Here is a 40734-nt window from a genome sequence, read left to right as displayed (position 1 = left end):
GGAGCCGGGATGATTCGGATGCGCGCCGACGAACTCGCGCACAGCGGTCACGAAAGCGGCGAGCGAGCCTTTCATGTCCGCGGCGCCGCGCCCGTACAGCTTCCCGTCGCGGATCGTGGGCACGAACGGATCGCTGTCCCATTTCTCCCTCGGCCCGGTCGGCACGACATCGGTGTGGCCCGCCAAACAGACCAGCGGCCCGGCATCGCCGCGGCGCGCCCACAAGTTGGTCACGCCATTGCGTATCACGGTCTCGAAACGAAATCCGAGCGGCGCGAGCTGTTCGCGGATGAACTCCTGGCAGCCGCAATCATCGGGCGTGACGGACGGGCGGGCGATCAAAGCTTTGGCGAGATCGAGAGTCGTGATCGGCATGGCAGGAATACGACGGCGTTGGAGGCGTTGCGAGTATAGCGTGCGCGCGTGCGGCCCTAAGCCGGGCAGCGCACCAGACGAGACTGCTACAATCGACGCATCCCCCGATTGGCCCATCCGACGCATGCGAAGCTGCGTTCGTCGCGGGACAGCTGCGAGAAGCGAGACCGCCGTGCCACCATTCGATCGCTCGTTGTTGGCGAGCGCTGACATTTGCCCTGTTGATCTGTTTGCGCGCCATGACACCGTGCCTGCGCGCGCTCACCCGAGCCGGAGGCAGCCATGACGGAAGCCGCGGTGGCCGTCGGCGTGCTGGTCTCGGACCGGTTTCCCGCCGATCTGGCGCAGCGCTGCGAGCGCTACGCCGGGGGCATCGGCCGCAGGCTTGCCTGGATTCCTGTCCCCGCCGACCCCCAGGCGCGCGTGCCGGATGACCTTCTTCCCAGCATCCAGGTCGCCTTCTATACCAGCGACGTGTATGAGACCCGGCCACGCTCATTCTTTTCCGCGGTGCGCAAGGCGCCGAACCTGCGTTGGCTGCAGACGTTCAACGTCGGCGTCGACCATCCCATCTTCGCCGAACTGCTCGGCCGCGGTATCCGCGTCACCTCCGCCGCCGGCACTTCCGCCGTGCCGATTGCCCAGTCGGCCATCACCGGGCTGCTCATGCTGGCGCGCGGCTTTCCGGCCTGGATCAAGGCGCAGCAGGCCCATACCTGGCTGCAGTTCCGGGGTTCGACCGGACCGGCCGACCTGGCCGGACAGACGCTGTGCGTGCTCGGCATGGGCAGCATCGGCACCGAAATCGCCCGGCTCGGCCAGGCGCTCGGCCTGACGGTGATCGGCATCCGCCGCAGCGCGCGCACGCCTGCCGATCCGGTAGCCGAAATGCACACGCCCGAAGCGCTCGCTGGAATGCTGCCGCGCTGCAACTGGCTCGCCATCGCTTGTCCGCTGACCGCCGAGACGCGAAGACTCATCGACGGCCCGATGCTCGCCCGCCTGCCGCAAGGCGCCCGGGTGATCAACGTCGCCCGCGGCGAGATCGTGGACGAGGCCGCGCTCATCACAGCGCTTTCGGACGGACACCTCTCAGGGGCTTACCTGGACGTATTCGAAAAGGAGCCGCTGCCGCCGGAATCGCCGCTGTGGGATTTGCCGAACGTCATCGTCACACCGCATAACTGCGGCGCGTCCAGCGGCAACGACATTCGGGTACTGGCACTCTTCGGCGCCAACCTCGAACACTGGCTGAGCGGCCGGGCGCTCGTCAACGAGGTAAGCCCGAGATCCACGTAAGCACACACTCACTTACTCCGTATCGCCCGATACGGCTCAAAATGGAGGAAAGAATGGCAAGGTCTGCCCTGCTGCACATGGGTGCTGCCGCAATCATGGCGGCATCCGCATCACAAGCTTGGTCGCAGAACTATCCTGCCCGGACGGTACGCGTGGTTGTCCCGTACGCAGCCGGCGGCAACACCGACATCGTGACACGGCTGATCGCTCGGCACCTGTCCACCGACTGGGGTCAACAGGTGATCGTCGACAACCGGGCCGGCGGCGCAACCAATATCGGCTCCGAGCTGGTCGCCCGCGCTCAGCCCGACGGCTACACCCTGCTCATGGGCGGGGCGTCGAACGCGATCAACATGACGCTGTTCAAGAAGCCGCCGTACAGCACGTTGAAGGACTTCACCCCTGTCGTGCTCTGCACGGTGGGCGCGAATCTGCTCTCGGTTCATCCCTCGATTCCAGTCAAGAACCTGGGCGAGCTGATCGCGCTGGCCAAAGCCAAGCCGGGTCAGCTCAATTTCGCCTCGTCGGGTATCGGCTCGTCCAACCACATGGCGGGCGAGCTGTTCAAGCTGATGGCCAAGATCGACATCGCGCACGTGCCGTACAAGGGCAACAACCCGGCGCTCGCCGACCTGGTCGGCGGCCATATCGAGATGGGATTCGCGGGCATCACCGCGCAGGTCCCGCTGATGAAGGCCGGCAAGCTCAGAGGCATCGCCCTGAGCAGCAAGGAGCGCTTTCCCGCCGTCCCGGAAATTCCCACCTTCAACGAGTCCGGCGTGCCGGGCTACGAGAGCAGCACCTTCTTCGGTCTGCTCGCACCGAGCGGCACGCCCGCCGACATCGTACGCAAGGTCAACGCGGACGTAGCCAAGGTTCTCGCCCGCCAGGACGTCCGCGATCGGCTGACCGAAGGCGGCCAGATCACGGGCGGCGCTCCGAGCGAGCAGTTCGACAAGTTCTTGCGCGACGAAGTCGCCAAGTATGCGAAGGTGATCAAGGTGGCCAAGGTGCCGTTGCAGTAAGGTCGCCGTTGCCCCAGGGCATGGTTTTCGCGGCGCACGGCGTTTTCATGTGCACGCCATGATCCTGAACTCTCCGGAGTTCTCCCGCCTGCTGAACCCGCGCGCCGTCGCCGTCGTCGGCGCGTCGGCCGATCCGGACCGCATCGGCAGCCAGCCGGTGCGGTTTCTCACCGAATACGGATTCGCCGGCCAGGTCTATCCGGTCAATCCGAAATACGCCGAGCTCGCCGGCATCCCCTGCTACCCCGACCTGGCTTCGGTGCCCCAGCCGTGCGATGTGGCGATCATTGCCGTGGCCGCGCGGCACGTCGCGGCCACCATTGTCCAGTGCGGCGAGGCCAGGATTCCGTTCGCCATCGTGTTCTCCGCCGGGTTCCGCGAGATCGGGGGCGAGGGAATCGCCCTGGAGCAGGGCCTCAAGGCGGCGATCGCCGCGAGCGGCGTGCGCGTGGTCGGCCCCAATTGCATCGGCATCATGAACGTTCCCGGCCGCGCCTACATGGGCTTCGGCCCCGGGTTCCGCAACCCCGACCTGCGCCAGGGTCCGGTCGCATTCGTTTCCCAAAGCGGCGGCTTCGCCTTCAGCGCGGTGGGGCTGGTCGACGCGCAGGGTATCGGCTTTCGCTACGTTGTTTCGGGCGGCAACGAGGCGGATCTCGGCACGCTCGATTTCCTCGATCACTTCCTCGATCGCGACGACGTCGAAGTGGTCGTGACTTATATCGAAGGCATCGCCGACGGGCGGCGGCTGCGCGCGATCGGCCGCAAGGCGTTGGAGAAACGCAAGCCCATCCTGGTCTGGAAAGCCGGCAACACCGGCATCGGCCGCACCGCCGCCACGTCGCACACGGCCAGCATGACCGCCGACTACAAGCTCTATCGCGCGGCGTTCCACGAAGGCGGATTCGTCGAGGTTCGCGACTCGGACGATCTCGCGGATTGCATCCGCGCCTTCCTGGGTCGCAAGCTGCCGCGCGGGAACCGCATTGCGCTGCTCACCACCTCGGGTGGGTCGGGGGTACTCATGGCCGATCGCTGCGACGAGCTAGGGCTCGTGCTGCCGCCGCTGCAGCCCGGGACGCTGGAGCGGCTGCGAGCCATCATGCCGGCGTTCTCGAGCTTCGCCAATCCGGCCGATTTCACCGCGCAGCTCTCGGGCAACTACAAGCTCTTCAACGAGGGGCTGCGCATCGTGCTCGACGATCCGAACGCGGACCAGGTCGTCATCCGCTATGGCGCGGTGCAGGGCAGGGCGGCAACTCGCAGCTGTGGGCGAAAGATCTGGCGCAGGCGTGCGCGACCACCGCGAAGCCGGTCCTGGTCGTTTGGGGCCGGCCGCCGGATCCGGCCGCGGAATCGCTCGCGATCCTCGCCGAGCAGCGCATTCCCTGGTGTCTCACCCCCGCGCGCACGGCGCATGCCGCCGGGGTACTGCACCAGTTCTCGGCCAAGATCGCCTCGCTGCGCGCGGTCAATCGCGTGCGGCCGCTGGAGCGGGTAGCGCTCGAGCTTCCGGCCGGAGTAGGCCCGCTCGGGGAATACCGTTCCAAGCGGCTGCTCGCGGCCTACGGGATTCCGTGCGTCGACGAAGTGCTGATTCCGGTCGAGCGGCTGGGCGATCTCGCCGGATTGCGGCTGCGCTTCCCGGTCGCGGTCAAGATCGAATCGCCGGACCTCCCGCACAAGACCGAGGCGGGTGCGGTCAGGCTCGGGGTGGGCGATTTGCCCTCGCTCGAACGCGCCGCGCAGGAAGTGATCGCCGCCGCGAGGGCGTTCACTCCCGCCGCGCGGATCGAAGGGGTGATCGTGGCCGAGATGGTGTCGGGCCTCGAGTGCATCATGGGCGCGGTCTGCGATCGCTACTTCGGCCCCGTGGTGCTGTTCGGCGTGGGCGGCATCACGACCGAGCTGATCAAGGACGTCGCGTACCGGTTCGCACCGTTCGATGCACAGACGGGCCGCGAGATGATCGAGGATATTCGCCTCGCGCCGCTGTTCAAGGGCTACCGGGGCCGCCCGGCGCTCGATGTCACGGCGCTCGCCGGCGCATTGTCCCGGCTGTCATGGCTCATCGCCGACCATGCGGATCGGATCGCGGAGATCGACGTGAATCCGCTTTTCGTCCGGGCCGATGGACAAGGGGTGGCCGCAGCCGACGCGCTGATCGTGACCCATTCTGCGGCCGCGCACTGATCGGCAGCGCGGTGCCCGGCGACGCCCGGCTCGTTGATCACTTCCGCACCGAACGAACACGCCGCAGCCGTTGCTAGCGGTCCGCGTGGCGGCGCCGCGGCTCAGCGCACGTTCTGCAACAGCAGCAGCAAGCCGGCCACGACGCCCGAGTTGTTCAGAAAATTGATGCGGCTCGCATTGCGCCGCTGCGGATCGGCGAACTGCCAGAAGCGATGGAAGATCGCGGTTGCGGCCACCGTGAAGATGAGCAGGCACAGGGCGCCCGCGGGCGCGAAGCGCTCGGTAAGCAGCAGCGCGCAGCCGGTAAATTGAATCGCGAGCCCCATCCAGAACGCGAATGCGGGCGACGGCGTGCCGAGATCGCGCATCCGATCGATGTGCGAGCGGACCTGGTGCGCAGCGAGATTGCACAGGCCGGCGATCAGGAAGTAGCCGATGAACACTAGCCGCCCGGCGGTGTCGAGCCAGGCGCCTTCGAGCAAGCCCATCAGGCGGCGGCGCCGATCATTCGACCTTGGCGCCGATCTTGCGGGCGATCTTTCTCGTACTTCGCAACCTCGCGCCCGATGAACGCGCCGAACTCTGCCGGCATGCCGTTGGAATTGGTCTGCGCAATCGGCTGGATGTCCTTCAACGCATCATATGGGACCTTCATCATGCTGCGATTGATCGCCAGGCCCCCGATATTGCCGTAGCCGAGCGTGTAGCCGTCGGGCGCGGCGCGCACCACCATGTTGATGCCGATCGTGAGCGCGCCGCCCGGCCGATTGTCGACCACGATCTGCTGGCCGAGAATGCGCGTCAATTCGGCCGCGATGATGCGCGCCGAGGTGTCCGAGGCGCTGCCGGGCGCCTGCGGCACGATGTAGCGCAGCGGACGGTCGGGATACTGCGCCGCGATGCTCCCGGATGAGCCCAGCGCCGGTGCGACAGCTAGAGCCGTGCGCCTGGACCTCGATGCAGCCGCCATGTTTTGCTCCTCCTCGATACGCAGGTCGGTCGGCACGAAGCCTAACATCGCCATGCCATAATGGCCTAGTCCGCAATCTTTGGGAACGACAGAACGATGGCACGCCTGTCCGAATTGCCCGACTTCGAGCGCGAGCATCATCTCGCCAAGATCCGCGACCTGCCGGACTTCGGCCCGACGCCCTGGGCCGCGGGACCGCGCCTCGCCGAGCGCCGCGTCGCCATCGTCACCACGGCCGGTCTGCAGCGGCGCGACGACATCCCGTTCGCAGCGGGCAGCGCCGATTACCGCGTCATTGCCGCCGATACACCGGCCGCCGACATCGTCATGAGCCACGTGTCGGTCAACTACGATCGCACCGGATTCCAGGAAGACGTAAACGTTGTCTTTCCGCTCGACCGCTTGCGCGAGTTTGCGGCCGAGGGCGTGATCGGATCGGTCGCCGCGTTTCATTACTCGTTCATGGGGGCCGCTTCGATTCGGGCGATGGAGGCCAAGGCGCAGGAATTGGCCGGGCTGCTCGAGAGGGATCGCGTCGACGCGGTCCTGCTATCCCCGGTCTGACCGAACTGCACGTGCGCCGTTGGCGCAGTGGGCCACTACCTCGAACGCAAAGGCGTGCCCACCGCGCAGGTGAGCCTCATCCGCGAGCAGACGGCGGCGATCGGGCCGCCGCGCGCGCTGTGGGTGCCGTTCATGCTCGGGCGCCCGTTCGGCGTACCGAACGACCCGGCGTTCCAGCGCCGTGTGCTGTTGCGCTTGCTGTCACTCTTCGAAGCCGCTAGCGGCCCGGTGCTGGAAGACTTTCCCGAGGACGTGCCGGCCGATCCGGGCGATGCCCAAGGCTATGTGTGTCCGGTGAGCTTCGAGCGCCCGGCACGCGAACGCGGGGCCGAGGACATGGCCGGCGCGCTTATTGACGAGATTGCGCAGCTCGCGCCATGGCACGATCGAGCGAGGCGCCGGCGCGGACGCAGCACCGTCGGCATCGCCGGCATGCCGATCGAGGAATCGGGACGGCTGATCGCGATTTTCCTTCGCGGCGAACCGGTAACGAATCTCCGGCCGGATGTTGCGCTCGGTACGCTGCTCAAGCGCTGCTGCGACGACGTCAAGGCCTACTATTTCGAGGCGGCCGGGGCGCAACCTGGACAGCTTTCCGCACGCGCCATCGATCGATGGTTCTGGCGCGATACCGCCGCCGGGCGCGTTTTCCTGCACCTACACGAAGTCGGACGTGCGCATTCCGACAAATCGGTCGTGACCTTCGTGGAGCGATCGCTCGTGCCGCGGGCGGTTCAACAGATCGCCGCTTCGGACCCGGATTTAGCGCATCGCACCCCTTTTCGCTAGTCCGCGTGCCGTTCAGCAGCAGCCGCCACTTCCTACATCGTCAAAGCACGCGCCGCGATACCCGGCTTATCGCTTCGTGTGTGCCACGAAGCCTCTGATAAGCTACTCGGCGATGGAAAGTGGCCGTCAGGGAGTGCCCATGAAAACACTCAAGAGCGGTTGCAAACCGCGCTCATCCGTCTTCGATTCCGCTCGCCGCGACACCGTTCTCGACTTGAGCGACCTCGTGCAGGACCGGATCGATCCCGCCGAGTTCTTTGCTGAGAACTACACCACAGAGGGCATGAAGATCCTCCTGACGGAGGCCTTCCGGCGCCTGGAAGGCAAATCCGAGCAAGGCATCTTCAAGCTCACGCAGGCAATGGGCGGCGGCAAGACGCACAACCTGCTCGCACTCGGTCTGCTGGCAAAGCACCCCGGCTTCCGAACGTCGGTCATGTCGAGCTTCTACTCTCCGGGCAAGGAACTCGGCTCGGTTCGAGTCGTGGCCTTTTCCGGACGGGAGAGTGACGCACCGTACGGCATCTGGGGCGCGATCGCGGACCAGTTGGGCAAGCGGGATCTTTTCAAGGACTACTACACCCCGCTGTCGGCACCGGGTCAGTCGGCCTGGATCAACCTGCTCAAAGGCGATCCGGTCGTGATCATGGTGGACGAGCTGCCGCCCTACTTCGTGAACGCGAAGGCCAAGGCCGTCGGCAATTCGGATCTTTCAGTCGTCACCGCGACCGCGCTTTCGAACCTGCTCGTGGCGCTGGGCAAGGAGGAGCTCAAGAACTGCGTCCTTGTCATTACGGATCTCACCACCTCCTACCAGGCCGGCACGCAGCAGATTGTCTCGGCCCTCTCCGACCTGCAACGCGAAACGGGTCGCAGCGCCATGGATCTGGAGCCGGTTCGCATGAACACGGACGAGTTCTATCAGATCCTGCGCAAGCGAATCTTCGAAGCGCTGCCACCGAAGGAAGACATCGCCGAGGTCGCCCAAGGCTATGCCAAGGCTGTTCGCGACGCTCGGCAGATGGACGTAACCAACGCGTCACCCGAGCAGTTCGCGCAGAGGATCGTCGAGTCGTACCCGTTTCACCCGGCAATCCGGGACCTCTATGCCCGCTTCAAGGAAAACCCGGGATTCCAGCAGACGCGCGGTCTGATCCGCTTGATGCGAATCGTCACGGCAAGGCTCTGGCAGAAGGGCGCGGAGAATCGTTATCTCGTCGCTGCCCACGACGTCGACTTGAATGATCGTGAGACGCTCACCGAGGTCAATCAGATCAACCCGACTCTCGAATCGGCTATCGCGCACGACATCGCATCCAACGGGCAGGCCGTCGCCGAGATCATGGATGCGAATCTCGATGGCAGCGATTCAGGCGACGTTGCACGGCTTCTTCTCGTCTCCTCGCTCGCAAACATTCCCGGTGCTACCAGAGGGCTCGCGATTCCGGAGATCATCGCCAACCTCTGCGCGCCGGGTCGCGACGTTTCCAAGCTCAAGAACGAAGTCATCGGCCGCTTTCTCACCGCCGCCTGGTACTTGCACACAACTGGCGAAGGCCGGTTGTTCTTCCGCAATGTCCAGAACCTCGTCGCCCGGCTGAAGACGACGGCAGATGCCTATCTTCGCGACCAGTCGATCCGGGAGCTCAAGGGCCAGTTGAGCGAGATGTTCAAGCCGGAGGCCGGCTGGTGCTACCAGAGGCTGGAGGTCCTGCCTCCTATCGACGAGCTCGACATTACCCAAGATCGCGTCACGCTGGTCATCACCGAGCCGCACGCGCAGGGGCTGCATCCGGACTTGAAGAGCTATTTCGAGCAACTGACCTTCCGCAACCGGATCTGCTTCCTCACGGGGCAGCGCAACTTCGACGCACTGTTGAACTCCGCTAAGGAGTTGAAGGCCATCAATCAGATCATCGCCGAACTGATCGCGGAAGGGACTCCGGACCAGGATCCCCAGATCGTCCAGGCGCGCGACCTGCTCGATCGCATTCGCACGCAGTTTCTGTCCGCCACGCGCGAGACCTTTACAACCTTGCACTTCCCGGTCAGCGATCGCCTGATGACTGCCGACTTTCTCATGGAATTCACGTCGAATCGCTACCACGGCGAGGAGCAGGTCGCGAAGACCCTGCAGGCCAAACAGAAGTACACGGACGACATCGCGGGCGACACGTTCCGCCAGAAATGCGAGCAGCGCCTATTCACGCAGAAGGCGATGTTGTGGTCGGAGATCAAGCGGCGCGCCGCGATGAACCCGGCCTGGCAATGGCACAAGGCCGACGCGCTCGACAAGCTCAAGGAGGACTGCGTTCACAAGGAACTCTGGCGCGAGAGCGGCGCGTACGTCGAGAAGGGCCCGTTTCCGCTGCCGGACACGTCGGTCAAGGTGCAAGTGCTCAACCGCGACCTCGAGACCGGGCATTGCAAGCTGCGCGTGACGCCGATCAATGCCGACATCCTGTTCGCAGAAGTCGGCGGCAAGGCGACCACCGCCTCGCACAAGCTCGACGGGCGCGACTACGCGACCGGTGCGCTCGAAGTCTCGTTTCTCGCCATGGATTCCGGCGGCAAGTACAACACCGGCGACCCTGTTCCCTGGCGTAATACGATCACGTTGCGCTCGCGCGTCTACCACAGCGGCGATGACAAAATGCTGGAGCTGCGCGCCGCACCCCCCGCGGCCATCCGCTACACGACCGACGGCTCCGAGCCCCGCAGTTTCGGGGCAACATACGAGGCGCCGTTCGTCATCCCCAAAAGCACCCGGTTGGTGCTCGCCGCCGCGGAGAAGAACGGGGTTCAATCGGACGTGCTGCGCGTCGACATCGATTGGAACGAGCAGCCTGGCGAGCGCCCGATCGATCGGGAAAAGCCTGCGCTGTGGCGGCCGCAGCACGGTTTCGAGCTTTCGACGACGCGGGCATCCTACGGCTTCATCGCCCGGCTCAGACAATTCGAGGCCGAAGCGGGAAGCGTATCCATCCGGATCCTCGGCACACAGTGGGTCGAGTTCGCGCTGGAGGATTCGATCCGTGTGAACGGCGCGCGCATGGAACAAGCGGTCGAGTACCTGCGTTCCTTCGTCGCCGAAGGCGAAGTCAATCTGGTCGCCCGCTACGTGGCGTTTCCGACCGGACAGCAGTTGCTCGATTACGTCGAGGAGGTGAAGGCCACGTTGGTGCGCGACGAAGTCCAGCAGTGACGTTGAACCCGGCCTGCGGGTCCCCTATACTGGCCAGACTAGCCAGATGAACAGGAAGCCGCAATGACTCGCTGGCAACTGCAGGAAGCGAAGAACCAGCTGTCCGAAGTCGTACGCAAGGCTCAGGAAGAAGGTCCGCAGGTGATCACCCTGCGAGGCACCGATGCCGTGGTCGTGCTCGCTGCGAAGGACTACAAACGGCTGTCCCGCCGCCCACGCGGCAGCCTGGTGCAGTTCCTGCGCAACTCCCCCCTCGCCGACGTCGCACTCGATCTCGAGCGCAGCCGGGACAGCGGCCGTGCGGTCTTGCTGTGAGCTGGTTGCTGGACACCTGCGTGATCTCCGAGCTCGTCAGGCCCGAACCCGCTGCGCAGGTCGTCGCCTGGGTCGATTCGTGTGAAGAGGAGACCTTGTTCCTGAGCGCGATTACCCTGGGCGAGCTGGAGAAAGGTATAGCCAAGCTGCCCGCGTCGGCGCGGCGCGCACGGCTCGAAAGCTGGATCCGTCGGGACCTTCCCGAGCGATTTCAGGGCCGCATCCTGCCGGTGGACGAAACCGTTGCAACCCGTTGGGGCGCGGTCTCGGGTGCAGCCGAGATTCGAGGCACCCCCCTGCCGGTCATCGACGCCTTGATCGCCGCGACCGGCATGGCGCACGATCTGACCGTGGTGACGCGCAACACAGCCGACTTCGCGCGCTGCGGCGCGCGCTGCTTCGATCCCTGGAGCGAAAGTTAGATGCCCGCCTCGCGTTCGACCCGGCCGGTGACGCAAGAGGCACCTGTGGGCTTCGGCTTCAACCCCGACGAATCCACCCATCATTTCCTGGTAACGATCCCGGCCGGCAATCGACAGGAGGTTCTCATTTCTGAGCACTACCGCTGGGACGCGGCGTCCGGCAGCGGAACCATCACCTTCGCCGATGGCGTGGATGACGGCAAGCTGCGCGTGAGCCTCGACCGGGGCAAGTGGAACGCGATCGCCGACGAGGTGCGGGTCGAGTTCAACCGGCGGCTCAAGCGCCAGGGCTTATCCGCGGGCATATGGAAGACTGGCGGCAACCCACTGTCGCGCCTGCTCGGCAAGGAGCTGGTGCTGCTCGCCTGGGCAGTCGAAGACGCCGACCCCGTTCTGATCCCGACGGCCATGCGCAACTGGGCCGGGCTCGCGCCGGAAGAGCGGTGGTGGCTTTACACGATGACCAACGCTGCGACCGGGCACGCCGTGCACGGGCGCGGCAAGGGTTGGCGCAAGGCGGTGCGGTTCGCCCTGACCGAGAACCCGGTCGGTCATGCGCATCACGAGCCGCCACCACATGTTTTCCGGCTGCTCGCGGAATCCGACCGCGACGACATGCCATCGCTCACCGTGCCAAAGGCCACGCGGCGGACCCGTAAAACCGTCCGCTCATGACCGCGCCGTCGTCCGAAGCACGCAGCTTCATCGAAGCGCAATTCCCGGTTTCAAAGCTTTCGAAAGAAAGCTACAAGGAGCGCTCGGGAAAGCAGAGCCAGACGCTCACCGGCTTAGGTAAGTGGTGGGGCCGCAAGCCCCTGGTGCTGGTGCGCGCCATCATCCTCGGGCTGTTGTTACCAGCGACCGACGATCCGAAGAAGGATCGGGAAGTCTTCCTGCAGCTCATGACGATGGACCCGGAAGGGCTGTGGCGGCGTAAGAGCAAGTCGATCCCATTGCGTGAGGTCTACGCGCGCCTTAAGCCCGAGGAGCGCGCCGAGTGGTTCCAGGCCGGCTGCGATCCGGCCGCGCCGAAGTACAAGAAGGGCAAAGCGCGCGAGGCGCGCGAAGTCGTGCAGCAACTCGCCTTCTCGCGCATGAGCTACGACGAGAAGCTCGAATGGTGCGATCGCCCCGAGCATATCGACGGGCCTTCGGAACAGGCCTGGCAGGCGATCAACGCGCATCTCGGCACCCGTGGCAGATCGCTGCCGGACCTGGTGCGCGAGCTCGGCGAACGCCGCTTCGGCCATGTCCCGCGCGTTGGGGACGCCTTCTGCGGCGGCGGCAGCGTGCCGTTCGAGGCGGCGCGCCTGGGCTGCGATGCCTATGGCTCGGATCTCAATCCGGTCGCCGCGCTGCTCACCTGGGGCGCGCTCAACATCATCGGCGGCGGGCCGGACATTGCCGAGCGCGTGCGCAAGGCGCAGGCGGAAGTCTATGCTGCCGTCGACCGGCAGATCACGGAATGGGGGATCGAGCACAACGAAGCCGGCGATCGGGCGGATGCCTATCTCTATTGCACCGAAACCCGCTGCCCCGAGTGTGGCTGGATGGTGCCGATGGCGCCTTCCTGGGTGATTGGTGAAAAGAAGTACACGATCGCCACGCTGGTGCCGAATGCGCAGCATGAGCGTTTTGCCATCGAGATCCATCAGGGCGTATCCAAGGCGGAGCTCGATGCCGCCAGGCGCGCCGGCACGACCAAGGATGCGCGCCTGCACTGCCCACACTGCACGAGCTCGACCCCGATCGCGGCGATCCGCGGCGATCGGCGCGGGGGCGAAGACGCCAAATACGGGCTCAGGTTATGGGAGAACGACGACCTCGTGCCGCGCCCGGACGACATGTTCCAGGAACGCTTGTACTGCATTCGTTATATCCATACCTGGGTCGATGCCGACGGCAAGCCCCAGCAGGAGCGCTATTACATCGCCCCGACCGAAGCCGATCTCGTACGCGAGCAACGAGTGCTGGACTTGCTTCGCGAACGTTTTTTCGACTGGCAGGTGCAGGGGTTTTTGCCGAGTCGGCGGATCGAGCCCGGCGACGAAACGACACGCTTAATGCGGGAGCGAGGTTGGACGCATTGGCACCAGTTGTTTACCCCGCGCCAGCTCCTCGCCCTCGGATTAATGGGGAAAAATGTTGCTCGGTTCTACGATCAGCCCATTGAAGCCGCAGCGGCGATGTTTGGATTGTCTCGCTCTGCTGACTACAACTCACTACAACTCACGTCTTTGTCGTTGGCATCCCCGTACCGTTGGCGACAAATCCGAACAGACATTCAGTAACCAGGCATTGAACACCTTGGCAACGTATGCCGGTCGAGGGCTTACTGGACTCGCCGAGGCCTACGTTCTTGATCTGGCATGCACTCAGCTGCCGCGGACGGGGGAAACATCAGCTGCGGACGCGAGAGCGGTGCCGTTTGATGCGGACTGCTGGATCACAGACCCGCCATATGCAGACGCGATCAACTACCACGAGCTTTCCGAGTATTTTCTTGCCTGGCAGGAACGGCACCTGGCGCGACTGTTCCCCGACTGGCCATCCGATAGTAGACGCGCCCTAGCGATTCGTGGTGACGCATCGGCGTTTCGCGAAGCCATGGTGGAGTGCTACAGAAATCTGGCTGAGCACATGCAGCCCCAGGGCTCGTTGGTCGTGATGTTCACCCATCAGGACGCTGGCGTCTGGGCCGATCTCGCATTGATACTCTGGGCAGCAGGCTTGCGGGTCACGTCCGCGTGGACCATCGCCACAGAAACCGAATCCGCGCTGAAGGAAGGCAACTACGTCCAAGGCACCGTGCTCATGGTGTTGCGCAAGCAGACGTCCGACGAAGTGGCGTTCCTCGACGAGATCGCGCACCAGGTCGAGTCCGAGGTCGAGGTGCAACTGCGCGATATGCTGGCGCTGGAAGACGAACGCGACCCGAACTTCTCCGACAGCGACTACCAGCTCGCCGCCTACGCCGCGGCGCTGCGAGTACTGACCCGCTATCGCAGCATCCAGGATCTCGACGTTGCCAAGGAGCTCGCCCGACCGCGCCGCGGCGGCGAGAGGTCCCCGATCCAGCCGATCATCGAGGATGCGGTGCGCACCGCGAGCAATTACCTCATCCCCAAGGGCTTCCCTGCACATCTGTGGAAGCGACTCACCGCCGAAGAGAAGTTCTACCTGAAGGGCCTGGACGTGGAACGGCATGGCGAGTTCAGGAGCGGCGTGTACCAGGAGTTCGCGCGCGGCTTCGGCGTGCGCGAGTATCAACCCTTGCTCGCCTCCGGCCAGGCGAACCGCACGCGCTTGAAAACGGCTTCCGAGTTCGTGCGCCGGGAGTTGGGCGGCGCCGGGTTCGCGGGCTCGCTCGTACGCAACGTCCTGTTCGCCGTCTACCGCGTCTGCGATTCCGACGAAGCGCGCGAAGGCTTGCGCTGGCTACGCGACGAGGTCAAGCCGAGCTACTGGGACAGCCGTGAGGCCATCTGCGCCATCCTGCGCTTCCTCGCCGGCTTGCCTATCCCACACTGGGAACAGGATGCCGAGGCCGCGCGGCGGCTGGCCGGCTCGGTCGAGAACGACCACGTATGAGGCTCACCTTCCGCGCCCACGCCTTGCGGCGCATGTTCGAGCGCAGCGTTTCCGTCGACGACGCGCGCGACGTACTTGGCTCGGGCGAAACCATCGCGGACTACCCAAACGATACGCCCTATGCGAGCCGGCTCATGCTCGGCTGGAGCAAGGGCAGGCCCTTGCATGTAGTCGCGGCCTATAATCCAAGCGACGACGAGACGATCGTCATCACCGTGTACGAACCCGATCCTGCGCTGTGGGAAGCGGACTTCCGGAGCAAGCGGCCATGATGTGCATCGTGTGCAAGCAGGCAGAAACCCGCGCGGGCGTGACCACAGTGACGCTGGAGCGCGACGGTGCGACGCTGGTCTTCAAGGACGTCCCAGCGCAGGTGTGTCCGAACTGTGGGGAAGACTACGTCGACGCGTCCGTCTCGGATGCCTTGCTGCGCTCGGCCGAGGCGATGGCGGCAGCGGGCACGCAGGTCGATGTGCGCCGGTTTCCCGCCGCGGTATAAGTCGGATCGCGACGCACGAGCGGGATTGATCGTGCCGCACTCGCGCGCGCCTTGAATCGCTTCTCTTCGCGCCGGCAGCCGCTCGACGCGAGCTTTCTCGCGCCGCGCCTCGCCGGCGCGCGCTCATATGACCGGATCGCCGGCTACTTTTCTTCCTCGATACTGGAGGTCGCCGGCGAAGCGTTGGAGTCGGCGCAAGGGCCGATCCGGTTGATCTGCAACTCCGGCCTCGATGCCCAGGATGTCGTGACGGCGAAAGCGGCTCAGGCGGCGTTGCGGCAGGAGTGGTGCGGATCTCATCCAGAAAACCTCGGTGAGGGCGCCAAACATCGGTTCGCACGGCTATACCGGTTCCTGGCAAGCCGCCGGCTGGAAGTCCGCGTGCTGCCGGACGAACGGTTCGGATTGATCCATGGCAAAGCCGGCGTCATCACGCTCGCCAACGGTGGCAAGACCGCGTTCATGGGTTCGGCGAACGAAACCTTCTCTGCCTGGAAGCTCAATTACGAGCTGGTATGGGAGGACGACTCACCTGACGCCGTCGCGTGGGTGCAGGAAGAGTTCGACGCGCTGTGGGGCTCGCTCTTCGCGGTGCCGTTGGCGGAATTCGTGGTCGAGGATGTCGGGCGGCTCGCGCGCCGGGAAGTGGTCCATTCCATCGAGAAATGGCGCGAGGCCCCCGAGCCTGCCGCGGCGGTGATCGAAAGCCCGGTCTACCGCGAGCACGTCGGCCTGTGGGCGCATCAGAAGCATTTCGTCAAGCTCGCCTTCGACGCCCATCGTGGGCCCTTCGGTGCCCGCTTCGTCCTGGCCGATCAAGTCGGTCTGGGGAAGACCCTGCAGTTGGCTATCACCGCGGAGCTGATCGCGCTGACCGGCGACAAACCGATCCTGGTGCTCGCGCCCAAGCCGCTCGTCTGGCAGTGGCAAGACGAGCTCGCCAACCTGCTCGACCTGCCGGCCGCGGTCTGGGACGGGAGACAATGGGTCGATGAAGCAGGCATCGAGCACCCGAGCGCCGGGCCGGAATCAATCCGCAAGTGTCCGCGACGTATCGGAATCGTATCCACCGGCCTCGTCACTCGCCGCTCGGAGGTGACCGACTACCCGGCACACATGGACTTCGACTGCGTGATCGTGGACGAAGCCCACCGCGCACGACGCAAGAACCTCGCGTCCGGCCAGGAGTACGACGCCGCCCAGCCAAACAATCTGCTCGCATTCGTGCGCGAAATATCGCCGCACACGCGCAGCCTGCTGCTGGCCACGGCAACGCCGGTGCAGCTTCATCCGATCGAGGCTTGGGATCTGCTCGATGCCCTCGCCTGCGGCAGCGATGCCGTCCTCGGTGCCTACGGTGCGCCCTGGCGCAGGCCCAGACAAGCGCTGGAATTGGTAATGGGCGAAGTGCCGCCGCCGGTCGAGGAGTTGGTGCAGTGGGAGTGGCTGCGCAATCCCTTCCCACCTGCTACCGAGGGCGTTGATTACCGGATCCTGCGCCAATCGCTACGTTTGTCTGACACGGACGCCGTCGCGCCCGGCGGTGCCTTCCAAAACTTGCCGGCGCCGGACCGCGCCCGGATCGGCAGGATATTTCCGCGCTTCCTGGAAGGCTCGAACCCGATTATTCGACACATCGTACTGCGTACCCGCAGCTATCTGGAGAGCGAGGTGGATCCGGAGAGCGGCGAACCCTACCTCAAGCCGGTCAAGGTCAACCTCCATGGCGAGGGCGACGACGAAGCGATCAAGCTGCCGCCTTTCCTGCAGGACGCTTATGTCCACGCCAACGAATTCTGTCGTTTGCTCGGGACACGCACGAAGAGCGGCTTCTTCCGGACGCTGCTGTTGCGCCGGGTCGGCAGCAGCATGGAGGCGGGCCGCCTGACCGCGGAAAGAATCCTGCAGAATTGGGTCGATATCGAGGAGGATGACGACGAGGAAGAGAACGACCTCGTCGGCCAGATGAAGACCCTGACGCCGGACGAACGCGCCGAGCTGCAACGCTTCATGCGCTCGCTGGAAGCGAACCGCGAGCGGGATCCGAAATACCACATCGTCCGCGACCTTCTCGTCGACCGGCGCTGGCTCGAGTCGGGATGCATCGTATTCAGCCAGTACTTCGACTCGATCTGGTGGCTGGCGAACCAGCTCACCAGGGAACTGCCCGACGAGGACATTGGCGTATACGCGGGCGCCAGCCGCTCGGGCATCATGCGCAAAGGCGTATTCGCGCGGGAAACACGCGAAGAGCTCAAGGCGCAAGTGCGCAAGGGTCGCCTGCGGCTCATCCTCGGCACCGACGCTGCCTCGGAAGGACTGAACCTCCAGCGCCTCGGTACATTGGTGAATTTCGATTTGCCGTGGAATCCCTCGCGGCTCGAACAGCGCAAAGGCCGCATTCAGCGCATCGGCCAGATCCGCGACAGTGTGGAGATCTACAACATGCGCTATGCCGGCTCGGTCGAGGATCGCGTGCATGCGCTCCTCTCGCAGCGGCTCAAGGACATCTCCGCACTCTTCGGCCAGATCCCCGACGTTCTCGAAGACGTCTGGGTTAACGTCGCTCTCGGCGACATGGCCCGGGCACAGAAGACAATCGACGCTGTGCCGCGGCAACATCCGTTCAAGCTTCGCTACCACCGGGTGGAGAAGGTAGAGTGGGAATCTTGCGCGCAGGTGCTCAACTCGGTCGAGCGGAAGGCGTTCTTGTCGACGGGGTGGACGTAGGCAGATCGCTATCCGGCATTGGGCGGCGCTTCAATTACCTATGCGCTCTGCGGCGAGTTGCTGTTCGTCAAGAAGCCGCCGCGTTGTACTGCGATAATTTCAATTTGGCTTGAAGGTACTCATCGATGATTCCCTACAGACGCCGAATGATGGTCGCGATCGCCGTGGCGACACTGTTACCCGCATGGGCTTGCTCCGCGCAAGCCGCGCTACCCGAAGTGAACGTATACAAGGATCCGAACTGCGGCTGCTGCGGCGCCTGGGCCGAGCATATGCGCCGCAACGGTTTTCGGGTGACGACCCATGATGTCACCGATCTCGGTGCGGTGAAGCGCAAGCACCGGGTACCCGAAGCGCTGGGCTCGTGTCACACGGCTACCGTGGCGGGCTACGCAATCGAGGGCCATGTACCGGCGGAGGATGTACGCCGCCTGTTGGCGCAACGTCCGGCCGACGTCATCGGACTCGCCGTGCCCGGGATGCCGCTCGGCTCGCCTGGGATGGAGTCGCCCACGCCGCAGCGCTATGACGTGCTCGCCTTCGATGCCCAGGGACGCAGCCGTATCTTCCAACGGCGCTGATCATTGTCGTTACCGTTGCCGAACGGTATGCCAGCCGCAAGTCACGCGCGTCACGATGCGAACGAAGCGGTGAACCATCCGGGCTAGAATAGCCCACAACCACCCTGGTACTTTCTGCGCCGCCGTGCTGTACGGCGACAGGGACTTCTCTGCACTGCCGCGGCCCACGCAGGCGCCGAGCGCCCGTGGCCTATTTTCGATCGACAGCGCGCAAGCGCCGTCTCAACGAGGAGGTAGTACGCATCATGCCGCATCATCCGCACCAACCCGCCCGCCGACACTGGATCGGCGCCCTGTTGGCCACCTCCATGGCAGCGCTCGGAGGCCCGCTCGCTGCGCAAGGCTGGCAGCCGACCAAGCCGGTCGAAATCGTCGTGCCGTCCGCCCCGGGCGGCAGCAACGACAAGACCGCGCGTACGGTGGAGCGCATCCTGAACGAAAAACGCCTCGTGCCCACGTCGATCACGATCGTCAACAAACCGGGCGGCGGCAACGCGCTCACGATGAACTACCTCGTGCAGCATGCAGGCGACGGTCATTACCTCATGATCGGCACGCCCACCATTCTCACCAATCACATCATCGGGCGCAGCAAGCTCACCTATACCACTTCACGCCGGTCGCCTCGCTGCTGAACGACTACATCGCGTTCGGCGTCAATGCCGAATCCGCGATCAAGTCGGGCAAGGAGCTGAGCGAGCGCCTGAAAAAGGATCCGAAGTCGGTGAGCGCCGGTTTCGCCACGGCGCTCGGCAGCCACAATCACATCGCGGCGGGACTTCTGATGAAGGCCATCGGAGCGGACGTGCGCGTCATGCGAGCAATTGCCTTCAAGGGCTCGGCCGAGGCGATCACCGCGGTGCTCGGCGGCCACGTCGACCTCGTCACCACCGCCTCGGGTAACGCGGCCACGCACGTGGCCAACGGCAAGATGCGCGTGCTGGCGATCTGCGCCGACCAGCGCATGCCGGGCGTGCTCGCCGATGTGCCGACCTGGAAGGAGCTCGGCGTGCCGCTCGTCTTCGGCGGCTGGCGCAGCATCATGGGACCGAAGGGAATGCCGGCGGAGCAGGTGGCATTTTGGGAAAATGCGCTGAAGCAGGTCGTCGCCGCGCCGGAGTTCAAGAAGGATCTGGAGCGCAACTTCTGGTCGGAAGACTTCGCGACTGGTCAGCGCATGCAGGAAGACCTCAGGAAGGAATACGAGGCGATGAAGTCGGTGCTCGTGGATCTGGGGTTGGCCAAGTAGCTTGCTTGGCAGGGGCGGGACGCGACAATGTCGCGGACGGGGTGGTCTCGTGCGATCGACAACCACACCACCCCGCCCGCTGCGCGGGCACCCCTCCTCGTGAGAGGAGGGGAAAACCAAAACCACTCCTTGCCAAGCGCTCGTCGTCGAGAAGAGCGCCTAGAGTCTGTCTGCCCGCCGTTGTGTCAGGATCGGCACGATCTGGCGCACGGCCTCGACGGCCTTCAGCCGCAGCGCGTCGTCGTCATCGTTGGCGACAGGGTGTCCGATCACCGCGAACGGATACTCCGGCAGGCCGTTCACCTGCGCCACGACCTGGGCGCTTCGCACGAACCGATCGGTCATTACGGCGGCCGCCGGGATGCCGAGCCGCTCGGCGGCGATGGCGTCGTGCAAACTGCACGACGAGCAGCTGCCTCAATCGCCGATGCCGGAGATCAGGGCATCGGCGCCACTCAACTGCGCGATGATCTCGTTCGGCGCCGGGCGCGTCGCATCGGACTTGCGCCGGCGGATGAACTCGCGCACGCCATGCTCGGAGCGCAGAATGGCTTCGACATGGTCGTACAAGCGTGCCGTGCCGATCTTGGCGTTGTCGAGCAGCCCTACTACGGCGTCGCGCAGCGACGGCAGCGCCGGCGCGAGCCGCAAGGCTTCGCCCTCGGCCGATTGACGGGGATCCAGTACGCGCAGGGTCATCGGGTGTCTCCTTGTCCAGTAACGATCGACGCCGTCACGGCGAGCGATTTCTTGCCGTACCACGGCGGCAGGATCGCGCCGAATGCGCCGGCCGGGCCGCCGGCCGCGACCACCAGAAGGTCGTCCGGTGAGCGCAGCGCGCGATAGGTGCGCTCTTCGTCCTTGAGCCCGGCGATCGCGCTCTTTCCCACCGTGCGCCACTCGCGACGCTGCACGTGTGCCGTCTCGTAGATATATTCGCGAATCCGGCGCTTGTCCCAGCCCGCGTCGCTGAAGATCTGGCGATGCTGCTTCGGCACGACCATCGCGTAGTTCCCTTCCCAGATCGAGTACGTCAGCATGTTGGCGCGAATGGCGGCCGCATAGGTATCGAGCACGTCGGTCGGGTCGTGCGTCCACTCGTTCATGATCTGGTGCGGCGACTCGACCGACATCACCGTCACGGCGGACTGCCCGGCCGGCACCCCGCGCTCCTGCGCGAGCGGCGTCCACGGGCTGTCCTCCTCGTCTTCGGCAACGCAGAGGGTGAACTTGCCGGGGTGGCCGAGCGTCGAGCGGTCCAGCTGACCCGGGATACCACCGAGGACGTTCAGCAGGAACAGCCGGATGCTGCGGCCTATGGTCGCGTTGGCGCGGGCTGCGTTGGCGAGGGCGTTGTGGGTCGCGTTCATGCCGAGCTCGGTGCGGATCGGCCCGTTCACGACGATGAGAGGCGCGCTCCCGCCCGTGCTGGCCGTGCTGCCATGCAAACCGAATTGCGGCTCGCACATGGCCTTCACGGCTGCGACGATGACCGGCATGTATTCGGGCAGGCATCCGGCCATGAGCGCCGCGATGGCGAGTTTCTCGGCCGTGATGCGCCGCCGGCGCACGGGCTCGACGCCGACAACGTCTTCGGCCGATAGACCGGCGGCATCCAGGAAGCGCATCACGCCGCCTTCGGTGGGCGGAACGATCGGCAGCCCGTCGGTCCAGCCGCTGCGCTGGTAGAGCTCGTTCGCCTCGAACGCGTCGGCCACCTCGTACGAATCGCTCGTGAGCTTCATCACATTCCTGCACTCAAACACATTCCCGCCGGTCGGGGATGAACGACAAGTCTAACGGATCGGCTGCTGCTCGCGGGCAGCGGCCGAACTAATTCGCTCGCCGCGCGGTCACGATTATTGCGCTGCCGCGCAGGCGGGCGCTGCCGATCAGTGGAGCCGAGAATGAAGCCTTGGAAAGAAATCGGGGTCGTCGTGTGTGCCGCCGCGCTCTCCGTGTGGAGTTTCGGCGCCCGCGCCGAGTGGCTGCTGCAGCCGGGCTCCGAGCGCGTGCAGGCGGGGCACCTGCTCGACGTCATTGTCTATGTGGTCAACGATACGTCGGGACCCATCCCCGAGGGCCTGCCGCAAAAGCTGCCCGCCGATGCGCGCAGCCCCGACAACGCGGCGACGATCACCCTGGAAGCCGTCGATCCGCCGGCCGACCTGGGCGCCCCGATCGCACCGGGCGCGTTCCGCAAGCAGCGCTACCAGGTGCGCATCCCGGAAAACCTGCGCGGGGCCGTGCAGATCGCGCTCGAACGCCTGCCGCTGGCGCGTCTGCACGTCGCGGTCGACGCGGCCGGCGCGGCCCCGGCACAGGCGCAATTCCGCGAACCGGATCCGATCCTGCGCGTCGATACGATCCCCGAGCCCGCGTTGAGCCCGTACGAGCCAATGTACTTCCTGTTCGGCGGCCGCGGCGACGACACGGCCCGCTTCCAGCTGAGCTTCAAGTATCGCCTCCTCGACGAACGCGGCGCGCTCGCCCGCATCCTGCCGGGGATCGGTGGCATCCATTTCGGCTTCACCCAGACCTCGCTGTGGGACATCGGCAGCAACTCGGCGCCGTTTCGCGATACCAGCTACCGACCGGCATTGTTCTACTACAACCCTCAGGTGATCGCTTCCGGCGGAGGCCGTTTCCTGATGGGGCTCGAGACCGGTTTCGAGCACGAATCCAACGGCCGCGACGGCGAGCGCTCGCGCTCGATCAACATCGCATACGTCCGGCCGACGTGGCGCTGGTTCATAGACGACGAGCACTACTTCAGCGTCTCGCCGAAGATCTATGCTTACCTGGAGAAAGACGACAATCCGGACATCCAGAACTACCGCGGCAACGTGGATCTCAATCTGCGCTACGGCAAGCGCGACGGCTGGCTGTTCGCGACCACGCTGCGCAAGGGCAGCAGCGATCACCGCTCAGTCCAAGTCGATGCCTCGTATCCCATCCGGCAGCCGTTCTTCGCCAACGCGGGCGGCTACGTGCACTTCCAGTATTTCAACGGCTACGGCGAAACCCTGCTCGACTACAATGTGCGCCACAAGTCGCAGTTCCGCATCGGCTTCTCCATCGTGCGCTAACCCTCGGAACGAATCATGGCGCTCAGCGGCGGCGAGACGGTGCTCGCGGGCCGTCGCCTGAACCGATCGCGACTTACCAGCAGGCGCGCAGCGTTTCCGCCAGCTCGTCGCGGTGCTGCAGGAACTCCCGCTTGGGATCGGCGTTGAAGTTCTTCATCGAGTCGGCGACGATTGCCTCCAGGCCGTCCTCGGGCACCTGCAGCTCGCGCAATCGCGCCGGCATGCACAGATCGGCAAACTGGCGGGCAAGCGCATCGGCCGCGCGCGCCGGGGCATCGGTCTCGGCCGCGCCGGCGGGGAAGGCTTCGAGCGCTTCGGCGATACGGACCATCTCGCGCGGGTTGCGATAGCCGAGCTTGCGCAGGACATGCGGAGTGAGGGCAGCGTTCGCTTCGCCCTGGCCGATATGCGGATAGCGGTTGAAGAGCGCCGTGGCGAACGCATATACGACGCGCATCACCCAGTGGCGCTCGACGATGTTGCCGCCGTCGTCCTGATCGCGGTTGTGGAGGAAGGCGGCGGCGCACATCTCGATGCGCGGGCCCGCGTCCTCGGGATCGACGACGCGCGGCAAGGCCCGTGCTGCGAGGCGAAATGCCTGCAGGCGATCGCCCTCGACCAGCGGATTCATGTCCAGGGCGCCGAGATTCATGAGCGAGCGCCAATAGACCGACAGCGAGGACGAGCGCGCGAGCGACACCGGCGCGGTGAGTAACGCCTCGGCATCCCAGTACACCGCCTTCGGCCGCGTCTTCGGGTCGAAGAACTCGAGCCTGTGATCGGCCTCCGGGTCCTTCACGCCCGAGCCGGCCCGGTTCATGGCCGAGGTCGCCGTGGTGCACACATTGATGATCGGCACCTTCGGCTGCAGCAGCTTGACGCTTTGCGCGGGCCGGCCTTCCGGATACTGGGTGCAAAGCTCGTGCGGATCGCCTTTCTCGGCCAGCAGGATCGCGACCACGCGCGCCGCCTGGATCACGCTGCCGCCGCCGACCGCGATCACCGCATCGGCTTCTTGCGCGCGCGCGGCATCGCGCGCAGCGAGGATCGGTCCGAGCGGCGAATCCTTCTCCATTTCGTCGTAAACGCCGGCGCATAGCTCGCCCAGGCGCTCACGCATGCGCTCGATGAGCGCGGTCTTGCGCGCCAGCGTGCGCCCGCACAGGATGAAAGCGCGCTGGCCGCGGTTGCGCGCCACCTCGGTCTTGATGTTGGCGGCCGCATCCTGGCCGCTGTAGAGCCGCACCGGATAGTTCGCTGCGCGAAAGTCGTAGGCACGCATTCGTCTCTCCTCGATCGGCGGGCGCCAACTTTGCCGCTCGGGGCGATGCGGCCGACATGAAGCCATGCGGTGCGCCACACGAGGCGGCGCGGCTCGCCCCATAAGGCGACGCGGCTCGCCCCATGAAGCGGCGCGGCTCGCCGCGCGGGGGGCACTTCGATTCTAGCAACACTCGTTGACGCATACCCCGGCGCGCAGGGACAATCGAAGCGCCCGTACTGTCGAAGCACTACCCGGCAGCACCTTCGCTTCCGAGGTGCAGCATCCGTCCCCACCACGGCCCCGATGAACATAACATCAACCGTCGCCCACTTCGTTGCCGAATCGCGGCTCGATCGCATCGCCGAGCCGGTGCGGGACGAGGCCGTGCGCGCCCTGGTCGACTGGCTGGGCTGCTGCCTCGGCGGATGCCTGGATCCCGCCCTCGATGCCGTCAACGACGCGCCCAAGTTCACGCTCGACGACAGCGAGGCGACATTGCCCGGGAGAGGCAGCCGCAGCGACCTCGCGTCAGCCGTGCTGCGCTCGGCGATTGCTTCGGAAGCGCTCGATTTCGGCGCCACCCATGCGCCGAGCGGCGCTGCGGTGAGTGTGCCGGTCGTCGCCGCGCTGCTGCCGTTGGCGGAGGCGCGCGCGGCTTCCGGCGCCGACATGGTTCACGCCTATGTCCTCGGCGCGGAGATCATTTGCCGCCTCGCGCAAGCTCTGAACGCTGCGAGCTTCACGGGCAATTCACGCGCGCACCTCGCCTGCGCTCGCATCGGCGCAGCGACCGCCTGCGGCAAGCTGCTCGGGCTGGACGCCGCCCGGCTCACCCATGCGATCGGCATCGCAGCATGCGATATGGGTGCGATCGATGCTGCCGACTCCGCGGCGGGCCTTTTCGCCCAGTTCGGCGACGATGGGTACCGCGTGGATGACCGTGTCCAGCTCGCGGCAGCAGCGCGCAGCGGACTGACGGCCGCATTGCTGGCGCAGCGCGATACGGCCAACCGGATCCTGCCACTCGCAGGCGGGCAGGGCTTTTTCGCGCTGCTCGAGCAGCTCGCGAGCAGTGAGATGTTGCTGCACGGGCTCGGCGAAGAGTGGCACCTGGCTCGCATCGCTTACAAGCCATATCCCTGCGACAGCACGCTGCACGCCGCCATCGAAGCGAGCCTCAACGTTCGCACCCGGCACCGCCCGCTCGCGCGCCATATCACGCAAATCGAGCTGCATGCCCATCCCTCGGTGCTTGCGCGCGCGCGCACGCAAGCACCCACGAACGCCGCCCAGGCGCGCCGCTCGCTCCAGCACGCGGTCGCGGTTACGCTCATCGACGGCGCCGCGGGGCTGGAACAGTTTGGCGGGCGGCGCATCGCAGCCACCCGCGTGGCGGAGATGCGATCACGCATCGAGCTGCGCGGCGACGACCGGTTGCCCCCCGAGGGCGCGCGCATCCTGCTGCGCCTGCTCGACGGGCGCGTCGTCGAGCACAGCGTGCGCTGTGCGCGCGGCCATCCGGCGCGACCGCTCAGCGACGGCGAGCTGTCGGACAAGTTCCGCAGCCTGGCGGCCGAACTGCTCGCCACCGATCAGGCGGAGCGCCTGCTGGCGCTCGCCTGGAACGCGCGGGCGCTGGCCGATATCGGTGCGCTCGTGCGCGCGAGCGTTCCCGACGAGGCGCTGGACCCCGCCGAGCTTCCCGGTTCTCCCCTGATTCCGCGTTGAAGGAGCAGTGCAATGCCTTATGTCCGCGTCGACGGTGTGCGGCTTTACTACGAGGAGGCCGGCACGGGCACGCCGGTGGTGTTCGTACACGAGTTCGCCGGCGACCTCCGCAGCTGGGAGCCGCAATTGCGGTTCTTCGCACGCCGCTATCGCTGCATCGTCTTCAACGCGCGCGGCTATCCGCCTTCCGATGTGCCGGCATCGGCTTCGAAGTACTCTCAAGCCATCCATGTCGACGACATTGTCGGTGTGCTCGACGCACTCGAGATCCGCAAGGCGCACATCGTCGGCTGCTCCATGGGCGGCTATGCGGCGATTCACTTCGCGCTGCGTTACGCGCGGCGGGCATTTTCGGCGACAGCCATCGGCGCGGGCTTCGGCTCCGATCCGGACAAGCGTGATCAGTTCCTCGGCGATACGGAGGCGCAGGCGCGGCGCTTCGACCAGCTCGGGATGCCGAAGGCGGTGCAGGATTACAAGGTAGGCCCGTCGCGCGTCCAGTACTTGACGCGCGACCCGCGTGGATTCGCCGAGTTCGCGGCGCAGTTCGAAGCGCACTCCGCGCGCGGCTCGGCCCATACGCTGCGCGGCGTGCAGGCGAAGCGCCCGACCGTCTACGAGCTGGAGAAGGGATTGCGCACCTGCAAGCTGCCGCTGCTGGTGGTCTCCGGCGACGAGGACGACAACTGCCTCGAGCCCGGAATCTTCATCAAGCGCGTATGCATGAGCGCCAATCTGCTCGTAGTGCCCGCGACCGGCCACGCGGTGAACTTGGAAGAGCCGGATTTCTTCAACCGCGCGCTGCTCGATTTCCTCACCGCGGTCGACACCGGCGCATGGCGCCCGCGCGATCCGCGCTCGCTCGGAAGATCGACCTTGTCGAATAAAGGCTAGCAGGCGCGCAACCGAACCGGCAAGGCGAGCCGACTTTTCTTTCGTTGCTTCCTGCGCATCACTTGTCGAACCGGATCACGCTGCTCGGCTCGACGCGAACGTGCGACAGGCAGGCGCCCTTGACGTTGGAGAACTTGTCCAGGTCGCCCATCTCGCAGCGATCGCCGCCGCCAACCTTCACCCGGGCGATGTCGTCGCAATCGATACCGTTGAAGCGCACCTCGCGCTTCTGGCTGTCGCCCGGCTTGATGAAGGAGAAGCCGGAGAACTTCGAATCGTAGACCACGCCGTTGGCACGCAGAATCGAGAACTCGGGCACGAGACTGCGGATCTCGAAGTGGAGGTTGTTCACCATGCGCAGCTGCAGCCGGCACGTCCGGTTGCCGTCGATCTTTCCGTCCAGGTAGAGAAGCGCCTCGCCGACGTTCTTCTTGTCCGCCGCGGTGTCCTTCGGGTCCGAGGCGACCTCCTTGCTGCCGGCGCCGTCCTTGCCGGCAACCGGTTTGGAATCCGCGGCCGCATCCGGCTCGACATAGCGCCAGGTCTTGTCGTCTTTGAGCAGGATGCGCCGCCCGTCCGGGCCCGTCAGTTCGAAGTCGGCGGCCGCCCATCCGGAGGCGAGACCCGCCACTACAAGTACGACGCCACGGATTGCCGAACGCCTTGCCGTCATGCTCGCCACCTTCCCTTCATGCCTCACGTCCGCAGCCATGATAGACGTTCGCCGGCCTGCGACGAAATTTCCCGAAGCGCTCATTGCGGCACGCGGGCCATTTTCTTTACGGCGCGTGCTTGCGGCTAATCGACCCTGGCGCCGGTGCGGCGGATGATCGGCCCCCATTTGTCGGCTTCCGCGCGGATCAGCGCGCCGAACGCTTCGGGGCTCCCGCCCACGGGATCGAGCCCCGCGGCATTCAGCCGCGCTTTCACGCCGGGATCACGCAGCGCGGCGTTCATCGCCCGGTTGAGCCGCTGCACGATGTCGGCAACCGTGCCGTCCGGCGCCACCACGCCGTTCCACGCCGTCGAGTCGAACCCGGCCAGGCCGGATTCGGCGATCGTGGGCAACTGCGGCAGGAGCGGCCAGCGGCGCGCGCTCGTGACCGCGAGCATGCGCACCTTTCCCGCCTGCGCCAGCGGGCCGATCGCGGTCGGCACCGCGAAGATCATGTGCGCATCGCCGCTCGCGAGGGCATTGAGGGCGGGAGGAGAACCGTTGTACGGCACGTGCACGATATCGAGCCCACTCATCGCGCGCATGAGCGCCATGGTCAGGTGCGACGAGCTGCCGCTGCCCACCGAGGCGTAGTTGAGCTGGCCCGGCCGGGCGCGCGCATAAGCGATCAGCTCGGCCACCGACTTCACGGGCAGCGTGGCGGCCACCGCCAGCACGTTGGGCTGCGCGGTCGTGAGCACGACGGGCCGAAGATCCTTCTGCGGGTCGTAGGCAAGCCGGCTGTAGAGAAAGGGCGCGAAAGCGAGCGGGCCGTTGAAGCCGATCCCGAACGTATGGCCGTCCGGTGCCGCGCGCGCGACCGCCGTCATCGCCAGCGTGCCGCCGGCGCCGGGCAGGTTCTCCACCACGAAGGGTTGATCGAATGCCGCCTTCATGCGGCTGCCGAGCACGCGGCCGAGCACGTCGATGGAGCTGCCCGCAGGCGCCGACATGACGAAGCGCACCGGCCTCGCGGGCCAGGGCTCGGCCGCCAAGCTCGCCGACGGCACCATCGCCCAAGCGGTCGCCAGCAGCACCCCCCAGCCCTTGGCCGATGATCGAAAACGAGCGCAGGCCATCATGCGCTGGCGAGGGCCGATGCGAGCCACTGCGCATACCATGCGTCGAAAGCATGTACGCAGCGCTCGCTCGGCGCATACGGGCCGGGCCGGTAACCGCGCGAAGCGACGCCGCGTTGCACCCGCTCGCACAAAGCCCAATCCTGCGTGTTCGTGAGCTCCCAGAAGTCGATCACCGGCGCCGGGTCGAAGCCCGGCAAAGTGAGCGTCTCGCGCGGCACGGAAATCTCGCACGAAACGCGCGAAGCGTGCGCGCTCATAGGCCATACCGTATGCACGCTCAGGTAGTCGGGATGTATGCCGAGCATCAGGTTCGGATAAACGAGATAGTAGTGCACGAGAGCTTCGTCCGCGCCGCAACCCACATTGCCTAACCGCGGCCAGGTGCTACGCCCACTCATCGAGAGCGTATCGAAACCCGCGCGCAGGCGCATCGGCCCGCCGTTGAAGCAGCGGCCCTGTTCGAAGCCGCCGATCGAAGTCTCGCTCAAACGGTCGAGCTGCGGATGCGCGCGCGGGCAGTGGTAGCACTCGCTGTAGTTTTCGCACACGAGCTTCCAGTTCGCCTCGACGCGGTATTCGAGCGCGCGCACGCGCCGCAGCCGCTCCAGGCCCAAGCGCGATCCGTCGGGCAGGTCGGCAAGCGCCTCGTCCAGTGGCCTCGCCGCACTATCGAAATTGACGAACACGAAGCCGTCCTTACGCGCGAGCGGCATGGCGCTCAAGGCGAGCGCTTCGGCGCCATTACCCGTATCCATTCGCGGCGCCCGCAACAGCCGACCGTCCAGCGCGTAGGTCCAGGCGTGATACGGGCAGGCGATCGCCTGCTGCAAGCGCCCGCTCGCTTCCTCCACCAGACGCGACCCGCGATGGCGGCAGACGTTGAAGAAGGCGCGCAGGCAGCCGTCGTGACCGCGCACCACCAGCACCCGTTCCCGGCCGATGTCGCGGGTCACGAAATGGCCGGCGTCGGTCAGATCTTGTTCGCGCGCGACGGCCAACCAATGCCGCGCGAAGAGCGCCTCTTGCTCCAGCGCGTGAATCGACTCGGCGTGGTAGCACGGCGCGGGCAGCGTGCGCGCCCGTTCCAGCGGCTGCTGGGTATCGCGCAACGATTTGGCCAGGCGCCCCTTGTCGAAGCTTTCTGCCATGCGAGGGCAGTCTACGCGCCGCTGGCCTTCAGCGCGATACGAGCGTCTCGGATACCAGCGTGTCGTTCTGCGAGTAGAGGCGGCACGACTGCAGCCCGCAAGCATCGAGCGCGGCCGTGCGCGCCGCGGCCGGGGTGTACCGGCCCGAGCGCCAGGCGAACCGGCCGGTGGGCGAGATGGCGAACGCCTTGTTGTCGGACGACTCCAGGTAGCGATGCCACTGCTGCAGGTATTCCGTGGCCAGCACTTCGGGCGCCGGCAGCTGCGCGACCGACGGCTCGGTCGGCGGCGAATCCCAGGTCGGCAGATCGTTTTTGCGCAGGAACGCGTCGAGCAGGGGCCGCCATTGCGGCACACCGCCGCGGCGGGCGAATAGGGCATGGCCGTCTTCGCCGAACGCCGGCAACAGGCGCAATTCGCCGACGCCGCCTTTTTCCCGGTAGGCGGCGAACATGCGCCGAGCGAGCTCCGGGCCGAAATAGTGGTCGTTCTCGGTGTAGATCCACAAGCTCGGCACGCGCGCCGCCTTGCCGAATGCTGCGTAGGCTTCGATCAGACGGTCTTCGCGGCAGATCTCGTTCGGCGCGCGCGAGCCGCGGCCGCCGGCGAAGTTCACCACCGCCTTCAACCCCGGGGGCGGATCGGCCGCCAGCGCGAGGGTGCCGATGCCGCCCGCCGACTGGCCGATGACGATCGTCCGGGTCGCATCGACCTGCGGATGAGATGCGAGCGCGCGCAGGGCCGCGCGCAAATCACGCGCGCTTTCGCGTGCCGCGCGTTCGTGGTCGGCGGAATCGCAGCGGCCGGACGACTCGTCCCAGCTGCCTTCGGATGTGCCGTAGCCCCGCCGCATCACCACCACGGCGACGTAACCGCGCCGCGCCAGTTCCTCAGCCTGGAAGGACATCTGCGCAGCCGACATCCGGCGCCGCGCCTCGCTCTGCCGCGGCGAGCCGTGGGTGATGAGCGCCAGCGGATAGCGCGCCTCGGCTGCCGGCTTGACGAGCAGCGCTTCGAGCTCGATCGCCGCGCCCCCCTCGAAAACCGCCAGCAGCCGCATCGGCTTGCGCTCGATCTCGCTGCGCGGGATGGCGGGCGCGGCCCAACTGGTGACGGTTGCGGCCGCAAGCGCCACGGTCAGCACGAGCTTCTCGAGCGTGGTCAGCGTCTGCATGGGGAAAAAAGCGCGATCAAAACGATCCAGAACCTTTCTATCGGACGCCCGCCGAGGATCTGTACCCGGTGCATGAGCCAAGCTCCCTCCAATTCGGAGCATCGCCTCCCTGTTTACTGCGGCTGGATGCCGACCTGACGGGCCACCTTGCGATAGGTTTCGAGATCGCGCTTGATCCGCGCATGGAACTCCGCCGGCGGCATGCCAATGGTATCGGCGGCGCCAACGGTCGCGTAGCGTTCGCACACGTCCGGAAGTTTCAGTGTCGCGCGCGTTTCCGCGTAAAGCTTGTCGACGACCGACTTCGGCAGGCCCTTGGGTGCGAACAATCCAACCCAGATCGAGGCGTCCACTCCGGGTATGCCGGCCTCCTGCGGCGTCATCCAGTCGGGCCCGTGCGGCGAGCGCTTGGCCGTCGTCACCCCGATCACCTTGACGCGGTCGGATTTCAGATGCGCAATGACCCCGGGAATGCCGGCCACGGTGAAGGCGACCTCGCCGCCTGCGACGGCGGCCACGGCCGGTGCGCCGCCCTTGTAGGGCACGTGCAGCAGCTTGATGCCTGCCGCGGCGGCGATCCATTCGGCGGCCAGCTGGTTGACCGATCCCGTGCCCGGCGAGCCGTAGGTCACTTCCCCCGGCTTGGCCTTGGCGGCAGCCACCAGCTCCTTGAAGCCGCCGATGCCGGACGCGGTGCTGACCACCACCGCCATGGCGGCGTCACTCAGCATGGTAATGGGCGTGAAGTCGCGATCGAGGTCATACGGCACGTTCTTGAGCACGACCGGGTTCACCGAGAACTCGCCGGTGTGCGCGCACAGCAGCGTGTAGCCGTCGGCTGGCGCCTTTGCCGCGATGCCGACTGCGATGAAGCCATTGCCGCCGGGACGGTTGTCGATGACGAAGGTCCAGCCGAGCCGCTCGGTGAGCTTGTTGGTGAGGATGCGGGTGGAGGTGTCGACCACGCCGCCGGGCGCGAACGGCACCAGGACGCGGATGGGCTTGGTCGGGTAATCCTGCGCCTGCAGGCCAGCGGCGGCTGCCAGCAAGCTCGCGCCGAAGAGGAGGGTGGTGAAACGCGGCATGTTGTGCTCTCCCTGATGCGGCCTGCTCCTCAGAGCAGGTCCTTCCATTTCGCGCGGATCTTCTCCTGCAGCTCCTTGCTCGCTTCGGCCACGGCGGGGAACTCGTGCAGGAAATCGTACGGCCGGCAGGCGTCGATGATCGCCTTGGAGCTCAACGGCGCCGCATACGGGTAGGCAATCGACATCGGGTCGTTCTTCGAGCCCATGCCGCGCTGGATGATGTCGATGTCGAGCGCCGGATCGGTGCGCGTCGCCACCGCCCACATCACTTCCTGCAGGTTCGACGGATCGATGTCCTCATCCACCACCACCGAGTAGCGCGACATGTAGGCGCCGACCCCGCACTGGTTGAGGATGTGGCCGGCCTGACGCGCATGCCCGGCGTAGCGTTGCTTGATCGCGACCACGTTGAACATGCGCGCGCCGCCGATCTCGTGCGCCCAGACTGCGGCGACGTCGGGCACGCCGGCCGCGGCCAGCGCATCGAACAGCAGTGCCGAGCGCATGACCGCCTTCGAATACGAATAGTCGTTCGGCGGCTTGGCGGGCGGACTGCCGATCATGATCGGATCGTTTCGGAAGTAGATGCGCTCGATCTTCACCGCAGGCGCGGTGGCGGCCTTGCCGGGGTAGTAGCCGTGGAATTCGCCGAACGGTCCTTCGATGCGCTCGTCGCCCGGCTGCGCCCAGCCTTCGAGCACGATCTCCGAGGCTGCCGGAAGAGGCAGCCCGGTGAGCGCGCCCTTCACCACGGCGACCGGCTCGTTCAGGATCGCCCCGATGTAGTCGTATTCGCACATGCCGAATGGCACCTCGATCCCCGACACCAGGTAGCCGAGCGGATCGGCGCCGAGCACGATGCACACCGGGAAGGGCTTGCCCGCGGCCATGTGCTTGCGATACTGGATCGCGCCGTGCTTGCCCGGAATCATGTCGAGCCCGACGTGGTTGCGGTCGTGAATCATCACCCGGTAGGTGCCGACGTTGATCCAGTCGCTGTCGTAATCGCGCGTCACCACCATGCAGCCCGTGCCGATGTAGCGCCCGCCATCGCCTTCGTGCCAAAGCGGCGACGGGAACGCGAACAGATCCAGGTCGGCCCCGCTCACTGCGTTGTCGAACACCGGCCCGCCTTCTACCCCGACCGGCTTGAACTGCGCAGCACGCGCCTGCCATTGCGCCGGCCTGCCGCGCAGCTTCTGCACCAGCCCATGGTGGCTTTGCTCGGGCCCGAGCCGCAGGATGGAAGCAAGCCGCGCCGGGCTCGACGTGCTGCAGGTGAGCACACGATAGCCCGCGGGATAGCCCGGGATACGGTCGAACAGCAGGGCAGGCGGGTTGGTTTTCTTGACGTTCAGCTCGCTGACCGTGCCGAGCTCGAGATTCCAGTCGGCGCCTTCGACATCGCGCAGCTCGCCCAGGCGCCGCGCTTCCTCCAGCCAGACGCGCAAGTCGAGCGGATTGCCGGTGGCGGCGCTCATGCCTGGCCTGCGCGCATGCGGGCCGCGAGCTGCACGGCGCGCACGATCTCCGGATAGGCCGCGCACCGGCACAGGTTGCCGGACAGGTAATGCCGGATCTCGTCTTCGCTCGGATCGGGATTCGCGTCCAGGAGCTGCCGGCTCATGAGCACGAACCCGGGCGTGCAGAAGCCGCACTGGAATGCGCCGCATGCGGCGAACGCTCTCTGTACCGCATCCAGGCCGAGGTCATCCATCGCGACTTGCGTCCCGTAACCTCGCGTGGCGTCGTTTCCCTCACCCCCAGCCCCTCTCCCAGAGGGAGAGGGGAGCGTCGTGGGTCTTGCTTGTTGCGCCGTCCGAAGCATCCATTGCTGGTCATCGCCGTGTACCTGCTCGATGGTGGCCACTTCCGCGCCGTCCACGAACGCCGCCAGGTACAGACAACCGGAAACCGCCGTCCCGTCGACGAGCACCGTGCAACAGCCGCACAGCCCTTGCGCACAACTTTCGCGTGCGCCGCCGAGTCCCATCCGCTGCAGCAGCTCCACCAGCGTGTGATGGCTTCCAATCTGCGCGCTGACCGCTTCGCCGTTCAAGCGAAAGCGGATCGTGCGCTCGGCCGCGGCTTCCACGCTCATTGGTCCCTCATTCGTTTTCCAGCGGCTGGCCGCACTGGACGCGCAGCGCCCGGTACACGCTCTCGGCGGTGAGCGGCAGCGCGGTCAGGCGCACACCGACCGCATCCTCGATCGCGTTCGCGATCGCCGGCGACACCCCGAACGTGCCGCTCTCGCCCACGCCCTTGGCGCCGAACGGGCCGCCGCGCTCGTTGCCGTCCACTGCCTCGTTCTCGATCCGAGCCGGCACATCGAGCATGCCGGGAATCTTGTATTCGGCAAGCGACGCATTCATCAACTGGCCGTCGCGGAAGAGCATGTGCTCGGAGGTGCTGAAGCCGAGCTGCATGATAGCGGCGCCGGAGAGTTGCGTCTGAACCACCGCGGGATTGATCGCCTTGCCGCAATCGGCCACGTTGACGAGCCGCGTCACTTCGAACTGCCCGGTCTCGGTGTCGACGGCGACTTCGACACCGGTCGCCCCCACCATCCAGAACGGCGTGACGTTGTCCGACTGGCCGGTGGCGTGATCGGTCGGGGCATACGCCGGGACGAAGCTTCCCATGCCGACCACGTTGCCGGCCTGCATGCCGTACTTCTTGCGAAAGAGATCCGGAATCGGCGTGGTCTCCGGCGGCAAGCCCAGCTCGCCGGCGAGCGCAAGCAGCTTGTCGCGTGCGTCCTCGGCCGCGCGCCTGACCGCGTTGCCCATGTGGTAGGTGGAGCGCGAGCCGAGCGTTGCCATGTCGTAGGGCGTCACGTCGGTGTCGGGATGCACCACGCTCACCTGCTCGGCTTCGACGCCCAGCACTTCGCCCACGATCTGCGCCATCGCGGTATCCGAGCCCTGCCCCATGTCGACCGTGCTGCAGAGCAGGCTACAGCTCGCGTCGGCGTTGACGGTCACGATCGCAACCGATGTGGTGGGCGAAATGCTCGCCTTGAAGCCGATCGCGATCCCGCGCCCGCGCTTGAGCGTGCCGCTAGCGCGATCGAAGGGCTCGTTCCAGCGCATGCGCTGCGCGAGCCGCTCCAGCACCCGATCCAGCGCCGCATCGCGCATGATGGTCCCGGTTGCCTGCGGCCGGCCTTCGCGCAGAATGTTCTTGCGGCGGAATTCGAGCGGATCCATGCCGATCGCGCGCGCAACCATGTCCGCATGGCTCTCGTAAGCCCACACCAGCTGCGGGATGCCGAAGCCCCGCAGCGCCCCGGCAGGCGGCAGATTGGTATAGAGCGCGTAGGAATCGATCGTCACGTTATCGATATCGTATGGGCCGGGCGCGGTGAAGCCCGACTTCTGCGTGATGCGCGGACCGATGTCGGCATACGCGCCGCCGTTCCACCACACCTCGCATGCACGCGCGACGATGCGGCCGCTGCCGTCCACACCGCTTTTGATGCGCAGCGTGGCCGCATGCTTGGTGAGCGTGTAGAACTGCTCTTCCATCGAAGCCGCCACCTTCACTGGCCGGCGTACGATCAACGCCGCCGCGGCGACCAGCGCTTCCAGCTTGATGTAGAGCTTGGCGCCGAAGCCGCCGCCCAGGAACGGCACCTGCACCCGCACGCGGTTCTCCGGCCAGCCGAGCAGGCGCGCGATCTCGATGCGCACGAACGACGGGCTCTGCGAAGCGGTATGGAGCGTGAGCCGCCCGTCGCCCGGTTCCGCCACCGTGACGAAGGGCTCGAGCGGCAGGTGCAGCACCTGCTGCGTCTTGAACGTATGCTCGAAGACCTGCGCGGCCTCGGCGAACGCGGTGTTCACGTCACCGCGGCGCAGATGGAAGTCGAGCGCGATATTGGTGTCGCGCTTGCCGGCCAGGTGCTTGAGATCGGGAAACGTTCCGGCGGGCTTGAGCGTCTCGTGCACGATGGCCTGCGAGGTCATCGCCGCGACTTCGTCGAAGACTGCGGGCAACTCCTCGTACTCGACCTCGATCGACTGTGCGGCCGCCTCGGCCACGTGCGGATCGGCCGCGAGCACCAGCGCGACCGGCTCGCCGGCGTAGCGCACCTTGTCGAGCGCGAGGATCGGCTGATCGTGAAACGCCGGGCCGTAGTGCGGATCGGGAATGAGCGCCCGGATGTCCTCGCCCGTCAGCACGCGATGCACGCCGGGATGCGCGCGCGCGGCTGCGGTATCGATGCGGCGGATGCGGCCATGCGCGATGGGGCTGCGCGCGATCTTGCCGTACAGCATGCCGGGCAGCACGAGGTTGTGCACGTAGGGCGCGCGGCCCGTGAGCTTGGCGCGCGCCTCCTTGCGCAGCACCGAACGGCCGACTTGCGGACCGTTGTGGCGGAGCGCGCTCACTGCTGCGGCCTCGATTGCATCATCGCGTCCACTCGGCTCGTCGCATCGTCCCATCCACTCGGCTCATTGCGTCATCGCATCCACTGACTCGTCGCGCCATCGCACGCAGTGAGCTCATTGCGCAGCCGCAGCGGCGGGCGCTGACACGGCTTCGCGTAACGCGCGCCGCATGTGCACGCGCAGGAGCTCACGCTTGTACGCCGCCGAACCGTGCTGATCGCCGATCAATTCCTGCTCGGCCGCCGCATCGCCCGCGCGCTCGAGCAGCGCAGCGTCGAGCCGAGCGCCGCGAACGAGCGCTTCCACCGCGCTCAGGCGCGTGGGCCGGTCCACGGCCGCGCTCACCACCACGCGCGCATCGTCCACCATCCCGTCCTCGCCCATGTCCAGCGCGACCGCGATGCCGAGTGCCGGCCAATCGTCGGCGCACCGGGTCGTCACCTTCCGGTACGCCGCCCGACGCGCCTTGTGAACAGGGATATGCACCTCGGCGATCAGCTCGTCGCCCGCGAGGGTGGTTTCCATGTAGCCCGCGATCAGCTCGGCGAGCGCAAGCGTGCGCGTGCCGGCCGCGCCTTGCACGACGATGCGCGCATCGAGCGCGGCCAGCAGCGCAGGCAAGTCCATGTGCGGGTCGGCGTGCGCGAGGTTGCCGCCGACCGTTGCGACATTGCGTACGCGCACGTTGGCAAGCCGGCTGAGCGCGCGGCACACGACCGGAAGCGCGTCGTGGACCGCCGGAGAGTGCTCGAGTTGCGTGAGCGTGACTTGGGCGCCGAGCCGGATCGCCTGCGGTTCGCGCTCGATGGCGAAGTAGCGCGGCTCGATGCGGCGCAAGCTCACCAGGCGCCGCGGTTTCAGCACCCCGGCCTTCATCATGAGCATGAGCGCGGTGCAGCCGCCGGCCGCGCGCACCGACGGGTCGGCCGGTTCGAGCAGGTTCACCGCTTCCTGCAGCGACGTGGGCTCGATCAGCTCGAACGGGCTCATTGCCGGGCCGTCAGCCGAAAAGGCAGCGCTCGACAAGGCGCGGGCCGTTGCAACGCCGCCGGCACAGTGCTCATTCGGGGCAGGCAATCATTCGATATTGTGGCCGCAGCCGGTGCGCGTTTTCGGTCTCAACGGCGCCGCGCGATCGGTTGCGCGCGCGGGAGAGGTTGGACGCGGTTGGAGTTTCGCCCGAAATCCTACTGACAAGGGATACGGAAATCAACCGCAGCGTGCCGCCAAACGCGTTCGGTAACCTTTTGTTCTGCGGCAAGACGCGCTAGCGCTGCGGACGCCTCGGGTCGCGCGCCCTCTCGCCCACGGGGTCAGTCGCTTCGAGGTCGGTCATGTCGCGGGCGTAGCCGATCGTGCCCAGAACGTTGCCGGCCGCGTCGAACACCGGCGCCTTGTAGGATTCGACCCAGCCCATCCGATCGGCACCGTTGAGCGCAATGTCGTGCTTCGCAGGGCGGCGATTGCGCATGACCTCGCGATCGGCTGCGAGCCACTCGCGGGCGGTCTCTGCGTCCACCAGGTCGAAGTCGGTCCTGCCCACGATGTCCTGCGGCGTGCGTCCGTGCGCCGCTGCCTGGGCCCGGTTCACGGCCAGGAAGCGGCCTTCGGTATCCTTGAGCCAGACGCGAAACGGGACATTGTCGATCAGCGCGAGCAGGTAGTTGGTTTGCCGGCGCAGCTGCGCCGTGCGCGCCGCAACCTCCTGCTCCAGGCGCTCGTTGGTTGCCTGCACCTCGCCCAGCGCCTCCTGCAGCCGCTGCGCGCTATCGTGCAGGGCGATCTCCGCCTGGCATCGAGCATGCTGCGCCTGGGCATTCGCGATAGCACGCCGGATCGCCGCACCCAGGCGCGCCGGACGGTATTTCAGGACGAAATCGGCGATGCCGGCCTCGAGCAACATGGCCGCCTGGTCCTCACCCATGTAGCCGGACACGAGCACGATCGGCAACTCGGGCCGGCGCGTACGCAGCCGCGAGACCGTCTCCTGAAATTTCATTCCAGGGAGGTTGTAGTCGGTGAGCACCGCATCCCAGGCGCCGTCGTCCAGTGCGCCTTCCAGATCGTCCGCGCTGTCCACGCGCCGGCAGGTCGCAGCCACGCCCTGGCGTTCCAGCTGCTGTTCGATCAACTCGAAGTCCGACAACCGGTCTTCGATGACAAGCAATCGCAGCGGCATCGTTCGTTTCCTCCTGCGCCCGCCAGCCGAGCCTGAATCGAATCGACGACCGGTTGGCTCCTAGTACTGCCGTACCGGCGAAGCTCACGACATGGACGCGCGAGGTGCCGATTGTTGTGCTAGGACTCCTCCTACAGGCATGGGTTTCCCAAGCCTGCGCCATTTGCGGGTCGCGCGACACCGGCACAAGAGCCGTACTCGCCCCGGATAACCCTTGGCGCAGCCCTTTCATGGCCAGCACGTTCCATCCATCGCATTGACGTCTGGACGTCTTGGTTCTAAGCTCGGGCTTTCCGAAGAGGGTTTATGCGAAAACGACCGGGGGAAGTCAGGGATGCCATAGTTCATGTATTAGGCTCCCGCCGCGAGGGCGCCACCGTCTACGAAATCACGCGCGAAGTAGCGGGGCTCCTCGGCGATGTGCCGACGTCATCGATTCGGTCGTACCTTCAGCTCAATACGCCTGAGTTGTTTGTTCGGATGGATCGTGCGCAGTACATCTTGAATGAGTTTTTGTACGAGCCACGCCCAGCGACCAGTCGATACACGCAAGCGCCCTTCGAATTCGGCAAAGCAATGCTCTTGCACGACGATTGTGTTCTATGGCTGGAAAAGCAGATCCCAAACTCCGTTCACGCCGTTGTGACAGATCCTCCCTATGGCCTGGTGGAGTACTCCGAAGCTCAACAAGCGAAGCTTCGAGACGGCAAGGGCGGCATTTGGAGGATCCCTCCATCGTTCGATGGCAATCGACGGTCGCCACTGCCTCGATTCACCGTCTTGCGACAAACCGATCTGGACGCGCTTGGTGATTTTTTCTTTGCATGGGCACGACGCCTGCTTCCCGTCCTCGTGCCAGGGGCGAACGTCGTCGTTGCGAGCAATCCGCTGCTCTCATTCATCGTTTCCGGCGCACTGTCGCGCGCGGGGCTGGAACGCCGCGGCGAAATCGTACGGCTCGTGATGACGATGCGAGGCGGCGACAGGCCAAAGCACGCTCATCTGGAGTTTGCTGACGTGAGCGTGATGCCGCGATCGATGTGGGAGCCGTGGCTCATCTTCAGAAAGCCGCTGGACGGCCGGGTACAGGACAACTTGCGAAGGTGGCATACGGGCGGCTTTCGAAGAATTTCGGCGAGCCGGCCTTTCGGCGACGTCATCCAATCGAGGCCGACCCATGCTTCGGAGCGCCGGCTCGCGCAGCACCCCAGCCTGAAACCACAGGCTTTTCTAAGGCAGCTGGTTCGAGCAGTTCTGCCGCTGGGTGTAGGCAAGGTGCTCGATCCGTTTGCCGGATCTGGATCCACGCTCGCAGCGGCGGAAGCAGTCGGATACGAAAGCCTGGGTATCGAAAAGGGTCTCGACTACTTCGCCATGGCCACCCGCGCCCTACCCAAGCTCGCTGCCTTGCGGGTTGAGAGCTCTGCGGATTGATTATCCTCTACGGTCTTTGACACGTTTGCGCGCAGTATCGACGCCTGCCGCAGGGCCGGCTTTGTATATCCACTTTTGACGCAGCTTCGCAATCCCGTCAGCATGCAGCGTCGCTGTTCGGGTCCCCAGTTCGCTCCTGGCGTTTCGGCGGAAATCGTCTACCGTGACTTGGCCGAGATAAACCTCTGAAAAAGTCATGGGCCTTCGATCGCTCACTGGCTCAGTATCCTTATCAACGACATAAACGAATACGCACATCCATTGATTTCGAGCGCCATGAGTATCGACGGCTCCACCGGATTTCAAAGTCGTCTTTATCTCGACACCGTGTTCGCCTGCTTTCACGCAATTGTTCGGATACTTCCCGCGAAGCACCAGGTCGGGGTGTCCGTTAAAGAAACAATTTTCCACTAACGTCCTGGAATGCTTCGCCAAGCTTGCCGTCAACATGTCCGACAACAAGCCTGACATGATCGCGGGCCGAAGCATGTCATCCAGCCTGTCCAATCCTTTCTCCACCAAATGGATGTTTACGTCGTAAAAGAAGTCGTATACATCCTGCATGGCGAGTCGAAAGTCATCACTTCGAAGCTCGTAGGGAAGCGTTGCCTTCTCATTGAACGCGGCTGGATCGACATTGTTTCGGTTGACGGCCATACCAATTTGCGGGCTGTAGCGACGCGCCGAGAATAGCACTTCCTGTGTTATGACGACTGACTCGACGCCATACCGAGGCGA

The 40734-nt window shown here is 65.8% G+C and carries 37 protein-coding genes and 3 pseudogenes (1 of these 40 running past the window's edge); 20 read left to right on the top strand and 20 right to left on the bottom strand.

Translation table 11 applies throughout. The annotated features are described in order from the left end of the window. Positions 1 to 375, bottom strand: a 375-nt coding sequence (locus tag GEV05_02175; GenBank protein ID MPZ42211.1) for a M20/M25/M40 family metallo-hydrolase, incomplete at its 3' end; no start/stop codon positions are given. Positions 376 to 657: 282 nt separating this feature from the next. Between GEV05_02175 and GEV05_02170 the strand changes: the two genes are divergently transcribed. From GEV05_02170 to GEV05_02155, 4 genes are read left to right on the top strand one after another with little or no spacing between them, the layout of a single operon-like run. Further along, positions 658 to 1674 (top strand): D-2-hydroxyacid dehydrogenase, encoded by a 1017-nt coding sequence (locus tag GEV05_02170; GenBank protein MPZ42210.1) that lies wholly within the window; start codon positions 658 to 660, stop codon positions 1672 to 1674. Between the two features lie 41 nt (positions 1675 to 1715). Then, entirely contained in the window at positions 1716 to 2699 is a 984-nt protein-coding gene (locus GEV05_02165) for a tripartite tricarboxylate transporter substrate binding protein (protein MPZ42209.1), read from the top strand. Positions 2700 to 2757: 58 nt separating this feature from the next. Beyond that, positions 2758 to 4200: a hypothetical protein gene (locus GEV05_02160; GenBank protein MPZ42208.1), complete on the top strand. Its 1443-nt coding sequence runs from the start codon at positions 2758 to 2760 to the stop codon at positions 4198 to 4200. After that, the gene (locus GEV05_02155; GenBank protein MPZ42207.1) at positions 3603 to 4892 is read left to right on the top strand and encodes a hypothetical protein; all 1290 of its coding nucleotides are present in this window, start codon (positions 3603 to 3605) and stop codon (positions 4890 to 4892) included. The genes GEV05_02160 and GEV05_02155 overlap by 598 nt, the downstream gene beginning before the upstream one ends. A gap of 101 nt (positions 4893 to 4993) precedes the next feature. On the opposite strand, the gene GEV05_02150 is transcribed toward GEV05_02155, so the two are convergent. Together GEV05_02150 and GEV05_02145 are read right to left on the bottom strand one after the other, a co-directional pair. Further along, complete coding sequence (locus GEV05_02150; GenBank protein MPZ42206.1) at positions 4994 to 5380, bottom strand: DoxX family membrane protein; 387 nt, start codon at positions 5378 to 5380, stop codon at positions 4994 to 4996. After that, positions 5380 to 6003, bottom strand: a complete 624-nt coding sequence (locus GEV05_02145) for a hypothetical protein (protein ID MPZ42205.1) — start codon at positions 6001 to 6003, stop codon at positions 5380 to 5382. The genes GEV05_02150 and GEV05_02145 overlap by 1 nt, the downstream gene beginning before the upstream one ends. Between GEV05_02145 and GEV05_02140 the strand changes: the two genes are divergently transcribed. The 12 genes and pseudogenes from GEV05_02140 (at position 5959) to GEV05_02085 (ending at position 19807) form a co-directional block, all read left to right on the top strand. Continuing rightward, positions 5959 to 6426 (top strand): selenoprotein B glycine/betaine/sarcosine/D-proline reductase, encoded by a 468-nt coding sequence (locus GEV05_02140; GenBank protein MPZ42204.1) that lies wholly within the window; start codon positions 5959 to 5961, stop codon positions 6424 to 6426. The two genes, GEV05_02145 and GEV05_02140, sit on opposite strands and share 45 nt — an antisense overlap. 27 nt (positions 6427 to 6453) lie before the next feature. Beyond that, positions 6454 to 7215, top strand: a complete 762-nt coding sequence (locus tag GEV05_02135; protein MPZ42203.1) for a hypothetical protein — start codon at positions 6454 to 6456, stop codon at positions 7213 to 7215. A gap of 139 nt (positions 7216 to 7354) precedes the next feature. Further along, positions 7355 to 10420, top strand: a complete 3066-nt coding sequence (locus GEV05_02130; protein ID MPZ42202.1) for a DUF499 domain-containing protein — start codon at positions 7355 to 7357, stop codon at positions 10418 to 10420. A gap of 63 nt (positions 10421 to 10483) precedes the next feature. Continuing rightward, complete coding sequence (locus GEV05_02125) at positions 10484 to 10735, top strand: type II toxin-antitoxin system prevent-host-death family antitoxin (GenBank protein ID MPZ42201.1); 252 nt, start codon at positions 10484 to 10486, stop codon at positions 10733 to 10735. Further along, complete coding sequence (locus GEV05_02120) at positions 10732 to 11157, top strand: PIN domain-containing protein (GenBank protein MPZ42200.1); 426 nt, start codon at positions 10732 to 10734, stop codon at positions 11155 to 11157. Before GEV05_02125 ends, GEV05_02120 begins: the two co-directional genes overlap by 4 nt. Next, on the top strand, positions 11158 to 11832 hold the full coding sequence (locus GEV05_02115) for a DUF3780 domain-containing protein (GenBank protein MPZ42199.1): 675 nt from the start codon (positions 11158 to 11160) through the stop codon (positions 11830 to 11832). It begins immediately after the preceding gene. Continuing rightward, positions 11829 to 14748 (top strand): annotated as a pseudogene (locus GEV05_02110) (DUF1156 domain-containing protein). Before GEV05_02115 ends, GEV05_02110 begins: the two are co-directional and overlap by 4 nt. After that, positions 14745 to 15020, top strand: coding sequence for a DUF4258 domain-containing protein (locus GEV05_02105; protein ID MPZ42198.1), 276 nt, complete (start codon positions 14745 to 14747; stop codon positions 15018 to 15020). Before GEV05_02110 ends, GEV05_02105 begins: the two are co-directional and overlap by 4 nt. Beyond that, positions 15017 to 15247 carry a YgiT-type zinc finger protein gene (locus GEV05_02100; GenBank protein MPZ42197.1) on the top strand — a complete coding sequence of 77 codons (231 nt, stop codon included), beginning with the start codon at positions 15017 to 15019 and terminating at the stop codon, positions 15245 to 15247. Before GEV05_02105 ends, GEV05_02100 begins: the two co-directional genes overlap by 4 nt. A gap of 51 nt (positions 15248 to 15298) precedes the next feature. After that, positions 15299 to 17977 (top strand): helicase SNF2, encoded by a 2679-nt coding sequence (locus GEV05_02095; protein MPZ42196.1) that lies wholly within the window; start codon positions 15299 to 15301, stop codon positions 17975 to 17977. A 125-nt stretch (positions 17978 to 18102) separates the two neighbouring features. Further along, entirely contained in the window at positions 18103 to 18558 is a 456-nt protein-coding gene (locus GEV05_02090) for a DUF411 domain-containing protein (GenBank protein MPZ42195.1), read from the top strand. Positions 18559 to 18634: 76 nt separating this feature from the next. Continuing rightward, on the top strand, positions 18635 to 19807 hold the full coding sequence (locus GEV05_02085; GenBank protein ID MPZ42194.1) for a hypothetical protein: 1173 nt from the start codon (positions 18635 to 18637) through the stop codon (positions 19805 to 19807). A gap of 159 nt (positions 19808 to 19966) precedes the next feature. Here GEV05_02085 and GEV05_02080 read toward each other — a convergent pair whose 3' ends face one another. From GEV05_02080 to GEV05_02070, 3 genes are read right to left on the bottom strand one after another with little or no spacing between them, the layout of a single operon-like run. Continuing rightward, positions 19967 to 20203 carry a hypothetical protein gene (locus tag GEV05_02080; protein ID MPZ42193.1) on the bottom strand — a complete coding sequence of 79 codons (237 nt, stop codon included), beginning with the start codon at positions 20201 to 20203 and terminating at the stop codon, positions 19967 to 19969. Between the two features lie 21 nt (positions 20204 to 20224). Then, positions 20225 to 20506, bottom strand: a complete 282-nt coding sequence (locus tag GEV05_02075) for a hypothetical protein (GenBank protein MPZ42192.1) — start codon at positions 20504 to 20506, stop codon at positions 20225 to 20227. Then, positions 20503 to 21552 carry a hypothetical protein gene (locus GEV05_02070; protein ID MPZ42191.1) on the bottom strand — a complete coding sequence of 350 codons (1050 nt, stop codon included), beginning with the start codon at positions 21550 to 21552 and terminating at the stop codon, positions 20503 to 20505. The genes GEV05_02075 and GEV05_02070 overlap by 4 nt, the downstream gene beginning before the upstream one ends. A 162-nt stretch (positions 21553 to 21714) precedes the next feature. On the opposite strand from GEV05_02070, the gene GEV05_02065 reads away from it, so the two are divergent. Beyond that, positions 21715 to 22896, top strand: coding sequence for a hypothetical protein (locus tag GEV05_02065; GenBank protein MPZ42190.1), 1182 nt, complete (start codon positions 21715 to 21717; stop codon positions 22894 to 22896). 73 nt (positions 22897 to 22969) lie between these two features. On the opposite strand, the gene GEV05_02060 is transcribed toward GEV05_02065, so the two are convergent. Next, entirely contained in the window at positions 22970 to 24280 is a 1311-nt protein-coding gene (locus tag GEV05_02060; GenBank protein ID MPZ42189.1) for an iron-containing alcohol dehydrogenase, read from the bottom strand. Between the two features lie 183 nt (positions 24281 to 24463). Here GEV05_02060 and GEV05_02055 point away from each other — a divergent pair, with 183 nt between their 5' ends. Both GEV05_02055 and GEV05_02050 read left to right on the top strand, forming a co-directional pair. Then, positions 24464 to 25888 carry a hypothetical protein gene (locus GEV05_02055; protein ID MPZ42188.1) on the top strand — a complete coding sequence of 475 codons (1425 nt, stop codon included), beginning with the start codon at positions 24464 to 24466 and terminating at the stop codon, positions 25886 to 25888. A gap of 12 nt (positions 25889 to 25900) precedes the next feature. Next, positions 25901 to 26782 carry an alpha/beta fold hydrolase gene (locus tag GEV05_02050; protein ID MPZ42187.1) on the top strand — a complete coding sequence of 294 codons (882 nt, stop codon included), beginning with the start codon at positions 25901 to 25903 and terminating at the stop codon, positions 26780 to 26782. 58 nt (positions 26783 to 26840) lie between these two features. Here GEV05_02050 and GEV05_02045 read toward each other — a convergent pair whose 3' ends face one another. The 11 genes and pseudogenes from GEV05_02045 to GEV05_01995 all read right to left on the bottom strand — a co-directional run bounded on the left by GEV05_02045 (position 26841) and on the right by GEV05_01995 (position 38562). Next, complete coding sequence (locus tag GEV05_02045; protein MPZ42186.1) at positions 26841 to 27455, bottom strand: hypothetical protein; 615 nt, start codon at positions 27453 to 27455, stop codon at positions 26841 to 26843. 125 nt (positions 27456 to 27580) lie between these two features. Then, a complete protein-coding gene (locus GEV05_02040; protein ID MPZ42185.1) occupies positions 27581 to 28510 on the bottom strand; it encodes a tripartite tricarboxylate transporter substrate binding protein in 930 nt (309 codons plus the stop codon). 65 nt (positions 28511 to 28575) lie between these two features. Then, positions 28576 to 30108, bottom strand: a complete 1533-nt coding sequence (locus GEV05_02035; protein MPZ42184.1) for a Rieske 2Fe-2S domain-containing protein — start codon at positions 30106 to 30108, stop codon at positions 28576 to 28578. Beyond that, positions 29756 to 31003: a prolyl oligopeptidase family serine peptidase gene (locus tag GEV05_02030; protein ID MPZ42183.1), complete on the bottom strand. Its 1248-nt coding sequence runs from the start codon at positions 31001 to 31003 to the stop codon at positions 29756 to 29758. The genes GEV05_02035 and GEV05_02030 overlap by 353 nt, the downstream gene beginning before the upstream one ends. Before the next feature lie 11 nt (positions 31004 to 31014). Then, positions 31015 to 32034: a tripartite tricarboxylate transporter substrate binding protein gene (locus GEV05_02025; protein MPZ42182.1), complete on the bottom strand. Its 1020-nt coding sequence runs from the start codon at positions 32032 to 32034 to the stop codon at positions 31015 to 31017. Further along, positions 32016 to 33467, bottom strand: a complete 1452-nt coding sequence (locus GEV05_02020) for a UbiD family decarboxylase (protein ID MPZ42181.1) — start codon at positions 33465 to 33467, stop codon at positions 32016 to 32018. Before GEV05_02020 ends, GEV05_02025 begins: the two co-directional genes overlap by 19 nt. After that, positions 33464 to 33688, bottom strand: a pseudogene (locus tag GEV05_02015) ((2Fe-2S)-binding protein). Before GEV05_02015 ends, GEV05_02020 begins: the two are co-directional and overlap by 4 nt. Positions 33689 to 33835: 147 nt before the next feature. Beyond that, positions 33836 to 34087 (bottom strand): annotated as a pseudogene (locus GEV05_02010) (2Fe-2S iron-sulfur cluster binding domain-containing protein). 7 nt (positions 34088 to 34094) lie between these two features. Beyond that, entirely contained in the window at positions 34095 to 36437 is a 2343-nt protein-coding gene (locus tag GEV05_02005) for a molybdopterin-dependent oxidoreductase (GenBank protein ID MPZ42180.1), read from the bottom strand. Between the two features lie 60 nt (positions 36438 to 36497). Continuing rightward, a complete protein-coding gene (locus GEV05_02000) occupies positions 36498 to 37373 on the bottom strand; it encodes a xanthine dehydrogenase family protein subunit M (protein ID MPZ42179.1) in 876 nt (291 codons plus the stop codon). A gap of 277 nt (positions 37374 to 37650) precedes the next feature. Beyond that, positions 37651 to 38562, bottom strand: coding sequence for a PAS domain-containing protein (locus GEV05_01995; protein MPZ42178.1), 912 nt, complete (start codon positions 38560 to 38562; stop codon positions 37651 to 37653). A 306-nt stretch (positions 38563 to 38868) separates the two neighbouring features. Here GEV05_01995 and GEV05_01990 point away from each other — a divergent pair, with 306 nt between their 5' ends. Beyond that, the gene (locus tag GEV05_01990) at positions 38869 to 39996 is read left to right on the top strand and encodes a site-specific DNA-methyltransferase (protein MPZ42177.1); all 1128 of its coding nucleotides are present in this window, start codon (positions 38869 to 38871) and stop codon (positions 39994 to 39996) included. Here GEV05_01990 and GEV05_01985 read toward each other — a convergent pair whose 3' ends face one another. Next, on the bottom strand, positions 39997 to 40653 hold the full coding sequence (locus GEV05_01985) for a hypothetical protein (GenBank protein ID MPZ42176.1): 657 nt from the start codon (positions 40651 to 40653) through the stop codon (positions 39997 to 39999). Positions 40654 to 40700: 47 nt separating this feature from the next. Beyond that, on the bottom strand, positions 40701 to 40734 hold the final stretch of the coding sequence (locus GEV05_01980; GenBank protein ID MPZ42175.1) for a HAMP domain-containing protein. The gene runs 1343 nt beyond the window's last position; only the last 34 of its 1377 coding nucleotides appear in the window; its start codon lies beyond the right edge, outside the window; the stop codon is at positions 40701 to 40703.

It is taken from the genome of Betaproteobacteria bacterium (genome assembly GCA_009377585.1).
Taxonomy (GTDB): Bacteria; Pseudomonadota; Gammaproteobacteria; order Burkholderiales; family WYBJ01; genus WYBJ01.
The sequence above is the reverse complement of the archived record's forward strand: the minus strand, read 5'-3'. Positions and strand labels throughout refer to the sequence as shown.

Coding starts and splice junctions, on each gene's coding strand:
- GEV05_02050 (MPZ42187.1), top strand. CDS start 25,901: ATGCCTTATGTCCGCGTCGACGGTGTGCGGCTTTACTACGAGGAGGCC.
- GEV05_02035 (MPZ42184.1), bottom strand. CDS start 30,108: ATGCCCTATTCGCCCGCCGCGGCGGTGTGCCGCAATGGCGGCCCCTGC.
- GEV05_02165 (MPZ42209.1), top strand. CDS start 1,716: ATGGAGGAAAGAATGGCAAGGTCTGCCCTGCTGCACATGGGTGCTGCC.
- GEV05_02115 (MPZ42199.1), top strand. CDS start 11,158: ATGCCCGCCTCGCGTTCGACCCGGCCGGTGACGCAAGAGGCACCTGTG.
- GEV05_02105 (MPZ42198.1), top strand. CDS start 14,745: ATGAGGCTCACCTTCCGCGCCCACGCCTTGCGGCGCATGTTCGAGCGC.
- GEV05_02070 (MPZ42191.1), bottom strand. CDS start 21,552: ATGAAGCTCACGAGCGATTCGTACGAGGTGGCCGACGCGTTCGAGGCG.
- GEV05_01990 (MPZ42177.1), top strand. CDS start 38,869: ATGCGAAAACGACCGGGGGAAGTCAGGGATGCCATAGTTCATGTATTA.
- GEV05_02075 (MPZ42192.1), bottom strand. CDS start 20,506: ATGACCCTGCGCGTACTGGATCCCCGTCAATCGGCCGAGGGCGAAGCC.
- GEV05_02060 (MPZ42189.1), bottom strand. CDS start 24,280: ATGGGGCGAGCCGCGCCGCCTCGTGTGGCGCACCGCATGGCTTCATGT.
- GEV05_02025 (MPZ42182.1), bottom strand. CDS start 32,034: ATGGAAGGACCTGCTCTGAGGAGCAGGCCGCATCAGGGAGAGCACAAC.
- GEV05_02130 (MPZ42202.1), top strand. CDS start 7,355: ATGAAAACACTCAAGAGCGGTTGCAAACCGCGCTCATCCGTCTTCGAT.
- GEV05_02145 (MPZ42205.1), bottom strand. CDS start 6,003: ATGATGCTCGCGCTCGAAGTCGGGCAATTCGGACAGGCGTGCCATCGT.
- GEV05_02055 (MPZ42188.1), top strand. CDS start 24,464: ATGAACATAACATCAACCGTCGCCCACTTCGTTGCCGAATCGCGGCTC.
- GEV05_02030 (MPZ42183.1), bottom strand. CDS start 31,003: ATGCTCCGAATTGGAGGGAGCTTGGCTCATGCACCGGGTACAGATCCT.
- GEV05_02020 (MPZ42181.1), bottom strand. CDS start 33,467: ATGAGCGCCGCCACCGGCAATCCGCTCGACTTGCGCGTCTGGCTGGAG.
- GEV05_02040 (MPZ42185.1), bottom strand. CDS start 28,510: ATGGTGCCGTCGGCGAGCTTGGCGGCCGAGCCCTGGCCCGCGAGGCCG.
- GEV05_02000 (MPZ42179.1), bottom strand. CDS start 37,373: ATGAGCCCGTTCGAGCTGATCGAGCCCACGTCGCTGCAGGAAGCGGTG.
- GEV05_02100 (MPZ42197.1), top strand. CDS start 15,017: ATGATGTGCATCGTGTGCAAGCAGGCAGAAACCCGCGCGGGCGTGACC.
- GEV05_01985 (MPZ42176.1), bottom strand. CDS start 40,653: ATGGCCGTCAACCGAAACAATGTCGATCCAGCCGCGTTCAATGAGAAG.
- GEV05_02170 (MPZ42210.1), top strand. CDS start 658: ATGACGGAAGCCGCGGTGGCCGTCGGCGTGCTGGTCTCGGACCGGTTT.
- GEV05_01995 (MPZ42178.1), bottom strand. CDS start 38,562: ATGCCGCTGCGATTGCTTGTCATCGAAGACCGGTTGTCGGACTTCGAG.
- GEV05_02005 (MPZ42180.1), bottom strand. CDS start 36,437: ATGGGACGATGCGACGAGCCGAGTGGACGCGATGATGCAATCGAGGCC.
- GEV05_02045 (MPZ42186.1), bottom strand. CDS start 27,455: ATGACGGCAAGGCGTTCGGCAATCCGTGGCGTCGTACTTGTAGTGGCG.
- GEV05_02140 (MPZ42204.1), top strand. CDS start 5,959: ATGGCACGCCTGTCCGAATTGCCCGACTTCGAGCGCGAGCATCATCTC.
- GEV05_02150 (MPZ42206.1), bottom strand. CDS start 5,380: ATGGGCTTGCTCGAAGGCGCCTGGCTCGACACCGCCGGGCGGCTAGTG.
- GEV05_02090 (MPZ42195.1), top strand. CDS start 18,103: ATGATTCCCTACAGACGCCGAATGATGGTCGCGATCGCCGTGGCGACA.
- GEV05_02125 (MPZ42201.1), top strand. CDS start 10,484: ATGACTCGCTGGCAACTGCAGGAAGCGAAGAACCAGCTGTCCGAAGTC.
- GEV05_02065 (MPZ42190.1), top strand. CDS start 21,715: ATGAAGCCTTGGAAAGAAATCGGGGTCGTCGTGTGTGCCGCCGCGCTC.
- GEV05_02160 (MPZ42208.1), top strand. CDS start 2,758: ATGATCCTGAACTCTCCGGAGTTCTCCCGCCTGCTGAACCCGCGCGCC.